This window comes from Stieleria mannarensis (genome assembly GCF_014154935.1).
Taxonomy (GTDB): domain Bacteria; phylum Planctomycetota; class Planctomycetia; order Pirellulales; family Pirellulaceae; genus Stieleria; species Stieleria mannarensis.
This window is the reverse complement of the sequence record NZ_JACEHH010000002.1, coordinates 288,357-336,070: the sequence shown is the minus strand read 5'-3', so window position 1 is coordinate 336,070 and position 47,714 is coordinate 288,357. Positions and strand designations below refer to the sequence as shown.

The 47,714-nt window shown below is 58.7% G+C and carries 40 protein-coding genes and 1 tRNA gene; 12 read left to right on the top strand and 29 right to left on the bottom strand.

The genetic code is table 11. The annotated features are described in order from the left end of the window. Window positions 1–170: 170 nt before the first annotated feature. A complete protein-coding gene (gene ahcY, locus H1B37_RS02620) occupies window positions 171–1,517 on the bottom strand; it encodes an adenosylhomocysteinase (RefSeq protein ID WP_182865047.1) in 1,347 nt (448 codons plus the stop codon). Window positions 1,518–2,031: 514 nt separating this feature from the next. Then, entirely contained in the window at window positions 2,032–2,697 is a 666-nt protein-coding gene (locus H1B37_RS02615; RefSeq protein WP_353620761.1) for a phosphoribosylanthranilate isomerase, read from the bottom strand. Between the two features lie 143 nt (window positions 2,698–2,840). On the opposite strand from H1B37_RS02615, the gene H1B37_RS02610 reads away from it, so the two are divergent. From H1B37_RS02610 to H1B37_RS02600, 3 genes are all read left to right on the top strand, one after another. Continuing rightward, window positions 2,841–3,644 (top strand): hypothetical protein, encoded by an 804-nt coding sequence (locus tag H1B37_RS02610; protein WP_182865045.1) that lies wholly within the window; start codon window positions 2,841–2,843, stop codon window positions 3,642–3,644. Window positions 3,645–3,768: 124 nt separating this feature from the next. Further along, window positions 3,769–5,319, top strand: a complete 1,551-nt coding sequence (locus H1B37_RS02605) for an ExeA family protein (protein ID WP_182865044.1) — start codon at window positions 3,769–3,771, stop codon at window positions 5,317–5,319. Between the two features lie 418 nt (window positions 5,320–5,737). Beyond that, complete coding sequence (locus tag H1B37_RS02600; protein ID WP_286177325.1) at window positions 5,738–6,499, top strand: polyprenol monophosphomannose synthase; 762 nt, start codon at window positions 5,738–5,740, stop codon at window positions 6,497–6,499. A gap of 282 nt (window positions 6,500–6,781) precedes the next feature. Here H1B37_RS02600 and H1B37_RS02595 read toward each other — a convergent pair whose 3' ends face one another. Continuing rightward, entirely contained in the window at window positions 6,782–8,425 is a 1,644-nt protein-coding gene (locus H1B37_RS02595) for a S41 family peptidase (protein ID WP_286177324.1), read from the bottom strand. Between the two features lie 1,060 nt (window positions 8,426–9,485). Between H1B37_RS02595 and H1B37_RS02590 the strand changes: the two genes are divergently transcribed. Beyond that, complete coding sequence (locus H1B37_RS02590) at window positions 9,486–11,249, top strand: hypothetical protein (RefSeq protein ID WP_182865042.1); 1,764 nt, start codon at window positions 9,486–9,488, stop codon at window positions 11,247–11,249. 270 nt (window positions 11,250–11,519) lie between these two features. On the opposite strand, the gene H1B37_RS02585 is transcribed toward H1B37_RS02590, so the two are convergent. The 4 genes from H1B37_RS02585 to H1B37_RS02570 all read right to left on the bottom strand — a co-directional run bounded on the left by H1B37_RS02585 (window position 11,520) and on the right by H1B37_RS02570 (window position 16,224). Beyond that, on the bottom strand, window positions 11,520–12,170 hold the full coding sequence (locus H1B37_RS02585) for a hypothetical protein (protein WP_182865041.1): 651 nt from the start codon (window positions 12,168–12,170) through the stop codon (window positions 11,520–11,522). Between the two features lie 186 nt (window positions 12,171–12,356). Next, window positions 12,357–12,641: a hypothetical protein gene (locus tag H1B37_RS02580; RefSeq protein WP_182865040.1), complete on the bottom strand. Its 285-nt coding sequence runs from the start codon at window positions 12,639–12,641 to the stop codon at window positions 12,357–12,359. A 471-nt stretch (window positions 12,642–13,112) separates the two neighbouring features. Next, window positions 13,113–14,456 (bottom strand): sigma-54-dependent transcriptional regulator, encoded by a 1,344-nt coding sequence (locus H1B37_RS02575; protein WP_182865068.1) that lies wholly within the window; start codon window positions 14,454–14,456, stop codon window positions 13,113–13,115. A 10-nt stretch (window positions 14,457–14,466) separates the two neighbouring features. Further along, the gene (locus H1B37_RS02570; protein WP_182865039.1) at window positions 14,467–16,224 is read right to left on the bottom strand and encodes a HAMP domain-containing sensor histidine kinase; all 1,758 of its coding nucleotides are present in this window, start codon (window positions 16,222–16,224) and stop codon (window positions 14,467–14,469) included. A gap of 802 nt (window positions 16,225–17,026) precedes the next feature. Here H1B37_RS02570 and H1B37_RS02565 point away from each other — a divergent pair. Continuing rightward, window positions 17,027–17,404 carry a hypothetical protein gene (locus H1B37_RS02565; protein WP_182865038.1) on the top strand — a complete coding sequence of 126 codons (378 nt, stop codon included), beginning with the start codon at window positions 17,027–17,029 and terminating at the stop codon, window positions 17,402–17,404. Between the two features lie 350 nt (window positions 17,405–17,754). Here the strand turns inward: H1B37_RS02565 and H1B37_RS02560 are convergent, their stop codons facing one another. Genes H1B37_RS02560 through H1B37_RS02545 form a run of 4 tightly spaced genes read right to left on the bottom strand, consistent with a single transcriptional unit; the run spans window position 17,755 to window position 20,208 of the window. Then, window positions 17,755–18,018, bottom strand: coding sequence for a hypothetical protein (locus tag H1B37_RS02560; protein WP_182865037.1), 264 nt, complete (start codon window positions 18,016–18,018; stop codon window positions 17,755–17,757). Then, complete coding sequence (locus H1B37_RS02555) at window positions 18,018–18,248, bottom strand: hypothetical protein (RefSeq protein ID WP_182865036.1); 231 nt, start codon at window positions 18,246–18,248, stop codon at window positions 18,018–18,020. Before H1B37_RS02555 ends, H1B37_RS02560 begins: the two co-directional genes overlap by 1 nt. Before the next feature lie 14 nt (window positions 18,249–18,262). Continuing rightward, a complete protein-coding gene (locus H1B37_RS02550; protein ID WP_182865035.1) occupies window positions 18,263–18,823 on the bottom strand; it encodes a hypothetical protein in 561 nt (186 codons plus the stop codon). After that, complete coding sequence (locus H1B37_RS02545; RefSeq protein ID WP_182865034.1) at window positions 18,820–20,208, bottom strand: tyrosine-type recombinase/integrase; 1,389 nt, start codon at window positions 20,206–20,208, stop codon at window positions 18,820–18,822. Before H1B37_RS02545 ends, H1B37_RS02550 begins: the two co-directional genes overlap by 4 nt. A 353-nt stretch (window positions 20,209–20,561) precedes the next feature. On the opposite strand from H1B37_RS02545, the gene H1B37_RS02540 reads away from it, so the two are divergent. Together H1B37_RS02540 and H1B37_RS02535 are read left to right on the top strand one after the other, a co-directional pair. Beyond that, complete coding sequence (locus H1B37_RS02540; RefSeq protein WP_182865033.1) at window positions 20,562–20,768, top strand: hypothetical protein; 207 nt, start codon at window positions 20,562–20,564, stop codon at window positions 20,766–20,768. Between the two features lie 1,039 nt (window positions 20,769–21,807). Further along, window positions 21,808–22,020 (top strand): hypothetical protein, encoded by a 213-nt coding sequence (locus H1B37_RS02535; RefSeq protein ID WP_220497992.1) that lies wholly within the window; start codon window positions 21,808–21,810, stop codon window positions 22,018–22,020. Here the strand turns inward: H1B37_RS02535 and H1B37_RS02530 are convergent. The 15 genes from H1B37_RS02530 to H1B37_RS02460 all read right to left on the bottom strand — a co-directional run bounded on the left by H1B37_RS02530 (window position 22,017) and on the right by H1B37_RS02460 (window position 34,050). Next, window positions 22,017–23,693, bottom strand: coding sequence for a tape measure protein (locus H1B37_RS02530; protein WP_182865031.1), 1,677 nt, complete (start codon window positions 23,691–23,693; stop codon window positions 22,017–22,019). The two genes, H1B37_RS02535 and H1B37_RS02530, sit on opposite strands and share 4 nt — an antisense overlap. 666 nt (window positions 23,694–24,359) lie before the next feature. Further along, complete coding sequence (locus H1B37_RS02525; RefSeq protein WP_182865030.1) at window positions 24,360–25,148, bottom strand: head maturation protease, ClpP-related; 789 nt, start codon at window positions 25,146–25,148, stop codon at window positions 24,360–24,362. A 3-nt stretch (window positions 25,149–25,151) separates the two neighbouring features. Then, window positions 25,152–26,174 (bottom strand): phage major capsid protein, encoded by a 1,023-nt coding sequence (locus H1B37_RS02520; RefSeq protein WP_182865029.1) that lies wholly within the window; start codon window positions 26,172–26,174, stop codon window positions 25,152–25,154. A gap of 93 nt (window positions 26,175–26,267) precedes the next feature. Continuing rightward, window positions 26,268–26,498 carry a hypothetical protein gene (locus H1B37_RS02515; RefSeq protein ID WP_182865028.1) on the bottom strand — a complete coding sequence of 77 codons (231 nt, stop codon included), beginning with the start codon at window positions 26,496–26,498 and terminating at the stop codon, window positions 26,268–26,270. A gap of 331 nt (window positions 26,499–26,829) precedes the next feature. Next, on the bottom strand, window positions 26,830–27,126 hold the full coding sequence (locus H1B37_RS02510) for a hypothetical protein (protein ID WP_182865027.1): 297 nt from the start codon (window positions 27,124–27,126) through the stop codon (window positions 26,830–26,832). After that, complete coding sequence (locus H1B37_RS02505; RefSeq protein ID WP_182865026.1) at window positions 27,123–27,464, bottom strand: hypothetical protein; 342 nt, start codon at window positions 27,462–27,464, stop codon at window positions 27,123–27,125. The genes H1B37_RS02510 and H1B37_RS02505 overlap by 4 nt, the downstream gene beginning before the upstream one ends. Before the next feature lie 606 nt (window positions 27,465–28,070). Continuing rightward, window positions 28,071–29,369: a DnaB-like helicase C-terminal domain-containing protein gene (locus H1B37_RS02500; RefSeq protein ID WP_182865025.1), complete on the bottom strand. Its 1,299-nt coding sequence runs from the start codon at window positions 29,367–29,369 to the stop codon at window positions 28,071–28,073. Then, the gene (locus tag H1B37_RS02495; protein ID WP_182865024.1) at window positions 29,356–30,054 is read right to left on the bottom strand and encodes a hypothetical protein; all 699 of its coding nucleotides are present in this window, start codon (window positions 30,052–30,054) and stop codon (window positions 29,356–29,358) included. The genes H1B37_RS02500 and H1B37_RS02495 overlap by 14 nt, the downstream gene beginning before the upstream one ends. Then, entirely contained in the window at window positions 30,051–30,374 is a 324-nt protein-coding gene (locus tag H1B37_RS02490; RefSeq protein ID WP_182865023.1) for a hypothetical protein, read from the bottom strand. The genes H1B37_RS02495 and H1B37_RS02490 overlap by 4 nt, the downstream gene beginning before the upstream one ends. Then, complete coding sequence (locus H1B37_RS02485) at window positions 30,374–30,730, bottom strand: BAR domain-containing protein (RefSeq protein ID WP_182865022.1); 357 nt, start codon at window positions 30,728–30,730, stop codon at window positions 30,374–30,376. Before H1B37_RS02485 ends, H1B37_RS02490 begins: the two co-directional genes overlap by 1 nt. A gap of 3 nt (window positions 30,731–30,733) precedes the next feature. Next, window positions 30,734–31,024, bottom strand: coding sequence for a hypothetical protein (locus H1B37_RS02480; protein WP_182865021.1), 291 nt, complete (start codon window positions 31,022–31,024; stop codon window positions 30,734–30,736). 130 nt (window positions 31,025–31,154) lie between these two features. Beyond that, window positions 31,155–31,913, bottom strand: coding sequence for a recombinase family protein (locus H1B37_RS02475; RefSeq protein WP_182865020.1), 759 nt, complete (start codon window positions 31,911–31,913; stop codon window positions 31,155–31,157). Further along, a complete protein-coding gene (locus H1B37_RS02470) occupies window positions 31,913–32,161 on the bottom strand; it encodes a helix-turn-helix domain-containing protein (protein WP_182865019.1) in 249 nt (82 codons plus the stop codon). Before H1B37_RS02470 ends, H1B37_RS02475 begins: the two co-directional genes overlap by 1 nt. Before the next feature lie 114 nt (window positions 32,162–32,275). Next, entirely contained in the window at window positions 32,276–32,872 is a 597-nt protein-coding gene (locus tag H1B37_RS02465) for a hypothetical protein (protein ID WP_182865018.1), read from the bottom strand. Further along, the gene (locus H1B37_RS02460; RefSeq protein ID WP_182865017.1) at window positions 32,869–34,050 is read right to left on the bottom strand and encodes a tyrosine-type recombinase/integrase; all 1,182 of its coding nucleotides are present in this window, start codon (window positions 34,048–34,050) and stop codon (window positions 32,869–32,871) included. The genes H1B37_RS02465 and H1B37_RS02460 overlap by 4 nt, the downstream gene beginning before the upstream one ends. Window positions 34,051–34,270: 220 nt before the next feature. On the opposite strand from H1B37_RS02460, the gene H1B37_RS02455 reads away from it, so the two are divergent. Continuing rightward, window positions 34,271–34,344: transfer RNA gene (locus H1B37_RS02455), tRNA-Arg, on the top strand. 453 nt (window positions 34,345–34,797) lie between these two features. On the opposite strand, the gene H1B37_RS02450 is transcribed toward H1B37_RS02455, so the two are convergent. After that, window positions 34,798–35,937, bottom strand: coding sequence for a DcaP family trimeric outer membrane transporter (locus H1B37_RS02450; RefSeq protein ID WP_182865016.1), 1,140 nt, complete (start codon window positions 35,935–35,937; stop codon window positions 34,798–34,800). Window positions 35,938–37,044: 1,107 nt separating this feature from the next. Here H1B37_RS02450 and H1B37_RS02445 point away from each other — a divergent pair. Then, the gene (locus H1B37_RS02445) at window positions 37,045–37,797 is read left to right on the top strand and encodes a carboxylesterase family protein (RefSeq protein ID WP_182865015.1); all 753 of its coding nucleotides are present in this window, start codon (window positions 37,045–37,047) and stop codon (window positions 37,795–37,797) included. Window positions 37,798–38,066: 269 nt separating this feature from the next. Here H1B37_RS02445 and H1B37_RS02440 read toward each other — a convergent pair whose 3' ends face one another. Further along, window positions 38,067–39,791, bottom strand: a complete 1,725-nt coding sequence (locus H1B37_RS02440) for an arylsulfatase (RefSeq protein ID WP_436298041.1) — start codon at window positions 39,789–39,791, stop codon at window positions 38,067–38,069. A gap of 856 nt (window positions 39,792–40,647) precedes the next feature. On the opposite strand from H1B37_RS02440, the gene H1B37_RS02435 reads away from it, so the two are divergent. Both H1B37_RS02435 and H1B37_RS02430 read left to right on the top strand, forming a co-directional pair. Then, on the top strand, window positions 40,648–42,300 hold the full coding sequence (locus tag H1B37_RS02435) for a glycosyltransferase family 2 protein (RefSeq protein WP_220497991.1): 1,653 nt from the start codon (window positions 40,648–40,650) through the stop codon (window positions 42,298–42,300). Continuing rightward, window positions 42,290–43,399, top strand: a complete 1,110-nt coding sequence (locus H1B37_RS02430; protein WP_182865013.1) for a glycoside hydrolase family 26 protein — start codon at window positions 42,290–42,292, stop codon at window positions 43,397–43,399. Before H1B37_RS02435 ends, H1B37_RS02430 begins: the two co-directional genes overlap by 11 nt. 245 nt (window positions 43,400–43,644) lie before the next feature. On the opposite strand, the gene H1B37_RS02425 is transcribed toward H1B37_RS02430, so the two are convergent. Continuing rightward, the gene (locus H1B37_RS02425) at window positions 43,645–45,927 is read right to left on the bottom strand and encodes a serine/threonine protein kinase (RefSeq protein ID WP_182865012.1); all 2,283 of its coding nucleotides are present in this window, start codon (window positions 45,925–45,927) and stop codon (window positions 43,645–43,647) included. Window positions 45,928–46,079: 152 nt separating this feature from the next. Between H1B37_RS02425 and H1B37_RS02420 the strand changes: the two genes are divergently transcribed. Next, the gene (locus H1B37_RS02420) at window positions 46,080–47,405 is read left to right on the top strand and encodes a Gfo/Idh/MocA family protein (protein ID WP_436298057.1); all 1,326 of its coding nucleotides are present in this window, start codon (window positions 46,080–46,082) and stop codon (window positions 47,403–47,405) included. Window positions 47,406–47,714: the final 309 nt, after the last annotated feature.

Genomic DNA, 47,714 nt, shown 5'->3' with positions numbered 1-47,714 from the left:
TCCCAACTCCCAACTCCCAACTCCCAACTCCCAACTCCCAACTCCCAACTCCCCCGCCAGCCCCATAAAAAAACTCGCCGCAAGGCAAGGCCCTGCGGCGAGTCGGTGAATCTCCAAACCTCAGGTTCCGAGCAACTTGACACTTGAAACCCGGAACTTGAAACCCGAAATCAATACCGGTAGTGATCCGGCTTGAAGGGGCCGTCGACGTCGACGCCCATGTACTCGGCCTGTTCTTTGGACAGCCGGGTCAATTTGGCGCCGAGCTGTCCGAGGTGCAGCCGGGCGACTTCCTCGTCCAGCTGCTTGGGCAGCATGTGGACCGCGGTGCTGTAGGACTTGCTTTCTCGACTGCCCCACAATTCCATTTGGGCCAGCACCTGGTTGGTGAACGAGGTGCTCATGACAAAACTGGGGTGACCGGTGGCGCAGCCCAGGTTCACCAGGCGGCCTTTGGCCAGGATGATCACGCTGCGGCCGGTGTCCTTGAACGTGTAACGGTCGACGGCGCCGATGTCGGCCGGCTTGATTTCGTCCTTGGTCGCCCGTCCCTGCTCGACTTCGTTCTCCAACCACGCCACATCGATTTCGGTGTCGAAGTGGCCGATGTTGCAACAGATCGCGTCCTCGGGCATTTGCTTCATGTGCTCGCCCAGGATGATGTCCTTGTTGCCGGTCGTGGTGACGTATAGACGGCCTTCCTTACAGGCCTCTTCCATCGTGGTCACTTCGAACCCTTCCATCGCCGCCTGCAAGGCATTGATCGGATCGATCTCGGTCACCAGCACGCGACATCCGTAGCGTTGCAGGCTGTGGGCACATCCCTTGCCGACGTCTCCGTAGCCACAAACCACGGCGACCTTGCCGGCCAACATCACGTCGGTGGCCCGCTTGACGCCGTCGGCCAACGATTCGCGACAGCCGTACAAATTGTCGAACTTGCTCTTGGTCGCACTGTCGTTGACGTTGATCGCCGGGACCTGCAATTTGCCGGACCGGTTCAGCACTTCCAGGCGGTGGATGCCGGCGGTCGTCTCTTCGCTGATCCCGTGAATGTCCTTCAACAACTCGGGGAAGCGATCGTGGACCATCGCGGTCAAGTCACCGCCGTCGTCCAAGATCATGTTCAGCTTCTCGCCCGACGGGAACGTCAACGTCTGCTCGATGCACCAGTCGAACTCTTCCTCGGTCATCCCCTTCCAAGCGTAGACGGGGACGCCGGCGGCGGCGATCGCCGCGGCGGCGTGATCCTGGGTGCTGAAAATGTTGCAGCTGCTCCAAGTCACCTCGGCGCCCAGCTCGATCAACGTCTCGATCAGGACCGCGGTCTGGATCGTCATGTGCAGGCAGCCAGCGATCCGAGCCCCGGCGAGCGGCTTGGACTTGCCGTACTTCTCGCGCAGCGCCATCAGACCCGGCATTTCGGTTTCGGCCAGATTAATCTCTTTGCGGCCGTACTCGGCCAACGAGATGTCTTTGACCTTGTAAGGCAATCGTTCGGTATCGACTTGCGACACGGGTAAACTCCTAAAGTGTGGTGAATCAAATTCACTCACGTATGAGGGGCTACGAACCTACCACAGGGACTCCCGCTGGCACGCGCTCCCCGAACGCGTTTGCCGGCCGTCCCCTCGCACGCTCTGGGCACTCGATCGCACAGGCGACCGCATCGAGGACAGCCGAATCGAGCTCCGGCACCCGCCGGTAAATCCCACTCGATTGAACCGCGTAGTGTAGCGAGGGATCGTTTTTTGGTCACCGGGCCTCGCCAGAAAGTCGGATCCAGGCCTCTGCCCCAAGTACGACAGCCCTTCCGGGCGGTCGCCCTCGCTGCCAAGCAGCGACGGAAAATCGCCTGAAGGCTCGACACCAACGCTGGCCCCCATTCTCAACGCCCCGGTGCGACGGCCCTTCCGGGCGGTCGTCCGTGGGACTCACCGCGATGACCTAGAAAGGACGTCGTACCGCCAACCCGCTGCCCCACATCATTCTGCCCCACATCATTCTGCCCCCACCTGACGCGTCCCCCGCTCAACCGCTTGCCGCGGCGATGAACGCCTGGATGCGGCCTTCGTTTTTGACGCCGCGTGGGCACTCCACCCCGCTGGCCGTGTCCACCGAGACGGCTCCGGTCGCATCGATCGCCTGCCGCACATTTTCCGGTTTCAAACCGCCGGCGAGTGTCCAGCCGATCGACGGATTGGCCTGCGCCCAAGCCGCCACCGAAGGCCAATCCAATGTCTTGCCGCTGCCGCCGTGCGCGGCGCCGGCGTCCACATCCAACAACAGATGACAACCGATCTCGATCCAAGGCGCCGATCGCTCCCTCATCAGTTCTGCAGTGAAGGGCCCGCGAGGCAGCTTGATCGCTCGTAACACACTCCAGCCCGCTTGCCGTAACGAAGCGGCGACCTCAAGGCTTTCGTCCCCGTGCAGCTGGATGGCGTCCAGTCCGACCGCGCGGGCGACCCGTTCCATTTCCTCGGCCGACTCGTTGACGAAGACACCGACGCGCAGCAGCCCCAGCCGGCCGGCCAACTCGGACAACGATCCGGTCGCTGGGTCGCCGGGATCGACATAGCGAACGCTGTCGGGAAAAAAATTCAACCCGATCGCGTCCCCGCCCGATTGGTCGACCGCGCGAACGTCTTCGGCCAGCCGAACTCCACAGATTTTTGTCCGAAACACAGTTGCCACCCGAGCGATCGATCCAAACCTAACAAACCGCAACACTTCCGCTGGCCACTCGGCCGGGCGATGTCGATAAGTCGAAAACGTCATGCTCCATCGACGGAGCCCCTTTTCACCTACGTGCACAGCCATTCGGAGCCATCCCAGCGATGAGAGATCGATCCAACATCGTCGACCTGGCACTCGCCTTTGCCGCCACGTTCGTTATCACTCTGGCCCTTTGGCCACGCGACGCACCGCGACAAATCGTCCGCTGCAACATGGCCGACCAGGGCTGGAAAACGTACAGCATCGCGGTCAACGATCCTAGCCTGGACGAGCTGAAACAAAAACTGCGTCGGTGGGCCACGCCCGAGTCGCACCCGGCTTATGTGACCGCGAAGTGGCAAAAGGAAGTGGCCGAATTCTACGAGAACAGCCGACCGGCGGCGGCCGAAGCGAAGCCGATCCCGCGACCGGTCAAACGTGCGTCCCGCACCCCGATGACCGCCACCATCTCCGACACCGTCACCACGGCGTCCTACGAAATGGAATGGGACGTTCCCGACGACGCCGTCCAAATGGCGGCCTATGTGCAGCCGGTCGCGTCGCCGCTTGACGCCCCCGCCGAACCGCCGGCGGCCGCCGCCACGAAACCCGCGGCCGATTCAGCCTACTGGTCGACCGTCAAAGCCACGGCGGTGGCGTCGATGGAAGCGGTCGAGGCACGGACCGCCAGCGCCCCGATCGTCTTCGACGCGGTCACCCCGGCCAGCTGGCCCCAACTGGCGTTCCACTGCGCCTTCCTGTTCGGAATCGCGGCGGCCTGCGGCTACATGCATTGGCTGGCACTCGCCCCGCTCCGCAAAAACACCTCGTTCGGCGAACAACCCGGCGGCGTGTTGGCTCGCATCGGAACCTTCTCCGGCGTGATCGTGCTGGCGATGATCAGCGCCCTGGCCGTCTGGATCTGATGCCATCGGCGAGAATACGAAGATCGTGCTCACGTTCGCGTTAGATTCTGCCGATTATTCCGATTGGAGGGATCGCTTTCGCCAAATGCGTCCCCACCGCCACCACCCTCTCGGACACGATCGAATGATGAAGAACTTCGAGCACGATTTCGTTTTGCCTCCCTTCCCAGCGTTTCCCTCCGCCAATCGTTTCGTCTCGGTCGGGCCGGTGTTGGAAACCTTCTCCCGCGTTTCACGCAGCATTCTTGCTCGTGAAGCGATCTCGCTGGTGATCGGCCCGCCCGGCACCGGCAAGTCGCTTGTCTGCGCATTGTTGGCCAAAGAATTCGCCGCCACGCACGATGTCATCGCTCTGGGTGAAACACCGATCCCCGACGAAACCTCGTTCTATCGCTTTCTGCTCCATCGCCTCGGCGTGCCCTTGCAAACGGGAAAACGCGATGAATTTGAATGGATGATCCACGAACGTCTTTGCGGCAACGACGCCAAGCCACATGGCGCGGTGCTGATCATCGACGAAGCCGCTTCGTTGTCGGCCGATGTCCTGGAAGCCATTCGACGGCTGACCAATTTGATGCGCGACGGCCAGCCGATGGTCAGCGCCGTCGTCGCCGGCGGCGTCAAACTCGACGAAACCCTGACCGCGCCCTCGCTGGAAGCCTTCGTCCAACGAGTCACCGCTCGCTGCTACCTGCACCCGCTGAACGGCGACGAGGCGCGGCAATACATCCGCCAGTCGATCGAAGTCTGTGGTGCACCGGCCGATGAAACCATCGCCGACAAAGCCATCTCGGCGATTTACCATGCCACCCGCGGCGTGCCCCGCTTGATCAATCAATTGATGACCGAAGCGATCGACTGCGCCGCCGAACTCAACGAAACCCTGATCAACGAACACACCATCGATAAAGCCTGGGCCAGCCTGCAGCAACTGCCCAGCCCGATGATCGACGAACCGCGGATCGAAATGGAAAGCTCGGTCGTCGAGTTCGGCGAACTGAGCGATCCGATGCCGATCACCCACCCGGCCGAAACGGCGAGCGAGGCGGCCGAAGCAATCATCGACGCCGATCCGCAACCGGAGTGTGATTCCGAAGAGGCCCCGGTCACGACCGATCCTGCCACGCTGTTCGGAGAATTCGACGACGAAGAGAAGATCGAGGTGGGGGTCGCCCAGGCCAAGCCCGCGCCGATCGCGCCGGTCGGCACGGACCTGGAAACGATGCTGCACTCACAAATCGTCGGGCTCAGCCAGTTCGTGTCCGAAAACACCGCCTCACGCTACACCGAATTCGACTCGCTAGCCGTGTTCGAAGAACCGGGGATGGAACCCGCCGCCGACTATCATGCCGATGACTCCGCTGCGAGTATCGAATCGGCAGGCACCGAACCGACTGCGGAACTGGCGGACGAAGCGGCATCGGAGGCGGTCGGCGATTTTCCCAGCGTGGTCTGGTACGACGAACCGGACGCCAACGACGCCGACGAATCCCCGGCCGGACAAGATGACACCGACCTGCTGTGGATCACCGAAGACATCGACGTGGATCGCAAGGGCAGCAAACCGGCCTCGGCAGTCGCCTCGCACCGCGTCGACCAGCCGTCCGAACACGACGCACCCAAACTGAGCGTGGACTACCGCGAGATGTTGAAAAAGATGCGAAACCAGGCCTAACCGGCCGGGAGACAACGCACCGCCCCAATCCGGTTGCCACCAGTCCGGTTGCCACCGGTCCGGTTGCCACCGGTCCGGTTGCCACCAGACGACTTGCATGAAACGCATCTTTTTTCAAAGGTGCGTTTTCTTTTTTGCGCGATCGACGCCGCAATCCGCCGGCTCCTCTCCCTTGCCATGCAATCGCGGTGGTTTTAATCTTCAAGTGACGTCGATTCCATTACGGTAGGATCTGCCACGCTGCATCGATTCTCTCCCTCGGGGAGAGGCGGCGTTTGCGCAGCAAGCAAACGCCAGAGAAGGCCCGCGCCGCGAACAGTCTTGACGACTTCCGCGACGATCAAATCCGTCACTCAATCAATCAATCGACGTCCCATCAAGACAACCACGCCCCATTTCCTCCCCATTGCCAATCGTCTTGGACGACTCCACCCCCCCTCCATCGCCCCCCAACGACCTGTTGATCGCGGTTTGCACGTACCAGGAATCACAAAACATCCAGGCGATGTTGACCGGATTGCGACGCGCCTTTCCCGTCGCCTGCCTGCTGGTGGTCGATGACAACTCCCCCGATGGGACCGCCGATCTGGTTCGCGAGGCGCAGCAGACCGATCGCCGGATCGAATTGATCGTCCGTCGCGACAAACGTGGGTTGGGGTCGGCGATTGTCGATGCGATGAAATATGCCGTCGCCCAGGGCTATCGTTTCTTCGTCAATCTGGACGCCGACCAGAGCCACGATCCGGCACAGTTGCCCGATCTGGTCCGCGTCGCGCGAGACCAACCGGAGGTCGCTGTCGTGATCGGTTCACGCTACGTCCCGGGCGGCAAGATCGTCGGCTGGCCGATTCGGCGCCGATTGATGAGCAAGCTGGTCAACCGGTTTGCGACCGGCTTTCTAAAGCTGCCCGTCAAGGACTGCAGCGGGTCGATGCGGTGCTATCGAACCTCCGCCCTGGATGCCCTGAACCTGAACTCACTGCAGTGCACCGGCTACGCCGTGCTGGAAGAATTGTTGGTCAAACTGCATCGCGACGGCCGGCGGATGGTCGAAGTCCCGATCACGTTCACCGAGCGCGAACTCGGACACAGTAAATTGACCTTCAAAGAAGCCCTCCGCTCCGTGCGGTTCATGCTGCGACTGGCGATCACCCTCCGCCGCAACCCCAACGTCCCGTAGCGGAAGCCGCCAAGGCTTTCGGTCCCGTAGCGGAAGCCGCCAAGGCTTTCGGTCCCGTAGCGGAAGCCGCCAAGGCTTTCGGTCTCCCCTCACGGAACTTTCGGCGATCATCCTCACCGTTCACAACACAAAGAGACTATCCGCCTCGCCCTCGACCTGACAAACCAAACGGCATCGGAGGATGAGGCGTGAAACCTGGGCGAGGGGTGTCGAACAGGACGAGCGAAAGCCTTGGCGGCTTCCGCTACGAACGACCGGCCGACGCTTGAGCGGCCGCGCCACTCAGGGCGTCCGCTGGCTGATCAGATTGTTGCTCGCGGAGAGTTTTTGCACGGCTTGCTGAAGCACCAGATCTTCATGGTCCAACGTCACCTGTCCCTGATCGTTGGGACGTGCGGCGATGTAGGGCGAGTCCACTTTGACGTCCGGCATCACACCGTTTTGGCTGATCGCGGTGCCTTTGGGCGAATAGAACTTGGCGGTCGTCAGGCACAGTCCGAACTTGGCCGTCTGCATCCGAAAGATTCCCTGGACGCTGCCTTTTCCGTAACTCCGCTGGCCGATCAAGATCCCGCGGCGACTGTCCGAAATCGCCCCCGCGAAAATTTCGCTCGCACTGGCACTGTCGCTGTCAATCAACACGGCCAGTGGAACGTCCCAGGTGTTGGGGCGGTGGGCGACGTAGTCAAAGTTTTCTCGCGAGTTGCGCCCACGCGTCGTCACGATCCGTCCGTTGCTCAAGAAACGATCGGCGACCTCGACCGCAGCGGACAACAATCCGCCGGGGTTGCCGCGGACATCCAACACCAGTGCCCGCATGCCTTGGCGATGCAGACTCCACAGTGCACGCTCGACGTCGCGGGTGGTCGTCTTTTGAAAATTGGTCAGACGCAGGTAACCGATCCGAGCGACCGGATCGACCAAGTGAACGTTCTCCACACACGGCACCTCGACGCGCCGCCGCTGGATATTCAAATCACGTCGCTCACCCTGACGATTGACCAACGAAATCGAAACATACGTGTGCTCGGGGCCGCGTAACAAGTCGGCGGCGACTTCGGGATCCGCGACATCCGTCTCGGCCTGTTCGACACGCACAATCCGCTCGCCCGGTTTCAACCCCGCTTCCTCGGCCGGTCCGCCGGGGATCACCGACAAGATTTTCAGCGAGTTCTCATCCGTCTCCAATTCGATCCCCAGGCCGACAAAGTTGCCTTCGATGTTGGAGAACATGTCGTCCAGCTGATCGCCGGAAAGCAGTCGTGTGTAGGGGTCGAGCGTCGAGATCGCACCGCTGACGTATTCCAGTACGACCGTGGCCGGACTGAGCCCGATGTCCTGACGCGCCACTTCGGCGACATACGCCACGGTGGCTCGCAGGTCGAAACGGTTGGTCGACGGTCGGTCGGCGATCCGGCGATGAATCGTTTGCTGAAAGTCGTGCAACACCGCGGGGTCTTTCCTCGGCAACGCGTCTTGAACAAACCGGTCTTCGGTCAACGCGATTTCGAGTGCCGCGGTCCCGTGCAACAAGATCCGCGACCAGTCGACCGATTCGACGTAGTGCGTGTCCAAGTTGGCCAACACTTCCGAATACAAATCCAACGCCTGCGACACGCTCATCGAATGGGCCGCGTCGACGAAACTGGTGTCGGCGTAGCGGCGGTTGACGTCATAGTGCAACCGACTGATCACCAGACGCTGGTAGATGTGACGCGAATCGGGAAACTCACGCGACGCCCGCTCGTAGTGGCGGACCGCTTCGATCCAACGTCGCTCACGTTCCAATAACGCCCCCTCGTCGATCGAGCGGGCCAGGCTGTCTTGTTGCAGCGGCTCTGCGGCGGGGTCGACCGACAACGGTTGCTGCGCCGTTGCGGTCACGCTGACGGAAATCATCAGTGCGAACAGGCAAAGCAATGTCATCGAAGACGTCAACGTGACCGCTGTGATTGGTTGTCGACAGACCGGTCGCGACTGAAAAACCCGTGCAGTGATTGGCATACCGATTCGGCCCATGGGGTGCCTTCAGGAGGGGAGGGAAGGACGACGAACCGGCCGGGAAACGACAGGTCCGCCAAACGGCCGCGCGAGACACCCACAGTGAGCGGCCACGCGAATATAGGTCACAAAAGATGCCCGGTCAAAAAACCGTTTGATGGGTAATCCAGCCAAACCTCGCGATCGCTACGCTTTGACACGAAGCGTTCGGGTTGAACCGGCTGGTTCAGTTGCGACGAAAAGAAATCTTCCAATAGATCTCGATTTTCTCGCGGCCCACCATGCGTTCCCTACGCAGAAAGCAACTCAGTCGCTGCCATGGCCTCAGATTCCTTTGAGCCGCACATCCGGCGGCAAACCAAAAATACGCACTGTCCACCCCGAAGTCAAAACGGCGCGTCGTCAGGTTTCAGGTTTTGGGTTTCCCCTTGGCATTTTCTTGTCACCCATTTTCTTGCCTTCCTCGTCCCTGCCATTTTTCTGCCCCCAATTTTTCTGTCTCCTCTCCTCCTGCCCTCCGCCCCTGCAGCTCGCAACCTGGAACTTGAAACCAGAGATTTCCGTACACCACCTCCCGCCGTCACAACCCGACGTGTTCACTTGAATCTCAAACTTTTACCAGCCACATCAGGGGCCCCAGAACGCAAAGCTTCCGATAGTGGTCTATGTCGCCAAGCGGCAATGCTTCCCCGTCGCTGACTCGGACGACACCTGCCTCGGCAGGCCTCATGAACACGGTTCGACCGCGAACCACTTCCCGCCCAACCACACCCCGTTTCATTCAGGAAAGGACTCCCAGTCAGACGCGATCGCGATTCGGTCAGCATCCTTCGATCGAAGGATGACAAAGCATTAGGGATGGAACGTGTCTCTTCCAGACACGACTAGTGCTTGTGCCCCCACATCTGATTGCCACTCGCACGTCGCCAATGGAATTCCCAGATCCAGCACGGATGGAGTCCTTCTTAGGAAGGAGCAAGTCACGATGACCATATCTCGATCGATTCGAAAACGGCTTCGCCGTTACGCGCTACTTTGTCTTCTCACGGCGACCACTGCAGGGTTCGCCGAAACCTCACACTCCTTGAAGGCTGAAGACACGCACGACAGCGGCGACCTGTGCGGCTGGGTCGAAGACCTCTCCCAAACCACGTTCCGCAAAGCCGCCCTGGCCAATCGAAACGAGCCCGCCCAGCCGCCGGCCGCAACCTTCCTGACCGTCTCGGTCGACGACGAATTGACGATCGACACCTGCAACTACGACACCTACCTGACAAACCTTCTAGCAGCGTCGCAACACGATTCCCCGACCACCGATCCGGCAGACAAACACACCGAACCATCCGCCGACGAAACCCACGAGCCAGACGCCGATCAAGACGCCGTGGCGGTCAGTAAACCCTCGGCATCGCGGACCTCCAGCCAATTCAACGCGACGCTGGCCACGATCGCCGCTGCCGCGTCGGCCGGCAACCCGATCCCGCTGGCGCAGTGGACCGAGCCCTTCGCCATGGTCGGTCCTGACGGAAGTCATACACCGACGGAAATCAAAGCCTTCCAGGCCTGGTTCGACCACAGCAAAGCCTTCGTCGCCGGGCTCGGAAACGGGGCCTTCAGTGAGTTTGTTCCCGTCGTCGACTTCGACGGCCAAGTGGCGGACCGACCGACCGATGCCGTCGCCGCTGCCGATCGGGACGTGGATCATCGCCTTCCGGTCGCCGCCCCCTTGGTCGGAAGCTCTCCCATCATCGCGACCATCGAAGAAGCGTATCAGCCCTACGACTTGGCCGCCGAAGACCTGCCTCAGTCTCCCGAGATCGACGTCGCCGCAGACGCCCCCCAAGGAGACACCCCTGAGCAGCCCGAAGTCGTCTGGACCGACGGGCTGTTCTCGCCTTCACTGCAACCGTTCTGCATCCATTCGCTGGGACACATGCGGGAGTCCGGCTGGAGCCCGCTGGCCAAGAGCGCGTGGCCGGCCGAAGAACGCGTCGCCGCCCTGCCGCCCGACAGCGACGTCAAGCAACCGAGTGAAGTTTCAGAGCCGGAAAAGGAAACGGTTGCCAGCGCGGTTGATAGTGCGGAGCAACCCCAACCGGCCGCCGAGCCAGAGGCGGTCGTCGCCAAAATCGTTCCTTTGGTTCCTCCGCCAATTGAGCCGATTGCGGCCGAGGAAGCGGCCGGCGGCACCGAGCAGCCCCAGCCGCCCGCCGAGCCCGAATCGATCGTCGCCGAAGTCGCTCCCGTGGTGCCCCCGCCGGTCGAGCCCATGGCGGAAGATGAAGTGTTGGTTGAGGAAGCGTCCGGATTGGTCGGGTCTCCGGATTGCATGTTGGAAGATTTGATCTGGCAGGTCAGCGTTGCGATGGAAGACGCAAACGTGACTGACCAATGGCTCCGACCAACCCGGGTCGGAAAACGGTTGGCATCGCTGGTGGTGGGCGGTGACCGAGTGGCGTCGCAGGTCGCAAGCGAACTGGCCCTGGTATGGCCGGTCAACGCCGGGCCCGCGAAACCGATCCCGGGGATTGGAGCTAAATTGTTGGCGCGAGCCGAGGCCGCAGAGCAGCTACCGGCGGAGGGTACGGCGAAACCCTTCACGCCCGAGCAGCTCGCCCAGGCCGGCGCCACGTTGTGGCAGTGGGTCGACGTGGCCCAAGGTGTCTTTGATGATCTTTCCGATCGCCTAAACGACGTGACTGAGGTTGCCCGAAATCGAGGAACTCAGAACGATTCGAAACGGCGGTAACTGACAGACGTCCGAGACGCGTTCGGTAAACACGACGAATCAAGCCGGTCTTATCCATCCTGCCGGCAGGCACTTTGATTCGGACTCCAACTGCCGGGTCCGCTCATTCTCACAGGTTTCCCTCCTCCTGGCGAGAATGAGCGGATCTTTTTCCCGCTCCACTCTCCCTCGCCCTCCACAGGAATTCGATCCTATGATCGCCGTCCTCCTCTCCTGCACCGTCAAAATGATCATGGTCTATTCGAAATCACGGATCCAATCCCGCAAGCACTAGACGCCCACAAACGCCGCGACAAACCCCAGCGTGAGCAACACCACCAGGATCACGACAAAGATCTTGACGATCAACGACGTCCGGTACTTGATGTGCGGCGTTCGGCGAATCACATCCTGGTAGTCCTCGGAAAACACCACCTTCCCCTTTTGGCTTTGCAGCAGGTACAGAATGTAACCGTTGATGATGGTGCCAAACGGGAACGCCAGCAGTCCGATGACCCCAAAGAACGTCGCCAAACGTCGCGCCCCGATCTTGAACCGGCGCAGCCCCAACCCGGTGTAAATCTGGATGAGCCCCAACCCGCCGTAGATCGAGGTCACCGCCACACCCTCCATCAACCCCATCCCGTTCCCGCCTTGGGCGAGGAGTTCAAAAACCACGAACCCCGCCATCATCAGAAACAGCCCGACCAACAACACACCCGGAATCAGATACAGCGTGCCGATCGATTGGACCGACGCCTCATGCGACAGATAACGTCGCCGAAAGGATTCGATGTCCGACTCCAGTCCCTCGGTGTCGGAGACGTGTGATGTTGGAGCATAGGGGTTCAGCGCAGGATCGGCGCCGGCGCTGGACACGACAGGACGCTTGGCAAAGGGATTCGGCTCGTCTTCCGGAACGGCAAACGGATCATTGGTCACAAGCGATACTCGGGGCAAGGCGTCATCAAAGGAGTCCTGCCCCATTGTAGAACATTTGTCACCAAATGTTCCCCCGGCAAGGGGCGTATGTGGTAGCGGAATTCGCCAAGAATTTCGGCTATTCCCGCGTGGACTGTTGCGAGTCGAAAGCCTTGGCGGCTTCCGCTACGCGTTTAGGGACAAAGCCTAGTACTGCCGCGGTGCAGCAGATGCGTCATCAAGAAACGGTTGCTCCCAGGGCGGTGCCGGACGCGTCGCTTGCTGGTGAAACAGACCGTCGTCCTCGGCTTGCTGGTCGCGACCGTTTTCCAACAACTCGCGTCCCTTCGCGATCGCTTTGGACGTATCCGCGCGAATTTCATCCCGGTTGAATCGGATCGTCGTCTCGTTTTCATCACGTTGGATCGTGAACCACCCCGCCATGAAGGCGCACACTGCCAACACTCCCAAAATCACAAGCGTCCGAAACATCTCCAATCCTCCTTGGTCCGTAATATCGTGACACCGTTGTCCACAAAAGCGGAATGTTACGAAGACCCGACGGCAGGAGGAAAGATCAGTCCGCGCGAAGCTTTGCCCCCTTCTACAAGCATCATCGCATCTCGTCGTACAACCGTAGCTACCTTCGCCAGAAGGTGGTTCCTCGGCAGTTTCTACGTTCCGGTGCGCGTCGCTGCGTCAACCTGCTGCTGCCCGATAAGCTACTTCATCGGAGCGGACGTTGCGCCGGCGTCGACACGCACCTCATCATTCTGCCCCGAATCATTCTGCCATCCGTCCCCACGCTCGCAGCGCTGTGACAGCAATCGGCGGCAAAGTCGCGAGGGATGATACGTCTGGAGCTAAGACAAATGCCTCGCCCGATTCGACGAAGCATTTCATCATCTTCTTACTCGCGAAATTTTCTTACCCGCTTTCCGCAACGGGCAAAACGTCGCGCCGCTACGCCGCCTTCTCTTCCGCCGCATTGAGTTTGTTGTACAGCGTTTTCACACTGACACCCAACTCCTCCGCCGCCGCTTTCTTGTCTCCGTTGTTCCGTTCGATCGCGCGCTCGATCGCGATCATTTCCATTTCGCGAATCGTCATCGGACCGGCGTCACGGATTTCGCTTCGCAATTGGCGACGGCTGAAGTGCCGCGGCAGATGCTCGGCATCGATCGGCAAGGCGTCGCACAGGATCGCCGCGTGCTCGACCACGTTGGCCAATTCACGAACGTTGCCGGGCCATTTGTGGGCCAACAACTCCGCTTCGGCCTGCGGAGTAAACAACGCGTCATCGTCGCCGTCATTGCGATGCCGGCGCAACAGGTGAACCGCCAACGGCATGATGTCGTCACTCCGGTCCCTGAGCGGGGGGACATGGACTTCAAACGTATTGATGCGGAACATCAGGTCTTCGCGAAACTGCTCCTCGCTGACCATCTTTTCCAGATCGCGGTGGGTGGCACAAATCACGCGGACATCAACGCGTTTGGATTGGTTGCTGCCCAACCGGCGGATGTCTCCGGTCTCCAGCACGCGCAACAGTTTGGCCTGCATCGTCAGCGGCAACTCACCGATCTCGTCCAGAAAGATCGTGCCCCCGTCGGCGACTTCAAACAGCCCCACGCGTGCGTTGTCCGCTCCGGTAAAGGCTCCTTTGACGTGCCCGAACAACTCGCTCTCGATCAGATTTTCCGGCAACGCGCCACAGTTGATCGACACCATCGGCTCGTCGGCCCTCAAACTGGCCTGGTGCACCGCGCGGGCGACCAACTCCTTCCCGCATCCGGTTTCGCCGCGAATCAACACCGTGCTATCGGTCGGACCGACTTTCTCGATCACCTTGCGGACTTGCAACATCGACTTGCCGTCGCCCACCAACTCGGAATCGCCTTCCGCTTGACGGACACGATGCTCCAGAGCCGCCAGACGCCTGGACTGTGAAAGCCGATGATAGACTTCGCTCAACAGCGCCTTGATTTGTTTAAAACTGCACGGCTTGCTGATGAAGGCGAACACGTGGTTTTCGATCGCGGTCAACGCCGACTTCAAATCCGGTTTGCCGGTGATCACGACCGCTTCGATCTGCGGACGGATCTTGCGTGCCCGGGCGATCACTTCGGCACCCTTGATGCCAGGCATGTCCAGGTCAACGATCAAGCAATCAAACGGCTCGCGTTCCAGTGCCGCCACCGCGGTCTCGCCGTCCGGGCAAACGACCACGCTGTGGCCGAGTTTCTCAAGCTGGGTCTTCATCAGCGTCTGCAGCGACGTTTCATCGTCGGCGTACAAGACGTGCATGGATTCACATTCAGGCGACTTTTTGGACATCGTTCCACTTGGTCGAGGAGTTCAATTCATCGTGCTGGCTCAAATCCCGAGACGTAAAGAATGCGGAATCGGAAACCGTCTCTTTCTTGGCGGGCTCGGCCGGCAACCGCAAGGTCATTTTTGATCCACACCCCTCTCCGTCGCTTTGCGGGGTCAACGACCCATGATGCAAGGACACGATCCGGTAGCTGATACTCAGCCCCAAACCGGTCCCGGTGTCGTCGCGACGGCGAGTGAAAAACGGTTCAAACAAATGGTCCATCACTTCCTGGTCCATCCCGCAGCCGTCGTCTTGCACCTCGACCACCGCTTCCTTGATGCCGCTGAACGGATCCGTCTCCGCACGCACGTAAACGTCGACTTTGCCATCGGTGTCCACCGACTCCAGCGCGTTGGAAACCAGGTTCAACACGACCTGCTGGATCTCCTGTGAATTGCAATACGCCGTGACGTTCTCGTCGGCGTGTGTCTGAATCGTCTTGCAACGATACTCGCCGACTTTGCCAACCATCGATACCACGCGTGAGACAAGCTCGCCAAGGTCTTCCTGGTCGCGACTGCGGTCGCTCAGCCGGCTGAAATTCAGCAGCCGCTCGGTAATCCCCTTGCAGCGAAACGCCTCCGATTGAATCAGCCCCAGGTTGGTCTGCAGTTCTTGCAAGAAATCTTGATCGAAGCGAGCCTTTTCCTCGGCCGGTAACTCCTCCAACGTTTCTTCGAGCGCCTCGGCCCCCCAGGCGATCGCGCCGAGAGGATTGTTGATTTCATGAGCCACGCCGGCGGCCAGAAAGCCGACACTGGCGAGCTGTTCGTTTTGAATCACCTCACGGGTCCGATCGCGTACCTCTTGTTCGGCCCGCTGCTTGGCCGACATCTCATTGGCGACGGCCCGGTTAAAGCGGTCGGTGATGTCGTTGACCGTGTCGGCCATCAACCCGATCTCGTCGGTCGTCCCCAACAGGATTTTGTGCTGGTGATGCCCGCTGGCGATCAATTGTGATCCGCGAAACAGCGTTCGGAACGGCACAGCAATCGAGGTCCAAAATTGCCACGCGATGAAGATGACCAGGAACGCCGAGAGTGCCGTGTAGATTCGGAACTCGTTGCGGTTGGCCCGCTGTTCGGAGTGGACACTGTCGCGAAACTGCTTCATGTTCGTTTGGATTTCGCCAAAATAGGAATTGGTCTGGCCGACCAGGCGATCGATCCCCTCCTTGATTTCTGCTTGCTGCGACGCGGCGGAGGAGAATGATCCGTTGAGCAGTTTTCGCGACGACCATCTGTCATTCACCTCGGTGAGCAACGCATCGATCTCCCGCAGGCTGTCCCCCTGGCGGCCTCGATCCAGCAACAATCCCGATTCGGGATGGTCCCCCCCGCGTGCGAAGACCGTCGACATGTAGGGGTCCAAATTTCGACGAAAGGCCATCAACCGCGAATGGATGTTACCTTCTTCCCAGCTGAGTGCCGACTCGTCGATCCCCTCGAACCCGATCATCTGGTTCGATGCGATCCGATCCTTCAGCTTGTCAAAGTTGACATACGACTGGCTCAACAACACCGCCAACTGATTGAGCTCATGGGCGTGCTCGATCTCGTCGGCCAGCTGACTGATCTCGGCCGCCAAATATTGGTCACGTTTCAGTTGCGACCAACTGTTGAAGACCAGCAGACCGATCACGAATGCCAGGCCCGAAAGGCCGGCGACCATTTTGGTACGGATTTTCCATTTTCGCATCGCTGCCGGTGCCTTCCCTTGCACGAACCAGAGCCAACTGTCCACCGTGAAACTCGGCTGTCGTCGACAATACGGCCGGCACGGTCAAGCAGCAAGCCCAACCCGCGGCAATTCGCCCCGATGGCAAAAAACCATCCACCGGCCAAGCGGCTTCCCACCCGATGCCCTCGGCAAGCCGACACCCTCCCCGGCAGAGAGCGTCAATCCCAGCGTGGGGCATGCACATCAAGCTCGGAATTAACCCTCCCTGGCAGGGAGGGTCGAGCGCAGCGAGGGGAGGGTCGAACGGTTGCAGCAGAGTGTTTCTCCACCCCAGCGAACCTTTCAGCCGCTCCTTGCGTCCTGTCCACCATGAAGATTTGCCTTGCTTTTTACTTGACTGGCAAGGATACTTCTGCTGTCGGGTCGCGCTGACGCGGTGCGACGGACTACTTCCGAACGCTTCCGGCACCACTCTTGTTGGCGCAAGGGTCGGACGCGTCAAACCATGTTTTTAAAGGAGGTGATCAAGTGGATTATTGCTGTACTAGCCAACGGGGAAGCAACCCGTAGACCAAGTCGGCGGGCTGACGCATATGGGTCAGCTTCCCCACTCGAGATCATCTTTTGATCGCGAGATACAGACCCGTTCGTCGAGATTTTACCTTGGTCTCGGCGATCGGGTTTTTTCATGCGCCGTCGGCGACGCCGTGCAGAACCGGGAAGAAAATCACCGTCCCCTGTGGAGATCGAGCGGCTTTTGGCGATCACCCGTCCCTGGCAGGGAGGGTCGAGCGTAGCGAGGGGAGGGTCCCCGCGATCAATGATCGATCATTGCGGTCATGACGGCGGAGCAAACGAACGCCCAAGCGTCCAAACGACGTCGATCGGGCTTGCTCAGGGCCGGAGTGTCCGTGTCGACTGCACCGATCCCTCGACTGTCTCTGGCACCGGCGCAGCTGACGGCGAGGCAAGCGTCAAAGCGACCAGCCCGATCACCGGAAGAGCCAGCCCCAGCAAGAGCAGCCAGAAGAGTGTCCAGCCGGCAACCGCCAAGCATCCCGCCCTCGGCTTGGCTGGGGAATTTGCGATCGGCCGGTACGGATTCGATTCGTCCATCAACGAATTGTACACGCCCCCCGAACCGAAATTGCAAGACTACCGGGGCCAACCGGTGTCCCAAAACCGTGCCCACGCCTGACATTGCCGACCGGTTGCCGGGCCGATAAACTGCCAACTCGCCAATCGAGCCGCAATCTCAGGCGATCCACCACAAGCCGTCCGCAGCAACCAAACCGCCGTACCGGCCCCCCACCCACCCGCGCCCATAGCTCAGCTGGATAGAGCATCGGACTTCTAAGGCCTTTGAGCCAAGACGCGAAAACTCGTTTTCTCCCATGTTTTACGGGGTGAATCGAGATTCTCTAAACAGTGGGAAGCAGTCGAAAACCGCTGTTTTCAGCCCTTGCAGGGGTACCAAGGGTACCGAAAAAACCGGCGGTCAGGATCGCTCCCAACCGCCGGCATCGTTGCTTCCCACGTCGATCGACGTCAAACCCGGCAATCAGCCAGCCGGTAGCACGTCCCCTGCCGCTGTTCCTCACGCAGCACTCGCCGCAGTTCGGCATCGTCGCTGCTGATCGATTCGCGGTAGCCGGGCTCGGTCGTGAATGACGGTCCATCGTCGCACCATGCGTCCCTCTCGATCGCAGACGCAAACCGGTGGTAAATCCCGATCCGGTCGCCGGCAGGATCACAGCATCGCCCGTAGGTCCACTGAATCGCGTAGAACCGCTTGGTCGTCGGGTTGGCCATCAATTGGGCCCTCCCGCCATCGTCGCCAGTTGGTCCGGCCAGATCCGCTCGGGGATCACGGTCCAGTTCCGCCACGTCGGGCCGTCTGCAAGCTCGCTGTGCCGCTCCCGTTCGGTGGCGGTGATCTCGGGGGCCATCGCCAGCAACGCGACTAGGACGCTCACGACGGCGTTCTCCCGCTGCGTCGACGCCTGGACGCGGTAGCCGTGTTTCGTTGGTGTGATTTTCATTGATTCGCCTGGGGTCACTGGTTGAAGAGATGGGCAGCGGTTGATTCAAAGCCTTTCGCGATCAGACCGCCGGTCAGATCGAAAAAATCAACTTCGGCCACGACAACGCCGGCTACGGTCGCTGCGTAGACGCTCCGGCGGAAGTCATCACTTGGGTAGATAGGTCGATCCCAGACCGGCAGCCTTGCGGACAGCCCGTGTATCCGATCGATCCACAATCTAAGCTCACCGCTTGCCAGATCCCTGATCGTCGTCGGCGTGTGGACGATGCGATTCCTGATTCGTCGCAGGGCGTCGGCATAGCCGCAGAAGTCTGTTGCGATCAAACCGTTATTCCGTGCCGCCTTGATGCACGTTTGCAGCTTTGCCGGCCTTGGCAGTTCAGGGAGATACGTTTCGTGGGCCGTAATCAAAGCCGCTTCGATTCGAGCGGTCGCCAGTACGATCATCATCCTGGGGTCGCCCATCTCGACCTCTGCGAAGCTTTGCAGCACGTCCAGAACAGTACCGGCCCGGAAGTCCAGTTCATCCCGGTCCCGGCTTGAAAACTCGATTGATTCAATGCAGGTAATCATTGGCCGGCCTCTTGCTGTTTAAGGAAGTCGCGGAACTGGTCCAGAAGTTTGGCGTTGCCGTCTCCGGTGGCGTCTTGGTCGACGCCCGCCTCCCCGATGCCGGGAACGATGTCAGCCGGCTGGATCGACTTGATGAACCTGGGGTCAAGATAGGCTTCAGTAGTTCGCCGGTCGGTATGGTCAAGCAATGCCGTAGCATTGCCCCCAGCCGCTTCGAAGTTAGACGCAGTGGTCCGGCGTATCTTGTGGAACTTGTCCCGGCGGGTATTGGGCAGTCCGGCCGCTTTCAGAATCTCGCCGAATAGCTGATAGATGTAGCCTTGGCTGTACGGCAGCGGGAACACTAGCCCGTCACCCTTGTGCAGCTTTCCGATTCTCTCAACCGTCACCGGACGCAGCTTGTATCGTTTGTCCCGTGTCTTGCCCTTTCGATACTCGCCTCGGACGGTCAGCCAGCCTTGGGCGTCAATGTCCGTGTGGGTGATCGACAGCACGGCAGAGATGCGTTCTCCGCAATCGTAAATGACCGACACAAGGGCCGGCCAAAAATGGCTTGCCTTGTTCCTGCCGATTGTCCCCGTTGCACTCTCGCACGCCCCCATCAGTTTGACCATCTGATCGTCAGACCATGCGTCGGGGATACGCTTAGGGCAGCTTATGGCGGGGATCTCGGGGAACGTTGGCAGCCAGCCCCGCTTCGCGGCAAACGTCCAGAATGAACGAAATTCGGCAGCCTCCTTTTCAACGGTGTGGGGGCTTAGTTCCAGGTGCTCCAATGAATGACGAAGGTACTTCCCGATCGTCTCGGTGTTCATGTCCGCAACAATCGGATCTCGCCCCAGCCATTTAGTGAAATTGCGGATGCAAATTCTGTAAAGCCTGATTGTGTTCTTGCTCTTGCCGACAAGCCGGGCCGGAATGTAGTGATCCTCAAGCATTGCCGATAGCGTCATCTGTTGCTCTGCCGCTTTGCTCTCGTCGATTACGGGGGCGGGCGTGATCTCGGGCATCTCAACGTTTTGCCGTGTCTCATGCCAGCTACGCGACCGCTCCGGCTTGATGTGGCGGAAGTCGTCCAACTTCGCCCACCCCAACTTGGCCGCTACTTTGTTCGCAGTAATGAACCACTCGTAGCGGAAAGTGATACTGGTTCGGCGCATCCCTTGCCGCTTCCATCTCAGGACCAGCAATTCGCAAAAGTCTGCGTTGATGTCGTCGACTTCAATCGGGCGTTTCAGAATCGCCTCTAGCTCGACTCGGATCTCGGTAGCAATGCGGGACCGCTGCCCCTGCCCTCGCCGTCTTGGTGTGAGTTCTCCCGACTTGTCGAGCGTGAATCTCATCAGGTTGTCGAAGGTTGCCTCTAGCTCAGTGGGATCGAGCATAGGGAAGCACTCCTTGCGGACAAGTGATGTCCGCGCACGAAAGCGTCGTCGTACCTGCTGAACCCGAGCACTTACACTCGGTCGGGCTCCTTGCTAACTGGCCTGTGCCAGGTCACAGCTTGAAGTTGGTCCCACAAATACGACGACGCTTTCATTTCTCAACAATGGAAGATTGGTAAGTGTTTGCCTTGTCGCCAGCGGTATCTAACAAACCGCGGCCAAGTCTCTCGGGTGTTCAGTTCCGATCAACAGCACCGAGAAGCCTACCCCAGATCCGCTCCCGATGTCAACATTGAATCGACTTTCCCCGCTCCACGGGTAGAATCACGGCTTTCCCCAACCCCATCAGTCCCATGCGTTCCCTGGTCCCACTATCGCTCGCCATCGCCCTCGGATGCACGCCTAATCCGACATCCCCGACCGTCACGCAATCGCAGACACGGGGCCAGGCGAACGTCCACAGTTCCGCCGGCGGGATTCGCGTCCAAACCGATGGTCAGACGGTGCGGATCGATGGCGAGTTTTCGCGGCTGATCGTCAATGGGCGGGAAGTGCGGTAGCGACCGCTCGCAAACGCCTGTTTTCGTCCCGTGTTTTGCCGGGTGCGGGGAGGGGAGGGTTGCAGTGGGCGATTGAGTGAGTGGGTGGTGTGACGGGTCGCGTGCGTCCTGCCTTTTGAATGCCACAACTCGAGTTGCAGTGGGCGATTGAGTGAGTGGGTGGTGTGACACCACTAGCGATTCCCTGCAAATTTGCAGGGAATCAGGTTGCAGTGGGCGATTGAGTGAGTGGGTGGTGTGACCTTGGGAAATTACAATATGCGATTTTGCACATTGAGTTGCAGTGGGCGATTGAGTGAGTGGGTGGTGTGACAAAATGTGCGCAATTGCGCACAAATCGACACCGAGGTTGCAGTGGGCGATTGAGTGAGTGGGTGGTGTGACCATCCTTCGGTAACGGAGAAACTTTTTTCTCCTTTACGTTGCAGCGACCGATTGAGCGAGTGGGCGATGTGACCTCAAAGCGGTCGGTTAAAAAAATTCAACCGACCGCGTTGCAGCGACCGATTGAGCGAGTGGTTGGTGTGACCGTTTCGACGTTATTCGTCGAAACGGCTTCCTCCCACGTTGCAGCGGCCGATTGAGTGAGTGGGTGATGTGACACGGCGACGAATAACCAAACTCGAATTTTCGAGTTTGGTTGCAGCGACCGTTGGGATGCTCGGACGATGCGACGAGGCGGAAAAGATGGTATCGGATTTCCGACACCTTGTTGCAGTGACCTTTGCGATCGGTGGTGGGTGTGGCGTCTCGGGGCAAGTTGGAAAATCCCAACTTGGTTTCAGTGCAATCGATTGCACTGAATGTAAGTTCGCATTTCCGAACTTACTTTCAGGCCTGACGTCAGGCCTGAATTGCATCGACGATTTTCGTCGAACCAACCGTCAAGCTAATCTTGACAGTTCAACCGCCTGTATCACGCAGGTGGTTCAACCGTTGGCATGATGACAATGGTTGCCCCCGCCAAACCACTCGGGCATCACGACCGCATCGTCGTCAATCGTTTCACCGATCGCCCGTGTTGCCGTATCATTACGGCATGGAAGACTACGAAAGAACGGATTTAAATTTCTACTGCCCGACACCGGAAGAGATAGCCGCCAAGTGCCGGGAGATTCAAGCCGGCTGGACGGTCGCAGAACGTCGCGCCCGAATGAGTCTTGAACACTGCTTTCACGAATTAACGCCAGCGGCAATTGCCCGTGGTCAGCTTGCCGAACAACGGGCCCGTGAACGGCTGGCGGAAGTTTAGATAGCCTCGGTCCCCTCCAGGTTTTCAACCGCATCGCGGGTTTGCTCCGATGCTTCCGCGGTTCGCTCCGCCGCTTCCGCTGTCTTTTCCGCCGCCAACTTCTGCGCGATCAGTACCGCCATCCGCTCTTGATGCTGCCGCAATGCCTCCTGTGCCGTCTTGTTTTGCCGCTCGGCAAGAAGCTTGTATTCTTCCCGGCTACCTTTCGTGATCGACGGTGGTAGTTCGATCGATCTCGGTTGCGTGGCGTCGTTAAAACGATTTGCAGCCGACTTGATCGCCTGCTCGCGAACCCCCAGATCCAAGTTCATTTGGTTGATCTGTTTCAGTTCCTCGATCATCTTTTCAAACGGCGACTTAAATTGATCCTTCAGTTCTTCCGCCTTGCGGGCCAGTTCTTCCGCAGTCCGCTGGGCTGCGTTCTTCCGTTCCTCTTCCAACCGCACTTGTTCCTTCAGGGCGTCGTTTTGCTTTTGCGTCATTTCGAGCGACCGCAATTTGTCTTCGGTAGCACCACGGAAAAACAGTTGGCGACGTTCATACTCCCGGTTGCCGTGCAAGATCCGCTGGTTTTCTTCATCCAGTTTCATAATCAACTCGTGGACCGCGCGGTTTGCCGTCACCCATCGTTTTTCGGGTGGTTCGCCCGCTGCCGCGCCTGCCGCCATTGCCGTGTTCAGTCGCTCTTGTGCTTCGACTGCCTTGCCGATCACCTTGGCGTGGTCGCTCGTCTCACCCCGCACCTTGCGGACATTTTCCCGCATCGTCGCGAACAGGCTATTGATCTTGTCGACAGGCGTTGTAATGAGCGTTGAAAGCTCTGCCAGTGGTCCGGTAACGATCGATGTCAAGTTCCGGCGAAGTCGACCGACTGAATCAGCCAATTTGCCGAATTTGCCCTCAGCTTGCTCGGCAGACTTCGCGAGCCCGCCACCATAAAGCCCGCCTTCATCTGTAAGCCGCTGAATGACCTTGGTCACCTCTGCCGCGGCAACGCCGCCGCTGCGGATGCGATCCCGCAGCCCGACCATACTTTCGCCCGTCTGCTCTGCCATTAACGTCAACAGCGGGAAGCCGGTATCGGCCATCTGGTTAGCCTCTTCTTGCATCAGCCGGCCGTTGGACAAGACTTGGCTGTACGCCAGCGAGAGGCGTTTAAACGTGTCATTGTTGCCCTGGGCGATGTCTCCCAGTCGCCGCATGGTATCCATCAGGTCTTCGGACGCGACTTTTGCACCGAGCAACCGGCCGGATGCTGATGAAAGGGCCTCAAACGTCAAAGGCGTCTGTGCGGCCAGTTTCTCCATCTGGGTAGTTAACCTATTGGCGGCGGCGCTGCTACCCGTGAAAACCTCAATCTGCCGCTGTGCTTTATCAAGCCGGAATTGATCTTGCATCCCTTTTTGTGCTTGATTCAACAGGCCATAGGCCGCAACCACTGGCACGACGCGGCGCGACAACAGACCAAACGCAGACGCCTGTTGCGTCACGCCCTCGGTCGCCTTGCCTCGCATCCGGTCGTAAATCTCTTCATTCAACTGTCGCTGTGACAAAGTGGCCTGGACCGTCTTTGCTCGAAGCTTCGTGTGTTGGTCGGTTAACTGCCGCATCGTGTGATAGAACGCAGTGGCAGCCACGTTGCCGTTCTTAAACTCCTGTTTGAGCTCCGCCATTTGGCGTTCCAGTCGATCAACCTCCGGCGTGTGCGACGCGACCAGCGACTTAACGCGGGCCAACCGGTCGGCCATCTTGGGATACTTGCTGTTGATTGCCTCCAGACCTCGAGCGTACTCCTGGGCACTTAACGCGCCGGTCTGGTACACCCGGTTGAGCGATGCGGTCGCGTCAGAAGCCCGATCAGTGTCGGACGCAGTGGACCGCATTAGGCGATTGATCTTGGCAACGTCCCGTTGCACTGCCCGCACGCCGGCGGTCACGCCCTCGGTGTTGGCGTTGATCTTCAACGTGAGGGCGTTCAACGTAGTGGTCATGATTCATCCATCCTTGCGGGTTTTCGCGTGATCTGGGCCAATCTGGCCCCGTTGTGCGTGATTTGGCGCGATCTGGCGAGGTTTCAGGGGCGTTTTCCCCGTGTTTTGCGGGCCGGCATCGCGGGGGTACAAAAACTCATTTCGAAGCACGCGCAGTTAGATCCGGGAGCGGTAGGTCGTGCTGATGCGGGCGTGCAGAAAAAACCCGCCCCCCCCTATGGGTTGCCACGGTAGCCGGCAACACGCAGGAGGGACGGGCTATGATGAACCCCAGCACGACGCCACCGGCAGGAGTAAGGCGTCGCCGTGCTGGGGGTAATTGGTCCATCGGTATGGGCTTGGGTCGCATTATCGTCGTTCGATCCTACGCTTGATCTCTTCCAGTCGTCGACGTGCAGACGGGGTGGTCGTCTGTTGCGATCGCTTGCCGGATTTCTGCTTTGCTCTCAGCCCGGCCATCTTCAAACGGTTGCGGGCCGCCTGGGTGCTCGATGACCGTGATCGACTGTTCCCGCGGTTGCCTGCCCTGCCAGTGTCGATAACCTCATCCACGAATCCGAGCCGCTTGGCCTCGGTAGCTGGGAACACGGTGCCATCAGACACGCCGTCAAGCCATTTCTCGATCTCGTTCCGCTTCCGGCCTGTGCGATCCTGGTAAATGTCAATCAGGTGCTCATCAATGGTATTTAACCAGTCGATAGCCGATTGATGCTCTCGCTGATTGCCCCACGTTATGACGCTGGCCCGGTGAATCCCGATGTCTGACGTGGGATACATTCGGACGTGATCGCCTGCCATCGCGATGAACGACGCGGCGCTGAACGCGATGCCGTCAATCGTGACCGTGACCCGGCCGGTGTGCGACAACAGGCTGTTGTAGATCGTCACGCCATCGTAGACGTCGCCGCCGAATGAGTTGATCCGCACGCTAACAGGTCGGCCCTGGTTGTCCCTTAGAAACTCCTTCACGGTCATCGCGGACACGCCGTCGCCATAGAAATCCTCTCCGATCGTCTCGTAAAGGTGGATCTCCGCTCCGTCGGCGTTGTTCGACAACTTGATCGGCAGTTTGCTCTTGCGGCCGTTACGTACCGCAGGAGGTGCCCCAGCAAGGTTTAAAAATCGTTTCGCTCGCATGAATCAAGACTCCGCCAATTTGAGTCCGACCAGTGAACCCGCCGGGTCGGTCGCTTCATCGGTCCCGCGGTCCCAACACACGAAATCGTCAAACTTCCGCAGCTTCATGACCACCTGGTCGGTGTCGAACAATTCGACGCTTTGCCATTTCAGCGGGCCTTGATCGCCAAGGATGGTCCCAAGGGCCAAGTGTCCGAACACCGCGACCACGCTCCCGGCGGCTGCGTCCTTGTCAGCCATACCGGGAACGAAGTGGACCTTGTGATTCAACAGAACACCATCGGCATCGTCGGGCACCGGCTGCGTCAGTGCGGATGCCCCAGCCAGACGCAAGACGCTTTTGGCGTAGGCCGATCGCGACATGAACCAGCGGGGCTTGTCGCTGTCGGCAAACTCCGGCAGTTTCTCCATCGTGTCAACGAAGTCGTCGACGTCCAGTGTCGTCACCGATGTGTTCCCGGTCGCCGCGGTGTGCAGACTGGACGCTCGCAAAGCATTGGTGATGCCCTGGACGTATCCGTCAGATTGCGATTCATCGCCGCTAAACGCGATCCGGTCTGTTTCCTTGCCGAGTGCCGCGCCGAATTGGGTGGCGATCGCTGACACAACGTCTAACCCATCTTCGAAAAGCTCGGTGCTCATCTTCGCGTTGCACGTCCGCTTGCTCGCTTCCATCATCGCCGAGCCCATCTCGAAGTCGCTGTCAGCGATGGTGGAGCTGGAGAGCCTCGGATAGTGGCCAACCGTGGGCGTCCGACTCTTGAGATAGGGATAGTTATTTGTGGTCGCGCTGATCTGCTGCACGTTGCCGAATCGCCGAACAACGCTCACGTTTGACGATTGGTGAATGACCGCTTGCGTGACCGATTCTTGAATCAACACTTCGAACGAGTTGGCCGGGGCGTGCTGCGTGTTGGCCCGAAGTGCCGCCAAAATGCCAAGTGGTGATTCGTCCTTGACTTTCTTGGGGACCATCATCCCGTATTCCTTGCGGAAAGCCTTGATTCTTTCTCGTGTGATCGTCATTCGTTCGGGTCCGTTGTCGTGGGGAAGTGAATCGCTGTGCCGGCATTGTTGCACGGGTCCAGCGAAAAAAAGTCATCGCGTTTAGCACGTCTGCTAAGGATCTGCTAAAAGACTTTGGACCAACGTTTCTAAATGCTCCATCCGGTCGGCCATCTGTTCGTTTTCCCGCGTCAGTCGCTCGATCGATGCGGTCAGGCGGTCAAACTCGGTGATTCGCTTCCCGTCCTGGTCGACGCGAAACGAATCCTTGGCCGTGAATCCACACTCCGCGGAGCATTTCAAATACTGCCGGCGTAGGCTGCCGCTGGTCAGCGTATTGCTCACCCTCACGACGCCACCGCACTGGGGGCACTGGTCGCCGGATCTCACAGTTTGCCCCATCGGCTGTAGAGTTCTTCTGGCTTGGCCTCGCTCGGGGGTACAAAAATTTTCTTCCCGTCGCGAATCACCGCACGTAGACGCTCTCGTCCGTTGTGCCCGCACTGGTCGCACTTGAGATACCTCAGACGCCAATGGTGCTCCGATCGCGTCTTGTACTGCTTCATGGTGCCTGTGTGGCACTTGGGGCATGGTCCGTTCATTCTTGGTTTCATCGATCAAACTCCGTTGTTGGTGGGAAAGTGGTTCCTGGTCGCCTGTGCGGCCTGCTGTGCGTTCATTTCGCCTTCCGCCTGGGCTTGCGTCTCGGCTTCGTCATCGTCGCCTCGATCGCCTTTGCGAGTTCCATGTGTTCGCTCTCGTCCGCGGGGATGAATGACCGCAGGGTCGCGTCCAGGTCGGTGATCGGAACGCAGTACAGGTGCCAGTCGCCGGCGTCGGTCTTGCGGAGCACGTAGACGGTCGACTCGCTGGCGTCGTCGTGGCCGGCCAAGATCTTTTGCCGTTCGCTGATCTCGACCAGCGTCATCCGCGCGACCGGGGCGGGGGGTGATGTCTTGCGAGTTTTGCTCACGCATCCGCTCCGCTGATTTTTGCCATCTGGGATTGAACCCAAGCGATGTATTCGTCAATCGGGCGATCGGTTCGGCGGAAGGCGTCCCACTCGTCACTGAGCCAGTCACGACAGAAACCCGGTTCAACGTCTGCCATGCCATCGGCCTCGGGGGCCTTCTGCGATGGAACGCCAAGTAGATCTAGTGCGATGTCGTGCAAGTCCGGGGTGGTGCTGTACACAAGCTCCATTAGGTCTAGCCCTGGGATCGTCTGCGGTAGTTCATCGATTCGTGCCTGGGTTTCCCTGTCCAAGCGCAACAGCAGTCCGGCAGGTGTCTCGGGGGTGGCAGTCTTCATTGGTTAAATCCTCCGCGCCGGATTGATGCCCATCGTTCCCCGTCGGCGCATCCACGGGGCGGACGAATTTGAGTTTCCAACTCCTCTTTACGAGGTTGACGCTCGGCGTAGCCGAAAGCGGCAAAACCCTCGTAATGCCCATGACCTTGGGAGGTGGTCGTCTGCGCCCACCTTTCGCGACACGGGCGCCTACCTTTTGCGACACGGGCGCCTACCTTTTCTTCTGAAAGGTGGGCGCCTGTGACTACCTTTTTGCCCTCTCATTGACGGGGTAGGTCTTCCAGGTGAAACGGCGAAACGATCCCCTAGCCCGCCCGCGACTTCCTCCGCTGTGTCCGTTTCTGAGCGTCTCGATTACTCCATCCCTTTCCGCCTCTTGGAGGATTTTTTGAACCCTCGCTGCGCTCAGGTTGCAACATTCGCCTATCTGGTCGGCCGTCTCGTCAAACGCCAGGGAACCGCCCTCAGTGAACGCGGCGCGATCCCAGCAGATGTGCAGCACGATCGCATGACCGGCGTTCGGAGCGGTCGCCAAGACTTCGTGCAGTTTGTCCAGGCTTTGCCACCGTGCTCGGCTCTTGCCTTTGTTGTTGCGGTCGGGAACGTTCACCAATCCGTGCCCTCCGCGGCTAACACGCCCTCAGCGTTGAATTGGTCAAACTTTGCTTCCCGCTCAGCCGGCGGAGGCGTGAACGGGTTACGCTCACTGAACGACATTTGCGGGCCGTTGAAATACAGGTCGTAACTACGCTTCGCCCCGTGTCGATTCTTGACGCACTCCAACCGCAGCCATTGAATCGGATCTTCGCGGTCGGGGTCGTCGGGGTTGGTCGCTTCGTTCAACAGGTAGGCGGATGATGCGCCATACTCGACAGAATTGGAGTCTCGAAACGCAGCCATCGAACTTTCGTTGTAGCCGGCTCGATTGAGTGCTGAAACGCAGATCACGCCCCACCCATCGGCGCAGTATCGCGAAGCCATCGCCATCGTTTGTTCGCTGCGGGTCTTGGCGTCATCTCCGGCGTTGCCGAACAGTTGCAGATAGTCGAGCACCAATAACCCCGGCTTCTTCGTCACCTGTCGCCACAGGTCCAGGTCGCCGATACCGCAGAAGTCTTGCTTGACAAACTTTGCTCCCGCGATTCGCTGAATTAACCCACTCGCATCGTTGGCCAGTTCTTGACGCTGGTATGTCGTTAGGGTGTTGAACCGAATCGCGTCATAAGACACGCCCGCAAGCCCCGCCAAGTGTCGCTTAATCAGCACCTTGGCCGACATTTCCAGCGAAGCGACCACGACGGGCAGGTCGGGCTCGTTGGCCATCGCGTTGTATGTCAACTCCATCGCCAGGGCTGTTTTGCCGCGTCCAGGTGGCGCGCCAATGAGTTTCAGCAGACCGGGACCAATTTCAATTTTTGGAAACGCTGGCCCGCAGTCGAACAGCTTGTCAGCCTCGCCGTTCAAAATACCTGTAACGACACTTCGGCAGACGTCGGCCGCGTCGTCGAACATGTGGGCCAAGTCGGCTTCGGTGGGCGGATCTTTCTTGTCCGCGGTGTTCGGCTTCGATGCTTTCCCGTTCGCCGATGTTGCTGATTGACCTTGATACGCTCCCCCGTCGCTGTTGTCGGCCCAATTACCGTTTTCGAGCGAGTTGTCAGCCCATCGCTTTCGGATCTGGTCGTCGGTGTACTCCCGCGGGAACGGATAACTCTTCTCCATCTCGCGCACCAGATCGACCGTCTGATCGGCGTCAAAGTCGAAGAACTTGCAGATGCCAGCGTAAGCATAGAGCCGGCGTGAACCGTCGTTGCCGTCGCTGTGCTCGTTGCTGTACTTCATCATGCCCTTGATGGCACGATCCCATAGGTCAACTTCGTATTCTTCTGTCCTAGGAAACCGCATAACAAACCTCCGTGCTGGTCGCTTGGCTTAGCTGGTCCAGGGTGTAAACCCGGCTCGGTTCATAGTCGTGACAAAACACGAGGTTGCCGTCTGTTCGTCGCTGCCCGACCACCCGTAAAACGCGATCGATGTTGGCGGTTGAATCCAGCTTCCCATCGGCCAAATTGTTGAGCCGTTGCTCCCATCGTTTCGCAATGCCTTTGACCCGCTCCCGATCGTCGTCGTCGGCAATGCGGTGTGGCCTTTCGAGAATCCAATACGCATGGAATCCGCCGTCGCTGCCGTCGCTGTTGACGATCAATGTCGGCTTGTGTGGCATCTGGCCAAGAATCCATAGCATCGCTTCGCGGGAGTGATACCGGGATGATTTGCCAGCGTCGCAATCAAGGTGCAGCGAAACAATCGTTTTGACTTCCGACAGGTTGCCCGTGAGGAAACGCCCCTTGCCTTCCCGCCTGGACCGCTCACGCATCGCCTGTGCGTCCATCAAGTTAATTTTGAGGTAATGCCCCTCCTTGCCGGCCAACGCTTTAGCGGCGTCGACAAGTGCGTCACCGCTGCCGACAGGATGAACCGAAAGTAGCTTTCGCTTCGATGGTTCAACGATGACGATTTCGCCATCGTCGGCAGTGCAGTTGCCGTAGAGTGATTCCAACCATGCCGCCGTTTCGCCGTGGTCGTTCATTGCATCCCCTTCACGTCAAGCGGAAACTCCAACGCATACTTGGCATCGAACACGTCAACGCCAGCAGGCACGAAACCGATGTAGCCCTCTGCGTCGACCAGACTGCCGACTTCTGTGTCGTTTGGGTCGTGAGGGACAACGGTGTCCCACAGATACCGCTTGTCGATGACGCGGCCTTGCGAGTCCCGTTTGATCTCGTATTCCTTGACCGCGGCGACAATAAACGCCGCGGACGTGTAGACCTTTCGGTCCAGCGGGCAGATCCAGACGACATCCCAGCTACCGGAAACGATTTGAATGATCTCTCGTTGAATCTCCATCACTCAGCCCCTCCCAACGGAATGAACGTTAAGTCATCGCCGCCAGCATCAATCAGGTAGTGAAACGGAACGCTCCACTTTTTGGATTGGCCTTGGGCTACAGCAATCGCACGGGTCCGATTGACTTTCAAAACATCAGCCGGCTTGCCGCCAAGTTCAGGCCCGCACAATCGTGAGAAGAACACGGCACCGGCATTGCCGATTGCCCGATTCAGTCGCTCACGTTCTTGTAAGTTGCTGATCCGCTGGGTCAGCTTTTCGTTTTCATCGGTCAACTTGCGTAGCTGTTGACGATGCCGCTCGATTGCCTTTTGGTTGCTGTCGTGCTGTTTGCGTAGCTGGTCAATGCTGCTCATCACTCAGACCCCCAACGCATCGCAGATGCGATCAAGAGCAACCCGATAGTGCTCTGTGTCCGACAGGTCACGCCGGTAGCTCTCCCAGCCGACCAGACGCGATAGGCTCGCTTTGACCAGTGAATACCGGTCCCAGATGTCACGATCGCCGCGGTAGCTTCGGGCTCGCTTTTCCAGTGCCAATAGCCGCGGCTCGGCCTTGGTCATCGCGTCCCAAGTTGCTGGGATCGGTGCCGGCGGAACGATCGCTCGCCTGGGGAATTGGCTTGAATGTCCGTTTGTGTCCCGTATCATGTAGATACTCCTTTGAGTGCTGGTCGCCGCTGCGAAACTTTGACCAGTTGCCGCCCGCCGGTTGTCCGTTGCCGGTGTGGCGGTTTTCAATCCTTTGCCGCCGGCGTTCCGTTGCCGGTGGTGTGGGTGGTTAATTGCCGGCGGTGATCGCCGCTTCTGCCTTGCTGACCTCTCGATCGATCAGCCGATCCGCTCGGTCATCGCCGAAAAACTCTCGGAAGTCGCAGTCGGAGAAAAACCATCGTTCCGCCGCGGCGTGAATCGTCGGGCCATCGACCGGGCAGGTAATCCGCCGGGCCTTGCGATGATGCAAATACAACCGCTCTCGGCTTCGTGAACGAATCGCGACCGGATAGGCGTTGTCGATGTCGAGTGGGTGCCGTGATCGCTTGGGGACCGCCCACACGAATCGCATCGCGGTGATTTGTTCTTCCCGCTGATCCGCTCGCACGTCGCAGCACGACAGCACGGGCAGACGCAAGGTGTCGGGGAAACACTTGTGAAGCAGCCAGTTGTGCGCTCGCATCGTCCAGCCAAGTGACCGATAAGCCTTTCGGTATTCGCTGCTGCCGTCGTGGACGGTCAGCAGTCGACCGGATTCGATGCAATCCCAGTGCGGGAAGTCTGACAGCGGCTCTCGGGAAAACCGATCGGCTGACCAGCAGACGACGAAAGCGTCGTGAGCCTTGGCCATTGCGACCGCTTCGTCGCGTTTTGGCATCGTCTTGCGGTTCGATCCGCTACCCGTTTCCGCAAAGTCTGCAATCACCGACAATCGGTTCTCGTCGCAGAATCGCAAGATCGGTTCAAACTGCGATCGGGCGTCCTGGGTGCGGGAGCTAACCCGGCGATAGAGAACAGCGGCACGTTGCATTGAATCGACCACCATCAAACCCACTCCTTGGGAGCGGATGCCGGGGCCGACTTACGCTTCGGCTTCGGTTGTGATGCCGCCAGACGATCAGCGATGTATTGCTGAAGCGACTCATCGGGCACCAACCACTTACACCGCTTGGTGCCGTTGCCGGTTGCGACCCCTCGGATGATGCCTGCCTTCACTTTTTGGCGGACAGACTCTTTGTGCTCACGCAGAAACTTTGCGGCTTCTTCCAGCGTGTGAAGCTTGGTGATCCTCATAAAAAAACTCTCCGTGTGTTGCGGTTGGTTACCGTTGACACACGAAGAGTAAAGGCGTTTTTCAGCAGTTCAATTCAGCTTTTGGCTTGGTTTCCTCGGCTTTCCTGAGGTTTCCTAATTAGGAACCTTGTTCATAGTTTCATTGTTGGCGTTCGCCCATGACTGCACGCTCTCAACCGTGCATGGCGCTGACGGGAACCCTCTTTTCTTTCGCCAGTTGCGGATAGTGCGGACATTCACCTCGAAGCAGATTGCCCACGTCTGGTCCTGGTATCTCTTGCCTACCGGTAACGGATCCGGTTCGGCTTCGATCATCGCAGCCAGTTGATGGCAGAACGCGGAGAAGTTTCTTGCCCTTAACCGCCAGTTGTTGTTAGTCGATAGACAAGTAGCACCCTCGCTGCGCGATACAACTTTTTGGGACAGCACGTTCCCATGATCAGATAGCCGGTCTGCTAGGAATACAAACCAGCTTGACTGCGTAAATTCGCGAAGTGTGCCGTCACGGTGATCGACGTTCTGGGCGAATAGCTCTGTCAGAAAATCGGCGTCAAGAAATCCGATGCCAGATTCAAACATCGCTTTCATTACAATCCCGCCTTCCGCGGTCGCTGCCGTCATTTCATCCCCGGCAAACTCATCCGATACGCTCGTTGCGATGGTCTCGAAACGATCAGCCAAGCGGAGCACCCTTTTTAGTAAGTCGTTCATTTTGCACCCCGCTTTGCCTTTGTGCCGTTCTTCGCTGGTGTCGGCTTCCCGGCCTTGAACCACTTACGCATCTGTTGACAGACTTTCTTGACCCGTTCGTCGGGAACACCCTCCCGGTATTCGCCGGCCATCGTTCCTTCGACGTGCCCCATGATGAAGTCGATCGCCGCCTGATCGGTGCCGCCCTCGGTTTCGAGCGTATGACGTAGCGCGTAGTGCCCAACGCCTTTACGGTAGACGCCAGCGGCCTCAGCGGCCTTTTTGAACGCCTGTTGAATCGGAGATGTGTTCTCGCCGTCGACGTACCACGGTTTTCGGTGCGTCGTCATGAAAACCAGATCATCCCATTCCGGCTTTCGGGCCGGCGGTCGGATCTCCATTGCGTCCCTGATCGCCGCCATCGTCTCCGGCCACAACCACGCCGACCGCTCGATGCCGGTCTTTTCTCGCAGCCCCCGCAGCCAGTGACGTTTGAAGTCGATGTCAGAGACACTCAGCCGACCGCAATCAGCCGGGCCATAGCCGGCGTTGATCCCCAAGTAGATCATTGCTCGCAGCTGGACAGGTGCCGCGTCAATCAGTTTGTGGATCTCCGCCGCGGTGAATCGCTTGGTGTTCTGATTCCGCTTGTGGAGCCGCTGGCGCTTCTTTGAGACACGTTTGAAGTTTGGGCCGGTGTTAATCCGGGTTGGGACTGCTTCGACGTCATAGGCAAACTTGAAGACGATCGAAACGTCCCTGATCCGGGTGTTGATCGTCGCCGGGGACCAATCCGGGCTGAACTTCGACCGCATGAACTGGAAGTCCGCCGGGCCCAAGGTTTCTAGCCGTCGCCCCTTGCCGAAAATCTCCGCGATGTACTTGCAGACCCGGTGATAGTCCTTCAACGTCCGCTTGGCCAAGTCGCCCTGATCACACTTGGCTTGCTGGGCGTCCATGAACGTATTGCAGAGCCACCCCACGGTTCCGGGCCCGCTGGGCGTCGTCGGTGTCGCTCCGGCCAGGATCGCATCGATTGACGCGCGGTATTTGGCCAGGGCTGCGTCGGGATCGTCCCATGTGCCGAAAAAATACTTCTTGCCCCGGATCGTCTTTGCCCACTGCCCGCTTGCGTGAGCGTAGAGCGGAAAGTCCTTGTGCGGCTTGCTGGGCCGCGTCGTGCCGTCTTTGACGCTCATTGGTGAACCTCCGGCCTTGGGCTCACCTCGGTACCCCTGGGGTACCGGAGACATTTACGGCAGAGTGCCGCGCAGATAGAATCCTGGTGCATTGCTTGAACCTCTACTTCAAGTGATGTGCTGGCGTTGTCGGTCCCCCAAAGACCGGCAACGCCTTTATGATAGCGAAAAGACGCTTTCAAGGGTACCAGACAGGGGTACCAAGCGAAAAACACCACCCGCGCCCATAGCTCAGCTGGATAGAGCATCGGACTTCTAATCCGACGGTCGGAGGTTCGAATCCTCCTGGGCGTGCTGTTTGAGGTTCTCGAACCATCTCTAGCCGCTGAGTTCGCTCTCGACTGGGGCGGCTCAGTTCTCGACTTCCACTCCGCCGCTGGCAAGTGCGGCCTGAGTGATGAATCCGATCTCGGGGTAGATCTCGCCAAGCTTCATATCCTGGTGATATCACGTTTCGAGCCTTTCAACGCCTCCTTGGGGACACACGCCTCCTCGGGGACACGGCACTCGGGTTAGCTTGCATCGCCTCCTCGGGGACACGGCACTCGGGTTAGCTTGCATTGAATAGACTTACGCCATGTCCCCACGACCAGTGTCATCAGACTCACCATGTACCCAGCCACGCGCATACAGATGGGTCAATAAATGAGCTGGTCAAAAAAATGGGAAGCCCGTCACTTCAGTCGGGCCAATCCGAGGCATACATCTTTTGACCACTCCATTTTTTGACCATCTTCCCGGAGACAACTACGGCAGTTCGAAAATGACCGCCGAATGGACTCGGTTGGCCGATCCGGTCCCCCCGTCAACGTTTTCACGAATTCCGTAGAGATATTCGACACCGAAGCGCACGCGGTCGAGTGGCTGCCAGATCAGATTGGCCGCCAAATAGGTGGTGCGGTGGACGGCATCGGACGCCTGCAGCGGCGTGTTGTCCAGGCTGTTTTCGGCGTAGGTGAAATTGGAGGTCAAACGGTCGTTCCACTCCTGTGTGATTCCGACCATCCAACCGAACAGCCCCAGCATTTTTCCTGTCGACGCGGATGTCGGCGCCGCATCCGGCAACCCGCGGTAGCTGCCGATGCCTTCGCCGAACACGATTTGGGAATAGATCGTGTTTCGTTCACTCAGCAAGACGACTCCGGAAAAGTTGATCCCCCAAGCATTGGCCGTCTCCACTTTCTCACCGGTCGGCTGAAATCCGACGACTCGATACAGATGGGCCGTTTGGAAACGCCCCCATTCACGCTCGAAGCGCAATCGAGCCACAAAGTCGGGGGACGGCGAACGAGCTTCGCCGGTGACACCGACCGGCGTCTCGATGATGAACCGCGTGTCTTCAACTGCGAAGGCGAACGTCAGATCGTCCGAGAAGATCGGGCGCGTCCAGCGCGCCTGGACTTGCCTGCGATTCACACTCGACACCGAGCCTTCGAAATCGATGGTCGCCGGCGCTGCTGCGACGTCTGTGAAGGTCGTCCACGTCTTGCCGACCACAAGCGGCCCGACTTCCCCATAGGCATGCCGCAATCGGATCAATTCACTGTCGGTGCCGAAGAAGTCTCCTTCCACGAACACCCGTACATCGTGACCCTCGGTCGTCCATCGCGTATCGAGACTCAGACGCGTCTGTTTGGCGTGAAAACGTGCGTTCGTTCGCTCGGGCGCCCCGACAGGGATGCTCGTGGTCACAAACGTGTCGGTGGAATCGATCGGATCGAAGTCGTAGATGAAGTCGGCTTTGACATAGCCGCCGATTTTCAGTGCAACATCTTGACCGGATACGATCAGCCCGCCTTCAAAATCGGGTGCCGAGTAAAGATCCAATCCGACGTCGAAACGCCGCCCTTCGGAAATGCGGCCTCCGACGAAGCGTTCCAGGTTCATCAAACGCGATCCGAACCCGCCCCCGCTTTCCGATGGTCCTCCCACAGAGGCGACCAGTGTGGCGTCAGTTGATTCCAGCAAGGCCCGCAAATCAGATTCGGTGCCCTGACCGCGCGCGACGACAGCAAGCACCGAACAAAGGAGCATCCCCCCCAGCTTTGCTATCACTCGATTCGAACCGCGCATCCGTCTCACCCGTCACCCGAAATTGCCCCCTTTCGCGGACAGTACGCAAACCGAGCCCCCACCAGCAATGCCAAGATCGTCGCGCCACAAGCCGCAACGGGGACATGGCACCCGGATTCGCTAGCACAATGCAGGCTGAGCCGCCTCGGGGAAATGGCACAGAGAGCCGCCACGGGGACACCACAGCGAGATGGGGACACGGCACCAAGCTAACGCGTGCATTCAATGGATAGTGCCGTGTCCCCGGGCGCTCTCGGTGTCCCCGGGCGCTATCCTCCTTGGGGCTCGCGTTCCCAGGCTCGTGATGTGTCCCTGGGCTCGCCCTGTCGTATTTTTGGGTCAAAAAATGGGCTCTATCGCTGCGATCAGGAAAACATGAGGCACCCATTTTTTGACCACTCCATTTTTTGACCCTCTTCCCGGACGCAGATGGAAGCTCGGGGTCATGATGGAAGCTCGGGGTCATGGCACATCAAATTGCAAGCATACCGTCAGTCGGTGCCATGTCCCCGAGCGAGCTTTTGCTTGCATGGTGTAGATTGGTGCCCTGTCCCCGGGCACGCTGTCCCCCGGCGGGCCTTTGCTTGCATGCGGGACGCGGGGAAACGGCACTGAGCGTTTGCATGCATTTGGCGGACAGGTGCCATGTCCCCGAACAAGCTCTCTGGGGACACGGCACTTGGCTTCTCCGGTCGTAGACGAGGAGACGAGTCCAATCGAATTGCCAGACGCATGGACTCCTCGCGTCTTCCACTACGACAGCACGGGGACAGATAGCATGGGGACATGGCACCCTGGTTTGCTTGCATGAGGTAGACTGGTGCCATGTCCCCGTGCATGCTTTATGTCCCCGTGCATGCTTTTTCTAGCGAGACTGTCGCAGGGGGCGTCCTTCCTTCCCCCCTTTGATTTTGGAACTTGATGATGAAGCTGGTGTTTACCCCGGTTGCTGTCCTCTTGGTGGCGTTGTTGTGTGGCCGGCCCCTCCTTGGCGAGGAGGCCACTGCGCCGTCTCCAGGCAAGCAAATCGAACAGACGCTCCAGACCAGTGACGGCGGCAGCATTTCCTACCTGCTCTATCTGCCCAAGGATTACGACGGTGAGTCGAAAACGCCGCTGATCCTGTTCCTTCACGGTCGCGGTGAAAGCTATGGTCCGCTGAGCCTGGTCGCGAAATGGGGACCGCCGCGGTTTGCCGCTCGTGGTGACGATCTGCCCTATGTTCTGGTTTCTCCGCAATGCCCCGGGGACGATTCGTGGAACAAGCCGACGCAACAAAAGCGGCTCGTCGAACTGCTCGACCACATCGTCGCAACACTCAGCATCGATGAAAATCACGTCGCCCTGACCGGATTGAGCATGGGCGGCTACGGGACCTGGCGACTGGCAGCCGACCACCCGGAACGGTTCTCCGCCGCCGTCCCGGTCTGCGGTGGTGGTGACCCGGCCGATGCATCGAAGCTGAAGGACTTGCCGATCTGGATCTTCCACGGAGATCAAGACGGGGCAGTTCCGTTCGAGCGTTCGGTCGAAATGTTCGACGCGATCAAGCAAGCCGGTGGCGAAAAGGTTCGCTTCACCTCGCTCGAACACATCGGGCACAATTGCTGGTCGGCGACCTACGCGACGCCCGAGTTGTTCGAATGGATCAGCAAGCAGGAGCGGGGCAATTAGAAACGTCAGCGGGGTAAGAGTTGGTCAAAAAATCTAGTGGTCAAAAAATGGGGTTCATGCGAGAGACGTTTCATCCGCCGGTGCCCCAATTTTTTGACCAACCCATATTTTGACCAACCGTTCGAGCGTTGGTGCCTACGCGTGTCTAATACCGACCAATCCACCCTCGCTTCGCTCGCCCCTCTTGCCAGATGTCTTTTGACCTCTTCAGGCAGAGCTAGGTTTCACTGTGTTGACACCGCGACGACTCGATGGAGTCTCCCGGAACTTCACCGACGATGGACGTAGACGTAGTATGCCCCACAAATCTCGTTGCCGTCATCGTCCAGAAACGCGGTCGTCAGTTCGATCGGGCCCGGTTCCAAGTCGATCTCGGTGGCAAAGAACGTCTGGGATGCATCCGGCTGAAGCACTTTGCTTTCGTCCCCGATTTGAGTTGTGGCCGATGCGATCGGCAACGATTCGCCTGTGACGAACGTTCCATCGACGACCTGCGTTTCCGGCACGGATGCCTGGAGTGAGAGTCCGGATTCACGCGGCCAACGCCTCAGTTCCAATCGATACGTTGCGGCACGGTCGACGTGCAGGTGCCACGTCCCATTCTTGCGATCGGCACGGCGGATTTGCCGTTGTTGATCCACAAACACGTCCAGCCATTCGCACGCCGTCAACATCATCGGGTTTTCCGCATCGCTGCCGATGATCACCCGTTGTGGTGTCATGACATCGTCTTTCACGCCGTCCCACCACGTCTGGAGGTGCGAACGCATTCTGGCAACGACGCGTTGGTGGGCCGCAGCAACGTTGCGGTCCTGGTGCGGGTCCGCTTCGATGTTGTATAGCTCTCGGTTTTCCAACAATCGCCACTGTTTCCACAACACCCCGGCGCCGTCGCGATGGGGAATCGCCGGACTTTGTTTCGTGTACTTGACGCGAAAGCCGGGCATTCGGCTGTAGTTGATCACCAACATGCGATCGTCCAGCGAATCACGCTCCCCGCGCAACAGCGGCGCCAGACTTTGTCCGTCCAACCGGGTCGACGGGGGCGGAACGTCGGCCAGGTCGGCAAGCGTCGGCAGCAGGTCTTGGACGTGGGACAGTTCATCGATCTCGCGGGCCGGCCCGATCGATCCGGCGGGCCAACGGATGAAGCAGGGCACACGGTGGCCGCCTTCCCAAAGCTGCGTTTTCTTGCCACGCATGCCGGCGTTGAAGTAATCCTGGCCCATCGTGCTGCCGTTGTCGGTCAAAAACACAACAATCGTGTTCTCAAACAGCTGTTCTTGCAGCAGACGTTGATCCAACTTTCCGACGTTTTCATCGATGTTGGCTCCCATCGCCAGAAAGCTGACCAGGTCGGCCTGCTTTTGCTTGTTCAGGTGTTTGACGATCTCCGGGTTTTCCCCAATCGCTTTGCGCAGCGGCTCACGATACTTTTCGGGAACGAACCAAGGCCAATGCGCCGCGTTGAGTGCGATGTAGGCGAAGAAGGGGCGATCATCGTCACCGGCAATCCAATCGGCGGCCTCGTCAAAGAAGACATCGGTGCAATAGCCTTTGTATCGCTGTCGTTTGGTGTTGTGGATGTAGGTGTCGTCGAAGTAATCGTTGTCCCAGAAATCAGGCACGCTGTTGATGTGTGACGACGGAAACCACAACGCCTCTTCGAACCCGCGGTCTTCCGGGCGAAACGGATAGTTGTCGCCCAAGTGCCATTTGCCGAAGATTCCGGTGCGATACCCGGCGTCTTGAAACACGTTGGCGATCGTCTTCAAGTCAGCCTTTAACAACGTTCGACCGCTGCTGACATTGCTCGCACCGTTACGGAACGCATCCAGCCCGGTCATCAATTGCCCGCGTGTCGGCGTGCACATCGGCGCGACGTGAAAGTCGGTCAAACGCACCGCCTGGCCGGCCAGCCGATCGATGTTCGGCGTCTCGGCCAGCGGGTTGCCGTTGCAAGAAAACTCACCGTACCCCTGATCGTCCGTCATGATGACGATCACGTTGGGGCGATCAGCAGGAACGAGTGGGACACTAAAAACGACCGTAGCGGCAACAAGAAAAAATCGCATCATCGGGCAGGAGAAAGCGTGGAGGCGGGAGGGAGAGGATCGCCCAGTTTAATCGACCCAAAATGTTTTAGCGACGCTATCTGTACATCGCCCTATTAAAGGTTCCCCGTCGCGTGCACGGTGTCGCGATTAACAAGCATGGAAACACGACGACCAGCGCTCCTTGACACACAATTCTTCCCGAGTAGCAGAGAATTGCGGCGAGTTTAACGGGTCAAAAAATTGGTTGGTCAAAATATGGAGTTTCGTAGTTGACCGGGATTCGCTGCGGATCGTTTGGTTCTTTGACCAAATCGACACGGGGGCATTCGGGTGATCCTGTCCATTCGGATTTCATTTCTTACCAATGTTTTTTCGGAAAACCGAAACTAAATTTCCGAAAAATGGAGAGCCTCACGCTGCCGCTGCGCCGCGACTGCGGCATGCCAGCCGCCATTGGCGACATCTTCGAAGCGAGTCCCCCACGCTCCGGAGTCTAAGAGTGGATGCAAATGATCCTGTCGCCCCCCTCGTGGCCTCCTTATGGAGATTTGACCAACCTACCGGGGTTGAATCACCGGGATCGTTGTTGTGCCATCCGACCTTCGGTTACCGCGGAAATGCCGTACCTCTAGAGGCGGGTGTGCTGAGTTGATGACGCAACGCGAAGAGTTACAGTGATCGCCGGGGCCGACAATCCTTTGACTCAACAGCGTTGTTTGGCAATCACGTGAGCAACTCAGCGTACAAGCCGGCCGGTGAAACTGTATCTGGTCTCAGCTCGAAATCGCCTTTGGTGGAGGATTCGCGGTATCCTTCATCTGCTTCTGGCTCCCTACAAAACATCTCGCCGCCCAGCTTTGACGAGCGCGTCTACATCTCCGACGTTCCTTATCTGGTCGACGTCTTATCAAAGCGTGAACAGCGAACACTGCTCGTTTTGATCGCCGGTTGGTTGCTGGGCGTTGGCTTCTTCTACCTCTGGTGGTTCGATGAAAACCATGTCGCCGGCGCGTTCAAGTTCGCCCTCAACACGTTGTTGGTCACTTGGACTGCGGTGATTCCCGCCTATCTGTTGTTCTTCGTCGTCCAGATGAAGCGCGTCAATCCAAGGATTGCGATCCCGGAAACCTGGCGGGTCGCGATGGTGACCACACGGGCTCCTTCAGAGCCGTTCGAAGTGGTCCAAGAGACATTGTTGGCGATGTTGGACCAATCGTATCCGCACGACACCTGGCTGGCTGACGAAGACCCAAGCGACGACATCTTGCAGTGGTGTGCGGACCGTGGCATTCGAGTTTCGACGCGACGAAATTCGCCGGAGTACCATCAGCAAACGTGGCCGAGACGGACAAAATGCAAAGAGGGTAACCTGGCGTATTTCTATGACCACTTCGGTTACGAGAACTACGACTTCGTTGCCCAGTTGGATGCGGACCATGTGCCCGAGCAGGGTTATTTGGAAGCGGTGCTACGTCCCTTCGTTGACGATTCGGTGGGATACGTTTCGGCTCCGAGTATCTGCGGCAAAAACTTCGCGTCCAGTTGGTCCGCTCGGGGGCGACTGTATGCCGAAGCGATCATGCATGGGCCGTTGCAAGCCGGATACTCAAACGGTTATGCACCGCTGTGTATCGGTTCGCATTACGCAGTACGGACGGCGGCCCTTCGCGAGATCGGTGGCCTGGGACCGGAACTGGCCGAGGACCACAGCACAACGCTGATGATGAACGGGCACGGTTGGCGAGGGATCCATGCGCTCGATGCGATCGCTCACGGAGAGGGGCCACCGACGTTTGCCGACTGCGTGACGCAAGAGTTTCAGTGGTCGCGCAGTTTGATGGTCCTGCTGTTGACGCTGTTGCCCAAGTATTGGAGTCGACTTCCTTGGAAGTTACGCACCCAGTTTCTATTCAGCGAACTTTGGTACCCGTTGTTCTCCCTCTCGATTCCTGTGGGCTTGTTGCTTCCCGTTTGGGCGATCGTTTCCGGTGAGCCGTGGGTCGAGGTCAGCTATCTGGACTTTGTCGTCCACACCCTGCCGCTGTGTCTGTTGTTGCTTGGAATTCAGTCGCGTCTCAAACGACACGGGATCCTCCGTCCGGTCCACAGTCCGCTGCTGAGCTGGGAAGCCGCACTGTTCCAAATTGTGCGGTGGCCTTGGTCGTTCTACGGCTCCGTGATGGGAGCCTACATGTCGGTGCGTCGCCAAGTCGTTGAGTTCCGCGTAACGCCCAAAGGCGGCTCAAAACCGGTCTCACTTCCATGGCGAGTGCTCAGCCCCTACATCGCGGTACTGATCGCAACGTTTGTCCCCACCATGTTGATCTCCGAGGCCGGCCGCGCCTCCGGTTACTATTTCTTCATCATCCTGACGCAGGTGTTTTACGCCATTGCGTTGTTTTCCTTGGTCTTGATTCATCGCCATGAAGTCTCAAATGAAAAATGATAAACGGCTCGCGATGCAGTTTTTCAGCCTGGTCGCTCTGGCGGTCCTGCCGGTTTCGATGATTGCCGTCAACGGTGCTCGAGCCTTCTACGGAATTCTCGCCGAACCGCGGGGTGAAGTCGGCGCCGGCGGGGATTCCGCAGCGCGATCGGATGGCGTGGGCGCGATTGCATTGAACTTGAACAAGTCGCCCGACGGCGGCCCCGTCGTCCCCACAAACTCTCAGCCACTTCCCGATGGAGATGATTCGTTGATTTTCGGCGTTTACGACCCGGACGGGGAATTTGATCGCGACCATTCGTTGCGTTTGCGACACGTTTATGTCTCTTGGGCAGACTTTGATCCCGGCGAGTTGCGTCAGTCACTCGTTGCGAAGGAGAGCCGTGGATTCCGGATTCTGCTGACGATCGAACCATGGCCGATTGCAGGCCGTGGCGATGATTTGCTCGCTTCGGTGCTTTCTGGCAGCTACGACCAAACGCTCAAGGATCTCGCGGGGGTCTTGAACAGTCTGACGGGACCGGTCTTCGTCTCGTGGGGACACGAAATGGACCAGGATCTGACCGAGCGGTACCCCTGGTCGGGGACCGATCCCGAACAGTTCGTTCGCGCCTATCGCTATATTGTCGATCACTTCCGCCGCCAGGTGAAAACGGAGTTGCGTTTTGTTTGGGCGGGCGTTCTGAAGGAAGGCAGTTTGAGCTATTGGCCGGGTAAAGACTACGCGGATTACGTCGGCATGCCCGTGTACAGCTATCCGAGATGGGATCAGAAGACGTATGGATACATTCGAGACTTTCGCACGACGTTTCAGGAAAAAGCAAAGGTCGTGGAGGAACTCGACGTCCCACTGTTGATCACCGAATTGGGAGTCAGCGGCAGCTCCGACTTCGAAGCCTTTTGGCTTCACCAAGCGTTCATGGGGTTAAGCGATCACGAACAGCTGAAGGGGATCGTGTTCTTTTACGCCAAGGACGTCGAAGGCGCGTGGGGCAGCGATCTCGCCACACCCGATTGGAGAGTCCATCCGGATTCGATCCGTGGACTGGTGGAATGGGAACTCCGCCAAGCAGTCTCGAAAAAATCGAGCGTTCCGTAACATCGGGCCGATGGCAAGATCTACCCGACGCTGCACCGGGGCTCCTGATCAAGATGCGGCTCACCGCTCATTGAGTTTTCAGAAGAAGATACACGATGGCATCGGAACATCGCTCGGTGGTGGTGGATTCGGGTCAAAAGATTTGTTGGTCAAAGAATGCCAACACGCTGAGCAACGAAGCACGTGGTGCATCCGGGCAGTGCTTACCCTATCCTTTTTTGACCACCTCGTTTTTTGACCACCTCTTACCCGTCCTCCTTTCCGGGTTCCGGGGACGATGCGCCCGAGGGATCGACCTCGATCGTTTGATCCATGGTCGGCATGATACCGACACCGCTGAGCGACGCGTTCAACGCGCCGCTGATCGATTGGTCTTTGGTGCCTCGATCGTGGCGGCCCCACCAGCGGTCGCCGTCTTCGATCGTCCATTTCCCGGCCCCCGGGCAATGTGAGATTTGCAGCCCCAGGTCGCGAGCGGTTTGCGGGCGTCTGGCGCGTGACTTTTCCAGACAACTCATGATCGCATCTTCCAGTTGCGCCGACACGTCGATCTTGGCCCTCCGCGACGGCGGGACTGGGGATTCTTCGATGTGCTTTTGACACAGCTGCGCGATACTGGCCGCTTCAAAGACCGGCGATCCGGTCAGCAGGAAGTACCCGATCGCTCCGACGGCATAGATGTCCGTGCTGGAATCGATGGTCATCGGTGCCTGGATCGATTCGGGAGACATGTACAGCGGCGTGCCCGTCAACATTCCGTCTTCGGATCGTTCACCACGGCTGTTCTGACCGCCGGTGCCTTGCGCGATATCTTTGACCAAACCGAAATCGAGCACCTTCACCATGTCCGGCTGACAGCCCCGCCGATTCAGCATGACGTTGGCCGGTTTGACGTCGCGGTGGACCAGGCCGTTGGAATGGGCTTCGAACAGTGAGCCACAGATCTGCGACAAGATGTGGATCACTCTCGATTCGGGTTGTGGGCCGTATTGGTTGACCAACTGCTGCAAATCAATCCCATCCAGATACTCCATCGCGTAGTAGAACACGCCTTCGGGAGTTCGCCCGTAATCGTAGATCGCGATGGTGTTGGGATGGTTTAGCTGACACGTGATTTGGACTTCGCGTTCGAATCGAGCGATCGACGCTTCGTTGACCTTGTCGGCGTGCAGCAATTTGATCGCGGTCGGACGCCGCAGCATCGAATGGCGTCCCTTGTAGACGATGCCCATGCCTCCTTCGCCAAGCTTTTGTTCCAACGTGTATTGTCCGAGCTGCTGAGCTTCGATCACCGCTTCCCGTGCCTGACGCTGCAACCGGGCAACAATGATGGTGAACACAAAGATCGCGATGGCACTGGCGATCAACAACGCGTAAACGGCCAGAAACGCGCGTTGCAAAATCACCAGCGGCCGAAACGCCTGGGCGGCGTCCACTTCCATCGCAACACCGATTTCATACTTCGGCAGCCACGTCCAAGCGCCGATCACGGACACGCCGCGGTAGTCGCGGTAACCCTCGACGTCCACGCCGGAGTGTCCGTCGATCGCCGCGGCGGCCAACTTGGTCAGCGGCAATTGCGAACGACGGACGCTGGGTCGGAAGCCGCGTGTCATATCGTCGCCCGGATCACGAACGAGCAACTGCAACATCGATCGCGATCCCTCTTGGTCGGGGAGCAATCCCAGCAGGATCAATTCTTCATCGAATCGGCTGTTGGAGATCATCGCGCCTTTGGAATCAAACGCATACGATTCGCCCGACTCGCCGACCCGCCCCATCTGCAGAATCTCGGTGAACTCGCGCTCGGGAGGGATTTGCAACGCCAGCGCACCGACGACTTGAAACGAGGTGTCACGGACCGGGGCGCACACATACATCGTCGGCACTCCCACGCGGGACATGCCGTCACTGCCCTTGATCATCACCACGCTCGGAAACGGCGCCGAAACAAACGTCTCGCCCTGTAGCGCGCGATCCAGAAAACGGTCGTATTCGGCGATCTCCGACTGACCGATCAGTGCCCCATAGGAGGACGAAAGGACCCGTTTCGATTTGTCCACTAGCAAGAATCCGGCATAGTCGTGCGCCGCGATTGCGGGCCCGAGTTCTTCGGCAAGCTGCCCGTGAAGGTCGGCTTCGTCACCGGTGGGGAAACCGGCCTGTTCGGAGGGGGGCTCCAGCAGCCCGTAGACGACCTGCCGCACCCGACTGTCGTTGGCCAGCGATTCGGCGGTCGACTCCTGGACCGCGAACCACTTGCGGAGCATCTCCGTTTCCAACTCGACCAGCGTTTGCAGGCCCGAGCCGACGTTCCCTTTGATCGTCGTTTCGATGGCGTTGCGAACGAAAAAACCGACGATCGACAACAGCACCACGGCGACGATCGGCCAGGCCCAAATCTGCTTGGTCAAAAACAATCGGGTACGTGTGATCGTGTCCGAGACGCTTTGGCTGGCCCAGGTCATGTGCGCGTGGGCTTGCGGGACGTCACGTCTGGAGCGGCGAAATAGTTTAAACGGGTTCATGGCGACCAACAGAAGTGACGTTCAGGCAGAGATATTGCCCGGCGGTTTTTAGTATAATTACCGGCTTCGATGGATTCATTTGCTCCCGCCTCCAAGGATTTCAACCGATGTCAACGAATCGCAAAACAACTCGCCGTCAGATTCTCCAGGGTATGGCCGCCATGGGGGCCGCAAGCGTCCTGCCCTCATCATCCAACCGTGCCTTTGGGCTCGAATCCGCCAACGATCGGCCGGTCTTCGCGACCATCGGGCTTCGCAACCAAGGCTGGACGATCACGCAAAAGTCCTTCAAGTTCGCCGACTTTGCGGCACTGGCCGACGTCGATTCAAACGTCCTGGGCGCCAACGTTGAAAAAGTGAAAAAGGCCCAAGGTAAGGCGCCCGATGCCTACAAGGATTACCGCAAAATCCTGGATCGCAAAGACATCGACGCGGTCATGATCGCCACGCCCGACCACTGGCACACCAAGATCGCGGTCGAAGCGATGTACGCGGGCAAAGACGTCTACTGTGAAAAACCGCTGACCTTGACCATCGACGAAGGCAAACTGATCGAAAAGGTCGTCAAGGAAACCGGCAAGGTGTTCCAGGTCGGCACGATGCAGCGAACCGAGTCGGCCCAGCGATTCCTGCAAGCGGTCGCGTTGGTCAACCATGGACGGATCGGGACGGTCAAGAAAGTTACCTGCGGTATCAACGGTATGATCGCCTCGCCGGTCATTCCGGTCGCCCCCGTCCCCGATGAACTCGACTGGGACTTCTGGCTCGGCCCGGCACCGAAAGTCGACTACCGCGCCCTGCCGGAACTTCGTGAAGGCTATGGTGGCGGCGTGCCACTGTACAGCAACGCGCACTACTCCTTCCGAAACTGGCACGAATACTCCGGCGGAAAACTGACCGACTGGGGAGCCCACCACGTCGATATCGCTTGCTGGGCACTCGGGGCAAGCGACACGGGCCCCAGCAAGGTGACCCCGGTTGAGTACACGTTGCCGGTCGAATACAAGGACGGTTACCCCACGGTCAACGACCAGTACAACGCGGCGACCAAGTTCCGCATCCGCGTCGACATGCCCGACGGCGTCGAGATGATCATCACCAGCGAAGGCGACAACGGAATTTTATTCGAAGGAACCAAAGGCCGCTTCTTCGTTAATCGCGGAAAGATCGTCGGACGCCCCGTCGAGGATCTCGAGAAGAACCCGCTACCGGAAGATGCGGTCGAGCAAGTCTATGGCGGACCGGTCAGCGAAAACCACACCGCCAACTTCATCGACGCGATGAGGTCCCGAAAGCAACCGATCTCCGATGTCTGGACGCACAACCGGATGCTGGAAATTTGTCACTTGTCGAACATCGCCATGCGACTCGGACGCGAACTCAACTGGGATGCCGACAAACGAGAAATCGTCGGCGATGACCAAGCCAACGCCTTCCTGAGCCGACCGAACCGAAAAGGTTTCGAGATCAACATGTGATCGAAACATTCGGATCAATCGCCGAAGGGGAGACGCATCCACTCAAGACAAACTCTGCGTGGCAGTGGTCGTGCGGGTTTCAATTTCTGAAATCCGAAGAGCCCCCCTTAAAGGAGGGCTGGTCTCTAAGGCGCGGTTGGGAGATGCCTGGCTTTCCCCCACCAAGGACACTCGCCGACCTCGCCCCAGCTCTTCCCAGTGGTCAATCTAGTTAGGGTGGTGATCGATCACCCACTCCACCAGAAGGGCCCAGGTGCCCCAAATTGTCAATTTGCCGTTAAGAGCGTTGAATTCCCTATTTGCTGCTCG

Excerpts from the sequence above, each read along its gene's own strand:
- H1B37_RS02450 (WP_182865016.1), bottom strand. The coding sequence starts at position 35,937 with ATGAACCTGGAACGCTTCGTCGGAGGCCGCATTTCCGAAGGGCGGCGT.
- H1B37_RS02465 (WP_182865018.1), bottom strand. The coding sequence starts at position 32,872 with ATGAACGACTTACTAAAAAGGGTGCTCCGCTTGGCTGATCGTTTCGAG.
- H1B37_RS02590 (WP_182865042.1), top strand. The coding sequence starts at position 9,486 with ATGACCATATCTCGATCGATTCGAAAACGGCTTCGCCGTTACGCGCTA.
- H1B37_RS02605 (WP_182865044.1), top strand. The coding sequence starts at position 3,769 with ATGATGAAGAACTTCGAGCACGATTTCGTTTTGCCTCCCTTCCCAGCG.
- H1B37_RS02500 (WP_182865025.1), bottom strand. The coding sequence starts at position 29,369 with ATGCGGTTTCCTAGGACAGAAGAATACGAAGTTGACCTATGGGATCGT.
- H1B37_RS02420 (WP_436298057.1), top strand. The coding sequence starts at position 46,080 with ATGGCCGCCATGGGGGCCGCAAGCGTCCTGCCCTCATCATCCAACCGT.
- H1B37_RS02480 (WP_182865021.1), bottom strand. The coding sequence starts at position 31,024 with ATGATACGGGACACAAACGGACATTCAAGCCAATTCCCCAGGCGAGCG.
- H1B37_RS02570 (WP_182865039.1), bottom strand. The coding sequence starts at position 16,224 with ATGCGAAAATGGAAAATCCGTACCAAAATGGTCGCCGGCCTTTCGGGC.
- H1B37_RS02495 (WP_182865024.1), bottom strand. The coding sequence starts at position 30,054 with ATGAACGACCACGGCGAAACGGCGGCATGGTTGGAATCACTCTACGGC.
- H1B37_RS02505 (WP_182865026.1), bottom strand. The coding sequence starts at position 27,464 with ATGAAGACTGCCACCCCCGAGACACCTGCCGGACTGCTGTTGCGCTTG.
- H1B37_RS02485 (WP_182865022.1), bottom strand. The coding sequence starts at position 30,730 with ATGAGCAGCATTGACCAGCTACGCAAACAGCACGACAGCAACCAAAAG.
- H1B37_RS02475 (WP_182865020.1), bottom strand. The coding sequence starts at position 31,913 with ATGGTGGTCGATTCAATGCAACGTGCCGCTGTTCTCTATCGCCGGGTT.
- H1B37_RS02595 (WP_286177324.1), bottom strand. The coding sequence starts at position 8,425 with ATGACATTGCTTTGCCTGTTCGCACTGATGATTTCCGTCAGCGTGACC.
- H1B37_RS02440 (WP_436298041.1), bottom strand. The coding sequence starts at position 39,791 with ATGACGGACGATCAGGGGTACGGTGAGTTTTCTTGCAACGGCAACCCG.
- H1B37_RS02430 (WP_182865013.1), top strand. The coding sequence starts at position 42,290 with ATGAAAAATGATAAACGGCTCGCGATGCAGTTTTTCAGCCTGGTCGCT.
- H1B37_RS02550 (WP_182865035.1), bottom strand. The coding sequence starts at position 18,823 with ATGATTACCTGCATTGAATCAATCGAGTTTTCAAGCCGGGACCGGGAT.
- H1B37_RS02540 (WP_182865033.1), top strand. The coding sequence starts at position 20,562 with ATGCGTTCCCTGGTCCCACTATCGCTCGCCATCGCCCTCGGATGCACG.
- H1B37_RS02445 (WP_182865015.1), top strand. The coding sequence starts at position 37,045 with ATGATGAAGCTGGTGTTTACCCCGGTTGCTGTCCTCTTGGTGGCGTTG.
- H1B37_RS02470 (WP_182865019.1), bottom strand. The coding sequence starts at position 32,161 with ATGAGGATCACCAAGCTTCACACGCTGGAAGAAGCCGCAAAGTTTCTG.
- H1B37_RS02545 (WP_182865034.1), bottom strand. The coding sequence starts at position 20,208 with ATGCTCGATCCCACTGAGCTAGAGGCAACCTTCGACAACCTGATGAGA.
- H1B37_RS02560 (WP_182865037.1), bottom strand. The coding sequence starts at position 18,018 with ATGGCCAACCCGACGACCAAGCGGTTCTACGCGATTCAGTGGACCTAC.
- H1B37_RS02520 (WP_182865029.1), bottom strand. The coding sequence starts at position 26,174 with ATGACGATCACACGAGAAAGAATCAAGGCTTTCCGCAAGGAATACGGG.
- H1B37_RS02610 (WP_182865045.1), top strand. The coding sequence starts at position 2,841 with ATGAGAGATCGATCCAACATCGTCGACCTGGCACTCGCCTTTGCCGCC.
- H1B37_RS02460 (WP_182865017.1), bottom strand. The coding sequence starts at position 34,050 with ATGAGCGTCAAAGACGGCACGACGCGGCCCAGCAAGCCGCACAAGGAC.
- H1B37_RS02490 (WP_182865023.1), bottom strand. The coding sequence starts at position 30,374 with ATGGAGATTCAACGAGAGATCATTCAAATCGTTTCCGGTAGCTGGGAT.
- H1B37_RS02525 (WP_182865030.1), bottom strand. The coding sequence starts at position 25,148 with ATGCGAGCGAAACGATTTTTAAACCTTGCTGGGGCACCTCCTGCGGTA.
- H1B37_RS02575 (WP_182865068.1), bottom strand. The coding sequence starts at position 14,456 with ATGCACGTCTTGTACGCCGACGATGAAACGTCGCTGCAGACGCTGATG.
- H1B37_RS02580 (WP_182865040.1), bottom strand. The coding sequence starts at position 12,641 with ATGTTTCGGACGCTTGTGATTTTGGGAGTGTTGGCAGTGTGCGCCTTC.
- H1B37_RS02535 (WP_220497992.1), top strand. The coding sequence starts at position 21,808 with ATGGAAGACTACGAAAGAACGGATTTAAATTTCTACTGCCCGACACCG.
- H1B37_RS02530 (WP_182865031.1), bottom strand. The coding sequence starts at position 23,693 with ATGGCGGAGCTCAAACAGGAGTTTAAGAACGGCAACGTGGCTGCCACT.
- H1B37_RS02555 (WP_182865036.1), bottom strand. The coding sequence starts at position 18,248 with ATGAAAATCACACCAACGAAACACGGCTACCGCGTCCAGGCGTCGACG.
- H1B37_RS02425 (WP_182865012.1), bottom strand. The coding sequence starts at position 45,927 with ATGAACCCGTTTAAACTATTTCGCCGCTCCAGACGTGACGTCCCGCAA.
- H1B37_RS02565 (WP_182865038.1), top strand. The coding sequence starts at position 17,027 with ATGATCGATCATTGCGGTCATGACGGCGGAGCAAACGAACGCCCAAGC.